Genomic DNA, 57671 nt, shown 5'->3' with positions numbered 1-57671 from the left:
GCCGCGAGGGGAGCCGCGCATGACGCCCCGCGTGTCCCGCTCCGCTCTGGCCGGCCTGGACATCGGTTCCAGCCGCATCAAGTGCGTGGTCTGCGACCCGGCCGGCACCGTACTCGCCGCCGCCGAACGCTCCACGCCGCTCGGCGCACGGGACGCCGACGCCCTCGCCACGGCCGGGCTGAACGCCCTCGCCGAGGCCGTCGCCGCTTCCGGGCGCCACCCCGACGCTGTGGGGCTCACCGGCATGGCCGAGACCGGCGTGCCGCTCGACCGGCACGGTGCCCAGACCGGCCCACTGCTCGCCTGGGCCGACCCGCGCGGCACCACCGAGGCCGGACGCCTCGTCCGCGACACCGGCGCGGCGGCGCTGCATGCCGCCACCGGTGTACGGCCCAGCGCCAAGGCCACTCTCGCCAAGTGGTGCTGGCTACGGGCCCACCTCCCGCACGCTCTCGACGCCATGCACGTCTGGTGCGGCGCCGCCGACCTGCTGGCTCTCGCGCTCACCGGCAGGGTCGCCACCGACGCCACCTTCGCCCAGCGCACCATGGCCTACGACGTGCACCGCGGCCGCTGGGACACCGACCTCGCCGGCCTCGCCGGAGTCCGCACCGACCGGCTCCCGCCCGTACGCCCGCCCGGCGAGCCCGTCGGACCGCTCACCGACGAGGCCGCCCGTCGCGTCCCCGGCCTGCGCGCGGGCACGCCCGTGGTCGTCGCCGGACACGACCATCCGGTCGGTGCCTGGGCGGCGGGCGTCCGTACGGCCGGAGCGGTCGCCGACTCCATGGGGACGGCCGAAGCCGTGCTGACCCTCACCGACGACCCTCCGGACAGCGCCCGGACGCTGGCCGAGGGCATGGGCTACGGACGGTCCGCCGACGGGCGCCACTGGTACGTGCTGGCCGGCACCGGCAGTTGCGGGGCCCTGGTCGAGTGGTACGTCGACCTCGTCGGACTGCCCTTGGGTGCCGAACGCCACCAGGCGCTGGGTGTGTTGCTGGAGGCCGCCGGCCCCGGGCCCACCGGTGTGCTCGTCGAGCCCTACCTGAGCGGACGCAGCGCACCCGAGCCCGACCCGGAGCGGCGGGTGGCGCTGCACCGGCTCGGGCCGGAGGACGGCCCGGCCCGGCTCGCGCTGGCCGTCGTGGAGGCGACTGCCTACCAGGCCCGCTGGATGACCGAGACCCAGCGCGTCCTCACCGGCGGCGGCCGCCCGCGGGAGGTCACCCTGCTCGGCGGGCCCGTCGCCCAGCCGCGCTGGCCGCGCGTGAAGGCCGCCGTCGCCCCGTGGCGCACCCGCGTCCTCGCCGAACACCGCGCGCCCGCCGTCGGCGCCGCGCTGCTCGCGGCCCGCGCCGCCGGGCCGCTCGCTGACGAACCGCTGCCCGTTCACGAGGCGACCGCCTCACCCCAGGAGGACCCCGACGGCTACGACCGCCTCTACCGGGAGGCGTTCCTGCCCCTCGTCCGCCGACCCACTGCCGACACCCCACCAGGGAGCCGCCCATGACCACCGGCCAGCACACCACCGCCTCGCCCGCCACCGACGGGGCCACCGCGCCCGTCGCCGCTCTCGCCCGCCCCGACGGCACCTTCGCCATGGTCGCCATGGACCAGCGCGACTCGCTGCGCACCATGATGTCCGAACGCCTGGGTGAGCCCCGCGAAGCCGTCACCGACGCCCGGATGACCGACTTCAAGCTCGCCGTCTCCCGCGCCCTCGGCCCGCACGCGTCCGCCCTCCTCATCGACCGGGACTACGGCGCCCGCGAACTCCTCGACCAGCGCATACTCCCAGGGACCTGCGCGCCCATCCTCGCCGCCGACGCCCTCACCCAGGAGCCCGGCGGACCGGTCACCGACACCGCCCTCGACCCGGCCGTGGACCCGGTCTCCGCAGCCGCCGACGGGGCGCGCGCGCTCAAGCTGCTGGTCATCTGGCGCCGCGACGGCTCCCGCGACCGCCGCGTCGCGCTCGCCGCCCGCTTCGTGGCAGCCTGCCGCGACGCCGGGCTGGCGTCCGTCCTCGAACCGGTCGCCCGCCCGACCGCCCGGGAGGAGGCCGACGGCACGTTCCGCCTCAACGACGCGATCGTGGAGGCGGCCGAAGAACTCGCCCCGCTGCGCCCCTCGCTGTACAAGTGCCAGGTTCCGGACGGCGGCAGAGGTCCCGTCGCCCGCATCGCCGCCGAGGCCGAACGCATCGACGCCGCAGTCGACGTGCCCTGGGTGGTGCTCTCGCAGGGCGTCGAGCCGGACGACTTCCCGCACGCCGTGGAGGCCGCCTGCCGCGCCGGTGCGTCCGGCTTCCTCGCCGGCCGTGCCCTGTGGACACCCGCGCTCACCGCACCCGGCCCCGCGGCGGCGCTCCGCGGCCCCTGCGCTGAGCGCCTGCGTGAGCTCGGTGAGATCGTCCACCGGCACGGACGCCCCTGGTGGACCGCCCCCATCCACGCCCGGGCCCGCACCAGCTCCGAGGGAGGACGGGCATGACCGAGCAGCACGCCCGCCACCACCCGTCCGGCGCGGCACAGCGCGTCTGCGTCCTGCACACCGTCGCCGCGCTCCCCGCCGTCTTCGACCCGCTGCTGCGGGAGGAGGCACCGAACGTGCACGCTTATCACATGGTCGACGAGAGCCTGCTCGCCGACACCGTCGCCCACGGCCCGCTGCCCCGCACCTGGGCCCGCCTCGCCTCCCACCTCACGCACGCCGAGGCGGCCGGCGCCCGCGCCGTCCTGGTCACCTGCTCCTCCATCGGTCCCGCCGCCGAGGCCGCCCGGCCCCTGCTCGGCATCCCCGTCTACCGCGTCGACGAGCCGATGGCCGCCGAGGCGGTCGGCATCGGCCCACGCATCGGCGTGCTCGCCACCCTGGAGTCCACGCTGCGCCCCACCGCCGAGCTGATCGGACGCCGGGCCGAACGCACCGGCGCCGGCATCACGTTGACCACGTCCACCTGCGACGGCGCCTTCCAGGCCCGCAGCGAGGGCCGGCCCGAGGAGCACGACCGGCTGATCGCCGCCGAGGCGCTGCGGCTCGCCGCCGACCACGACGTCTTGGTGCTCGCCCAGGCGTCCATGGCCGCCGCCGTCGGCACCCTGCCGGGCGGCTCCTTGCCCATCCCGGTGCTGACCTCGCCGCGCAGCGGCACCGCCCAACTCGCCTGCCTCGCTCACGACCCGACACCCCGGGGTGAGGCGCCGTGACGGTGCCGGCCGGAGAAGTCCCGCAGTGGGGCTGCATCGCCGACGACTTCACCGGCGCGTGCGACCTCGCCGGGAACCTGGTACGCGCCGGGCACCGCACGGCGTTGACCGTCGGCCTGCCCACCCCGGCGGCCCTGAGCGAGGCGGGAGGGCCGGACGCGGTGGTCGTCGCGCTGAAGACCCGCACCGCGCCGCCCGCCCAAGCCGTCGACGCCGCGTTGGCCGCGTACCGCCGGCTCGCGGAACTCGGCTGCAGCCGCTTCTGGTTCAAGTACTGCTCGACCTTCGACTCCACGCCGGCAGGCAACATCGGCCCGGTCACCGACGCACTGCTGGACGCCACCGGCGCACCCTGGACGATCGCCTGCCCCGCCTTCCCCGACAACGGCCGCACCGTCTACCAGGGCCACCTGTTCGTCGGCGACCGCTTGCTCAGCGAGAGCGGGATGCGCCACCACCCGCTCACCCCGATGACCGACCCCGACCTGGTGCGGGTCCTCGGCGCCCAGACGCGCCACCCGGTCGGTCTGCTGCCCCACACCGTGCTGCGTTCCGGGGACGCGGCCGTCCGCGACCGTCTGCACGTCCTCACCGCCGCCGGGGCGGGGATCGTCGTCACCGACGTGCTCGGCAACGACGACTTCCCGCCGCTGCTCCGCGCCACCGCCGGGCTGCCGCTGCTCACCGGCGGCTCCGGCCTCGCTCTCGCCCTGCCGCCACCGGCACACAGGCGCGGCGGCCCGCCGGCGGACCGCATCGAGGTGGCCGACGGCCCCGGCGCCGTGCTGGCCGGGAGCGTCTCGGACGCCACCCTGGGACAGACCGCCCAGGCCCGGCGTACGCTGCCGCACCGCAAGCTCGCCGCCGCCGACCTGCTGGCCGACCCGGACCGCACCGTCGCCGACGCCCTGGCCTGGGCCCGCAGCCACCTCGGCCCCCGCCCGGTGCTGCTGCACAGCGCCGACGACCGCGACGAGGTGCGCCACGCCCAACGCCGGTTCGGCGCCGCGGAGGTGGCCGCCGCCGTCGAGCGGGGCCTCGCCGCCTGCGCCCGCGGCCTGCTCGACGCGGGCGTGGGCCGCCTGGTCGTGGCGGGTGGCGAAACCTCCGGCGCGGTGCTGACCGCTCTGGGCGTCGACGGCCTCCGCATCGGCCCGGCAATTGCGCCCGGCGTCCCCTGGACCGCCGCCACCTACCGCGGCCGTACGGGCCCCCGCACGGTCAACCTGGCGCTGAAGTCCGGCAACTTCGGCGCCGAGGACCTCTTCACCACCGCGGAGAACGCCCTCTGAACAGGAACGCCGCCGAATGAGACGGAAATGAGCCGGAAAGGAGACCTGCCGCTCACCATCGCAGTGCCACCGCCCCACATCACGCGGAGACCACTGCGGAGGAGCACACCATGCAGGAGCCACAGGACAGACCCGTCGGCCACCCCGGCACGGACGCCCGCCCCGACAAGGACGTCACCTCGCGCATCGACCGCCGGCTCTTCCTCGGCGGGGTCGGCGCGGCCACCACCGCGGCGATGCTGGCGAACACCTCGGGAACCGCCTACGCCGCCGAGGAGCCCGCGTTCGCCCCGCTGCCGGCCGAGATGCAGCCCCCGGCCTCGGCGTCGCTGATGGCGCTGAAGACGTTCAGCAGGATCGACGGCACGCCCGTCTACTACTGGCGCGGCAACCGCGGGAACACCACCCTGCGCGACTGGCGCTGCACCCCCGCCTTCTACGACCGCCTGGTGGTGTGGATCCGCGACCTGCGCCGGCTGTCCGAGGACGGCGGCTTCGGCAACGTCAAGTTCCTCGTCTCGGCGGGCTTCTACGTCAACCGCAGCGGCCAGCACGGCAACGGCACCGCGATGGACCTGGACCTGGTCCGCTGGGGCGGCGGACGCCAGTCGTCCCCGCTGGACGGCCACCACGCCGGCGACCGCACCCGCCGCCGCCGCTACCTCGCGGTCGACGCCACCTGCCGCCGCCGCTTCCGGTACGTGCTCGACGGCTGGTACAACGCCGCCCACCGCGACCACATCCACGCCGACTTCGGCGGGCTGCCCACCAAGTGCTCCAAGGGTTCCAGCAGCGACACCAAGTTCGTGCAGGCCATGTCCAACAACTTCATGGGCGCGGGCATCGCGGTGGACGGCGTCTGGGGTCCGCAGACGGAGAAGTGGTTCAACCGTGCGCGCAACCGGCTGAGCATCGAGGGCAACCCGCACGCCAGCATCGACTCCTGGCGGACGATGCTCGCACGCGTGGCCCGGCACGGCTTCCGCAACGAGGCGTTCTGACCCAGCCCGGCACGGCACGGCACGGGAGGAGCCCCCACCCGTGCCGTGCCCGGGCCCTCGGCGGGCACCGGCGCCGTCAGACGGCCTCCTCCGTGAGCGGCGGCAGGCGGCGCACGTGCGCGGGCAGCCGCAGGCACGCGGGCGGCAGTCCCAGCCCGTGCAGCACCCGCCGGTACGCCCCGGCATGGTCCTCGGCGGCGGCCACGTCGCCGGCCAGCCGCAGGGTCACGGCGAGCCGGGCCTCGGTGCGGGCCACCTCCACCGGTGCCGCCATCCGCCCGAACACCGCCGACGCCTCCCGCAGCCGGTCCCGCGCGGCCGACGCCTCGCCCGTGCCGATCGCCGCGTCCGCCAGGCTCCGCAGCACCAGCGCCGTGCCCGACCGCTCGCGGTTCCGCCGCAGCGTGGCCAGCGCCGCCTCCAGGCGTTCCCGTGCCCGGGCCCAGTCCCGCGCGGCCAGGTCCACCTGGCCGCGCACCCGCTCCACGTGCGCCGCACCCACCTCGTCGCCGATGCCGGACACGATCCGGGCGGCCTCGGTCAGCGACTCCAGCGCCCCGGCGGTCTCGCCCCGGTCCGCCAGCGCCTCCGCGAACCGCAGCAGCACCACCACCCGGGTGCGGTCCGCCGCCTCGTGCCGGTGCAGGGCCCGCCGGTAGTGGCCGGTCGCCGCGCCCGCGTCACCCAGGTCCGCGAGGGCGTTGGCCAGCCCCGTGCGGGCGTACACCTGGGCGCGGTCCGACAGCCCGAGGCGTTCCGCGTCGCGTGCCGAACTCTCGTAGTACGCCGCCGCGTCCGCCAGCCGTCCTTGGAGCGCCGTCGCGCGTCCCACCTGCCACGCCGCGTCGGCGACCACCTCCGGGTCGCCGAGGTCGGTGGCCACCTCCCAGCAGCGGCGGGCCGCCTCGCCCAGCTCGGCGTACCGATCCTGCTGGAACATCGCCCAGCACAGCGCGAAATGGAGCCGGGACAGCCGCCGGTCCCCGGCGGGCTCCCCGCCCCAGGCGTCGATGGCCGCCCGCAGCGCGGCCTCCCGCTCCGCCTCGTGGAAGCGGATGATCAGGTAGCCGTCGAGCTGCAGGGCCAGGTCCGTGGCGAGGGCGGGCAGCCGCAGCCGGCAGGCGAGGCGTACCGCGTCGGCCAGGTTCGCCCGCTCGGCCGCGAACCAGTCCGCCGGATGCTCCCGCACGGCCTCGGACGCCTCGGCGGGCAGCGTCTCGCCGCCGGTGGCGACCGCGTCGAGCACCCCGCCGTGCCCGAGCCGCCCGGCCGCCCGGGAGGCCAGCAGCAGCCAGTGGCGCAGCACCCGCCCGACGGCCGCCTCCCGTTCGGCGGGCGGGTCCTCGGCCACGGCGCGTTCGTACGCGAAGTCGTGGACCAGGTCGTGCAGCCGGAACCGCGGCTGTCCGGCCGCGTCCGTCCCGGCCGTCCGCAACAGGTGCCGGTCGACGAGCTGGTCGGGCAGCAGGTCGTCGTCCGCGAAGTCCGGCCCGGCCAGCGCGCCCACCACCCACCCGGGCACGCTCTGCGCCGCCAGCAGCCCGAGGCGGCGCAGCGCCGCCCGGAGCACCGGAGGCAGCGCCCGGTAGCTCAGCGCGATGCCCGCCCGTACGTCGAGGTCGCCCGTGCTCAGCTGGTCCAGCCGCTGTCGGTGTCCGGCCAGCCGGTCGCGGAACAGGCGCAGCGTCCAGTCCCGGCGCGCCGCGAGCCGTGCGCCCGCGATGCGCAGCGCCAGCGGCAGGTGCCCGCAGAGCTCCGCCACGTCCCCGGCGGCATCCGGCTCCGCCGCCACGCGTTCCGGCCCCACCAGGCGGGCCAGCAGAGCCCGCGAGTCCGCCGGGTCCAGGGTGCCGACGTCGAGCGCGACGGCGTCGGCCAGCGCGGTGAGACGGCGCCGCGAGGTCACCAGCACCGCGCAGCCCGGCGTGCCGGGCAGCAGCGGCCGCACCTGCGCCTCGTCCCGCGCGTCGTCCAGCACCAGCAGCAGCCGTCGCCCGGCCAGGCGGGTGCGGAGGGCGGCGGTCCGTTCGCCGGTGCCCGCCGGGACGTCCTGCCCGTCCACGCCCAGTCCGCGCAGGAAGGCGGCGGCCACCTCGTGCGGGTCCGCGGGCTCCGGCTGCGCACCGCGCAGGTCGGCGTAGAGCTGGCCGTCGGGGAACTCCTCGTGCAGCGCGTGCCCGGTACGCAGCGCCAGCGCCGTCTTCCCGGCGCCGCCCTGGCCGCTCAGCACGACGACGGGCACGGTGCCGTCCTCCCGCAACGCCTGCCGGGCGTACGCCAGCAGCTCCTCGCGGCCGGACAACACCCCGGTCATGGGTGGCAGTTGGCGCGGCGGAGGTCCGGTCAGCGCCTCGGCCCGCCGTGTGGCGGGCTCCGGTCCGTCCGCTCGTCGCGCAGGCGGCTGCGGCGCAGGCGAGGAGCGGGTCCGCACGCCCTGCTCCGGCCCGGCGCCCGCGCCCGGTACGACGGCCGCGCCGCGCAGCACCTCCTGGTGCAGCTCCCGCAGCCGCACGCCCGGTTCGACCCCGAGGTCCTCCTCCAGCCGCCGGTACGCCCGCCGGTACGTGGCGAGGGCGTCGGCGGTCCGGCCCATCGCGGCGAGGGCGAGCATCTGACGCCGGTACAGGTCCTCCCGGTGCGGGTGGTCCGAGAGCAGCGGGCCGACGGTGGCGAGGACCTGTGCGTACCGGCCGAGGTCGAGTTGTGCGTCGGCCAGGCCCTCCAGGGCGCGGTGGCGTTCCTCGTCCAGGTCGCGCCGGGCGGCCTCCGCGAAGGGTTCGGTGCACCCTCCCAGCGCGGTGCCCCGCCAGCAGTCCAGGGCGGCGGCGAACTGCTCGGCGGCGTCGGCTGCTTCGCCCACCGCGGCCGCCTTCCGCCCGGCCGTGCTCGCCGCCCGGAACTCCAGCAGGTCCACCGGACGCGTTCCCGGGTCGAGCAGGTAGCCGCCGTCGGCGGTCCGCAGCATCGCGCCGCGCGGGTCGGAGAGGTGCTGCCTCAGTCTGCTGACCAGGTTGTAGACCTGGGCGCGTGCGCTGTCGGGCGGGTCCGTCCACAGCAGGTCGACGAGCCGGGCGGGCGTGAAGACGCGTCCGGGGTGCAGCAGGAGCAGCCCGAGCAGGGACCGTTCACGACCGGAGCGGAGCCGCTGTCTGGCCCCGTCGCGCCGGATCTCCACCGGCCCCAGAATGCCGAAGCGCACGAAGTCCCCCTTCACGCCCTCGCGCCGCCCGCCTTCGTGTCACGTCGGCGGCAGCGGTCCACTTCCCCCCTCTGCGGACATGTACACGCCGAGGTGTGGACGTTCCGGGGGACTTCCGGACGAACGGACTACGGAAGGCGGGCCGCGATCTGCGCCGTGAAGGCCGCCCAGGCGTCGCCGGAGACCGTCAGGGCAGGGAGATCCGTGTCCTTGGAGTCCCGCACGAGAACGGTGGACTCCGCTGCGGCGACCTCTACGCAGTTGTCGCCGCCACCGCCGCTGTAGCTGCTCTTGACCCAGACCGGTTCGGTCGTGCTCATAGCGCTCCTCGCATCTGTTCCAGCAGGCTCGCGGTGTCCTGGTGGCTCAGAGCCTGTGAACGCATCCTTCCATAGCGACGAAGCATGGCGCTCGATGCCTTGGGAGAGGTGATCAGCATGCTCGCCTCATGGCCCTCGACGTAACCCACCCATCGGCTGTCCGGCGTCTCCGCCAGGTACATCGGCCCTTCGAAGCCCGAGTGTTCGGGTTGCTCGATCGGCATCATCTGGATCTCGACGTTACGCAGTCGCCCTTGTGCCAGGAGATGGTCGAGCAGTGCCTTCGTCACTTCGGGGCCGCCGAATCCGCGCCGGAGAAGCGCCTCCTCGATGATGAAGCAGAACTCGGTGTTGGGCCGCTCGGTCAAGTGACTCTGCCGTGCGAGCCGACCGGCCACCTGCTGTTCGGACTGTTCGTCGCTGAGCGGGGGCAGGTGCCGCCGGAAGAGTGCCCGGATGTACTCCTCCGGTTGCAGGAGACCCGGCACGACGCGGCACTCGTACGCGTAGAGGGACACCGCCTCCTCCTCGATGGCCGCCCAGTGCTGGAACCACGAGGCCAGTCCCACTCGGCGGGTGAGGCTGCGCGCCGCGGCGGCGAGGACCCGGGCGGCGAGGGGGCCGAGCACGTCCTCCGAGCGCTCCACCAACTCCCTCGGCGGGAACCGCTTCCCCTGCTCGATCTTCGCGATGTAGGCCGAGGAGTAGCTGACCCGGGGCGCGAACTCCTCCTGGGTGAGGCGTGCTTCGTCGCGCAGCGCCTTCAGCACCGCGCCGAAGGTCCTGAGGCTGTCCGACAGCTCCGACGCACTGGTGGTGCAGTGGTCGATCGTCCCCATCGCGGCCCCGCCTCTCCGTGCCCTGCCCGGTACTCCGTCAACCCACTCCGGAGTCCCATGGTTACGGGACGTCATCGGCGGGGTCCAGGCGCGCCACTGGTACAGCGTCAGCTGTATGGGCGCCGTCCCGGTGGGCCGCCCGGTGTGCCGGGGCCCGGCCGCAGGCGTGAGGGCCTGCGGCCGGGCGGCGGTCACCTGCCTGCTTGCAGGGCGCCCCACGTCCCGCTGCCGACGATCCCGTCGACCCCGAGCCCGCGGCTGCTCTGGTAGTCGCGGACCGCGTCGTCGGTGTTCGGTCCGAAGGCGCCGTCGGCGTCCACGGTGCGTCCGAGCGCGGCCGTCAGTGCGCGCTGGAGCCGCTCCACCGCCGCGCCGCTGTCACCCTGCCGCAGCGTGGGCTTGCTGCCTGCGGAGAGCAGCGCGGTCCAGGTCTTGGGGCCGACCACGCCGTCGACGGACAGGCTCCGGCTCTGCTGGAAGGCACGCACGGCACTCGCGGTGTTCGGCCCGAAGGCGCCGTCGACGGCGCCCGCGTCGAATCCGTTCGTGTTCAGCAGGTGCTGGGCGGCGCTCACCTGCGGGCCGCTGGAGCCGTCGCGCAGGGTGCTGTACGAGGGGAAGCTCAGCTGAGGGGTGCCGCCCCCGCCGTCGGTCCACAGGTAGGTGACGGTGACCCAGCCGTTGTTGTTGAGGCCGACGTTGTAGAAGGTGCCGTCGGCGAGGTCGATGCCCGCCGGGTTGGCCACCTGGCGGCCGAACTCGTCGGCGCCGCCGTTGTAGTTGTCCTGGTAGGCGGCCTGCGCTTCGGGCCTGCCCCGCGGCAGGTCCTTCCACATCTGTCGTACCGAGGACGGGTTCCAGTAGTCGTCCTTGGTGTTCCACGGGCCGACGTCCCACACCGGCGCCGTCTCGCAGCGCGCCGGGCCGCACACCCGCACCGAGTACTCGTGGCTGCCCTTCGGGGACAGACCCCGCCGCGAGGGCAGCGCCACGAAGTGGTCGTTGGGCTGGATGACATGACCGTTGGCCGTGGTGTGCCCCACCAGACCCTCACGGGTCGCGAACACCGTCGCGGAGAACGCCGCAGCCGCCTGCGGCCGCTCCTTCGCCCGCTCCGAGGCCGGCACCGCCTCCGCCGACAGCCGCAACCCCTCCACCACCGGACCGGCCGAGCCGTCCGCCATCCCGAACAGGGTCACCCGCGCCTGCACCGAGGTCGCCGCACGCGGCAGCAGCGCCGGCGCACCGGCCGCCGCCTCCCGCCACTCCGTCCACACGCCACCCGCGCCGCGCCCGCGCACGTCGACCGCGACCCGCGTGCCCTGCGGCGTCCGCGCCTGAAGGTCCACCGACACCCGGTGCACCGTACGGCCCAGCTCGCGCACCGGCAGCACCGCCGCACCCTGCGCGCCCTCGCCCCCGGCCGACGCCGGACGCACACCCTCCGCACGCAGCCGCAACGCACCGTCCGTGAAACGGACGCCCACGTCGTCACCGCCCCGCACGCCCAACTCCGCACGCCAGGACACCTCCTGGCCCGGAGCCTTCCCCGAGGAGCTCGCGTCGGACGCGGTGGCCGCTCCGGCACCGGTGGTCACGCCGAGGGCGACCAGGAGTGCCAGGGCGCCTGTCAGGACCGGACGTCTGCGTCGTCTCCCACGCATACGTGTTCTCCTTCCGTGAGTTCTCGTCCACTCCCGCCGGGCGGCCCGGGGGAGTCGACCGGGATGAGCCCCGCAAGGAAAGCATGTAGGCATGTACGCGACAACCAGGGAAATCCGCTGAACCCCCGGTCGCGAACAAGAGAGAGGCGCTCTCGGCAACAACGCGTTGCGGCGGTCACACTGGGGGCCCGCACCGTCCCCGGTCGCCCACGCCCGGAAAGGCCGACGCATGCAGCCGAAGACCACGTCCGACGAGGAGCAGACGCGGGAGGGGAGCCCGACGGCACCCCCGGAGGCCGAGCGAAGAAGCGGTGGTGTGCGACTGCGCTCCGATCTGCGTGCCGCCCTGCCCGACGCGTCCGCCGCCTTCGCCGTCACGGCGGCGGTGTTCGTCCTGCTGTACGTGCGCATGGACGCGGGGACGTCCGACACGGTCGCCGTCATGCCCTTCATGGACGATCCGGGCACCTACTGGATGTACCTGCTCAGCCAGGCGTTCGGCTGGTCGGGGCTGCTGTGGGCCTGGGGCACCGTGATGCTGGGGCTTCTTCTCTCCGGGCCCCGGCCCCGGCGGCTGCCGGTCGCCCCCGCCGTGCTGGAGCGCTGGCACCGGACGACGAGCCTGACCTGCATGGCGCTGATGTTCGCCCATGCGCTGATGTTCGCGGCCGAACTGGTGCGGTACGAGGTGGAGCTGTCGTGGGGCGACCGGTTCTGGACCGCGTTCGTGGACACCTTCGTGCCCTTCGGCTACGACTCCGGCACGGGCCAGGTGGCCATCCCCCTCGGCCAGGGGGCGCTGTACCTCGCCGTCCCGCTCGGGCTGCTCTTCTACGTCCGGCACCGCATCGGCCCCCGCACCTGGCGGTACCTGCACCGGTTCGTCCTCGTCGTCTACGTGCTGAGCGTCTGGCACACGCTGCTGTACGGCACCAACGTCTGGTACGGCGACTGGCCGCGCACCACGCTGTGGCTGCTGCAACTGCCCGTCGCCGTACTGCTGGTGCTCCGGCTGCTGCGGCCCGCGCGCAGGTCCGAGCAACTCGGCGCACCCCGGCGGCCCGGTGGGCCGTCCCTGCCGGCCTGGGCGGTGCGCGGCCTGGGAAGGCTGACCGCCGCGGCGGTGGTCGTCGGCCTGGTCGCGGTGGTGGTCTCCGGGCACGACGGCGGACGGCCCCGGCCCGCCCCCGAGAAGCCGGCGACCGCGCCGCACGACCACGAGGGGGAGTGAGCGTTCGGGGTCAGCCGGTCGGCTCCGCAGGCAGGAAGGTCACCTGCGGAGCGCCGGTACGCGGATGCACCGCAACCTCGCTCGCGACCCCGTAGACCTCCCGCAGCAAGGCGGGCGTCAGCACCTCCAGCGGTGTCCCGGAGGCCGTGACCTCGCCGTCGCACAGCACGTAGAGGCGGTCGCAGTAGTAGGCGGCCAGGTTCAGGTCGTGCAACGCGACCAGCACGGTCGCCGGGAGCCGGCGCAGCAGCCCGAGGACCTCCAACTGGTGCCGCACGTCGAGGTGGTTGGTCGGCTCGTCGAGGACGAGCAGCGAGGGCGCCTGTGTCAGGGCGCGGGCGATGAGGACGCGCTGGCGCTCGCCGCCCGACAACCGGTCGAAGGCACGGTCGGCGAGGTCGGTGGCGTCCACCGAGGCCAGCGCCGAGGCGATCAGCCGGGCGTCCTCGCCGGTGTCGCCGTCCAGCAGCCGCTTGTGCGGGGCGCGGCCCATGGCGACGACCTCCCGCACGGACAGGTCGAACCCGGGCCCGGCGTCCTGGACCACGGCCGCCAGTGTGCGGGCGACTTGGCGCACCGGCAGCGACCAGGCGTCCGCGCCGTCGACGTGCACGCGCCCGTCGTCCGGGCGCAGCACGCGGTAGACGGAGCGCAGCAGCGACGACTTGCCGCTCCCGTTGGGCCCGACCAGGCCGACGACCTCCCCGGGGCGTGCGGCCAGCGACACGTCCCGGACCAGGTGACGGGCTCCGGCGCGGAGCGTGACGTGCTCGACGTCGAGTGCGGTGGCTCCCACGGCGGTCATCCCACTCCTCGTTCGGCGTTCCGCCGGGCGTCCCGGCGCATCAGCAGCAGGAAGAACGGTCCGCCGCACAGCGCCGTCAGCACGCCCACCGGTATCTCCATGGGCGCGGCGACCGTACGGGCGGCCACGTCGGCCCACACCAGGAAGACGGCGCCCGCCAGCGCGGCCGTGGGCAGCACCCGGCGGTGGTCGCCGCCGACGAAGAGGCGCACGGTGTGCGGCATCATCAGCCCGACGAACCCGATCGGCCCGGTGGAGGCCACCAGCACGCCGGTCACCAGGGACAGCAGCACGAACATCCGGGCGCGGAAGCGGGCCACGTCCAGGCCCATCGTGGTGGCGGCCTCCTCGCCGCTCAGCAGGAGGTTGAGGGAGCGTGCGCGCAGCAGCAGCACGCCGATGCCGAGCGTCAGCGCCGACGCGGGCAGCCACAACGTGTCCCACTGCACGCCGCCCAGGCCGCCGAGCGTCCAGGCGAGCACGGTCCGCGCCTCGTTGCCGCGCTCCGAGGTCAGCAGCAGGAGGTCCATCACGGCGGTGAGCACCGCGGCGATCGCCACGCCCGACAGCACCAGCCGGACCGAGGTGATGCGGCCGCCCGCGCGGGCCGTGGCGTACACCACCAGCAGGGCGAGGAGCGCGCCCGCGAACGCCGCGACCGACAGGGAGACGGCGCCGAAGAGGCCGATCCCGGAGACGATGACCAGGACCGCGCCCAGCGACGCCCCCGAGGAGACGCCCAGGAGGTAGGGCTCCGCCAGCGGGTTGCGTACCAGGGCCTGCATCGCCGCGCCCACCACCGCCAGCCCGGCGCCGGTCACCGCGCCGAGCAGCACCCGCGGGGCCCGCACGTCCCACACGATGGTCTCGCGGACCTGCGACCACACCGGCTCCGACCAGTCCAGGCCCAGGTGATGGCCCACGATGCCCCACACGTCGCCCGGCGGCACGTACACCGAGCCGATGCCCACGCCCGCGGTCAGCGAGACGAGGAGCGCGGCGCCGAGGGCGGCGAGGGCCAGCGCGTAGCGGCCGCCGCGGGGCCCGGACCTCTCGGCCCGGTCCGTGCCGGGGGACTTGGTGAGTGACGGGGGTGGCGGCGCGGGCGTCCGCAGCTTCACCGGAAGCGCCCGGGATGCAGGGCGCGGGCGAGGTCCTCGACGGCGTGCGGCGGCCGGACGCCCACCAGGGTGGCGGTCAGCGGCAGGACGACGAACCGCTCGTTCTCGATGGCGGGCACGTCGGCCAGTGCGGGCTGGGAGAGCAGGAACTCCTTCTTCTCCTCGACGCTCCCGGCGCCCGCGTAGTCGTAGAGGGCGATGACCTCGGGCTTGCGGGCGACGACCTGTTCCCAGGAGGCGTCCCCGAAGACCTTGTCGATGTCGGCGAAGACGTTGCGTCCCCCGGCCAGCCGGATGATCTCCGTGCCCAGCCCCTTGCCGCCGGCGGTGAAGGGCGCCTTCTCGCCGCTGTCGTACACGAACACCGGCACCACGTCGGCGCCTTGCACGGCCTCGGTGGAGGTGCGGACCTGCTTCTTCAGGTCGCTCACTACGGTGTCGGCACGCTCGGGCACACCGAAGATCTTCCCGATGGTGCGGATCTCGTCGTAGGCGTCCTGCATCGACACCTCGTCCTCGCCGCAGTACTCGCGGTTGAGGTAGGTGTGCACGCCCGCGTCGGCAAACACCTTCCGCGAGCGGCCCTCGTTCTCGGCGAACGCGCTGCCGTAGCCGCCGTACACGAAGTCCGGCTCGGCGGTCAGGACCGTCTCGAAGGACGGCTCTTTCTCCGCGAGTTCGGGGATCGACTCGAACGCCTCGCGGTAGCGCGGCAGGACGGCGGAGTCCGGGAAGGCGGTGCCGACCATCCGGTCCTCCAGGCCGAGGGCCAGCATCAGCTCCGCGGGGTGCTGGTGGATGGTGACCGCCCGGGAGGGCGGCTCCTCGTACGTGGTGCGGACACCGCAGTTCTCCACGGTGACGGGGAAGCCCTCCGTGGACGTCTTCGCCGGCCGGTCGTCGCCGGCGGCGGCGCCGCCCGACGTGCCGCATCCGGCCAGCAGCGTGCCCGCCAGCGCGGCGGCGACGGCCGGCGCGACGCCGCGCACCGTCCGCCGGCGCCGCGCGGGGTGCCCTGCACCCGGCGCCGGGGAGGGGGAGGGAGAAAGGGGGGAAACGTCCTGCACCTGAAGCCTCCTGGGGAGTCCGCGCTCCTCGGAACGGTCCGCGACGGCCAGTTTCCTGACTCCCGGATCGACGTTCCCCCTCGCCTTCCCGCGCGGGTGCGCGCAGTGGCGTGCCGGAAGGGGTCCACTCCCCGGTCACAGTGGCGGGACCGTGCCGGACTCGCACCGGCTTCCTGTGTCCCGTCGCGGTGATGACCTGGAGATCGTACGTTCCTGCAAACAGGGTGCAAAAGGGCGCCCGGATGTGACACCGAGCGCCCCCGCGCGCCCGTTCACCCCGGGCGGACCGCCCGCACGACGAGCCGCTCCGCGTCCTGGTCGTAGGGGCGGCAGCGTGACCGGAGCGCCCGCCCTCCCGTCCCCTCCTGCCGAGTGCCGGGCGGCAGAGGCCCGCTACTGCGGGCGCGTCTTCCGTGCAAGGCTGGTCGGGTGTTGACCGATGACCTGCTGGCACGGACCTCCGCGATCGGCCCCTACTTCGCCGTCGGCACCGGACCGCGGGCGGACGCCGCCGGCTTCGTGCCGCTCGCCCGGCTGTACGGCGATCCGGCGCTCCTGGCCGAAGCGGCGGCCGACGTGGGGCGGCGCATGGGCACCGGCGACGTCCGGGTCGCGGCCTCCACCCTGCAGCTCGGGCTGGCGTCCCGGCTGTGGTCGGTCGCGCTGGGCACGGCCGCGCTCGCCGGCCGGGTGCCTGACCTGTCCCCCGAACGCCTCTGGTGGCGGGCCGTGCCCTCCGGGCCGCTCGCGCTGTGGCTTCCGGACTCGGTCGCCGCTGTCCCGGGCGTCCCCGCCGACGCGCTCCACGAGGTCGTGGTGGAGGGCCACCTGACGCCGCTCGCCGCCGAGATGCGGCGCGTCTTCCGGCTCTCCCCCCAGGTCCTGCGGGGCAACGCGGCCTCGGCGCTCGTCGGCACGCTGCGCGTGCTCCACGCGCAGCTGCCGCACCCGGACTTCCCTCCGCTGCCCTGGGCGCGGGCGCTGCTGGACCGCGAGCCGCTCGCCAGGACGGGCCGGCTCTCCACCCGCGGCGGCGAGGTGGTGGCGTTCCGCCGCCGGAGCTGCTGCCTGTACTACCGCGTCGGGGGAGGCGTGTGCGGCGACTGCGTGCTCGACCGCTCCACCGCGTAAGCCCCGTGAACGCCCGCGCCCCCCGGAGCCCTTGCGGCTCCGGGGGGCGCGGGGGAGGACGGAGGGCCGCTTACATCTCGGTCCAGGTGAAGGCGACGTCGTCACCCGGCTCGATGCGGAACTGGCAGCCGCCGACCGGGGTGGAGGTGCCGTTGACGGAGATGTTCCAGTAGGCGGCCGAGCCGCCGTTGTGCCCGTCGATGGTGCTGACGAAGTAGTCGTCGAACGACGGGTACCAGGTGCCGTCCCAGGTGAAGTTCTCCTGGTCGGCGGCGTCGTCCAGCGCGGCCGTCGGGGTGGCCCCCGGCTCGGGGTTCATGTCGTTGTTGGTGCCGTCGCAGTGGTGGGTGCCGCCGGAGGCGGTCGTCACGTCGTGACCGGTGGTGGTGATCGGGCCGTCGAAGAGGGCGCCGTTCGGCCCCTGCACCGTCAGGTCGACGGTGATCGGGTCGTTGGCGGCGGCCGCGACCGTGCCCGGGGCCGCGGCGGCGGCCGGAGCGCCGCCCAGCGCGAGGCCGAGGGCGGCGGTCAGCAGGGCGGTACGGCGCAGGACGGTGTGACGCTTCACGGAGAGTGACCTTTCGTCGGTGGGTGGGACGGGGTTGGGGAGAGGTCAGAGGCTCCGGCGCCGCATGCGCGCCAAGAGGAGGACGGCACCGCCGGTCAGCAGCAGCGCGGCAGCGCCGGCGCCCAGCAGCAGGGAGGAGGAGCCGGTGGTGGCCAGGCTGCCGTCGGGAGAGCCGGCGTCCGGCGTCAGGCCGCCGCTGCCCGAGGAGCCCGAGCCCGAGCCGGAGGTGCCGGTTCCGGAGTCGCCGCCCGCAGCCGTCTGGCCGGAGGTGTCGCCGGGGGAGGGGGACGGCGTGGGGTCCGTGCCGCCGGAGGCGTCGCCACCCGAGGTGTCGCCGCCGGAGTCCCCGCCCTGCGAGCCCTGCGAGCCGCCGCTGTCGCCGCCCTGCGAGCCCTGGGAGCCGCCGCTGTCGCCGGTCCCGCCGGAGGAGTCGTCGTCGGGCGTGCAGTCGACCGGCTCGAGGCCGGGAGCGGAGCCGGTGCCGTCGACCTTGCCGAGCGACTTTCCGGCGAGCGCCGGCACGACCTGCGCGGTGGCGCGCAGCGCCATGCCGTTCACCACCGGCTTGTCGTAGCCCACGGCGCCGCGGTCGTCCGCGGGGGCGTCGCAGCCGACCTGCACGGTGCGCAGCCACGCCACGCCCTCGGCCGCCGCCGTGACCCGGCCGCCGGCCGTGAGGCCCTGGACGGCGAGCGCAGTGGAGTTGGAGTTGGCCGGCGGGGTGCCGAAGCCGTTGTCGCGGAAGCCGCCGTCGTCCAGCTGCTCGTCCTCCAGCCAGTCCAGTGCCTCCTCCGCCTCGGCGTCGCGGTCGGCGGCGACCAGCGCCTGCACGGCGAGCCCCGTGCTGTCGGTGTGGGACGTGCAGTCCGCCGGGTCCTCCTTGAAGAACAGCGGGAAGCCGCCGTCGGCGCACTGGGTGGAGACCAGGAAGTCCGCGGCCTTGCCGGGAAGGTCGCCGGAGCGGTCCAGGGCGAGGACGGCGAGGGACTGGGTGAACTGGTTGGAGATGTCCTCGTCGAGCGGCGCGTCCCGGAAACGGCCGTCGTCCTGCATGCGGCCCAGCAGGATGCCGGTCAGGTCGTGACCGCCGAAGTCGCCCGGGTCCCGGCCCTCGACGGACGCGACCAGCGCCATCTTGGCGACGCCTCCGGCGAACACCTTGCCGGACTGGCCGCGGTTGACGTAGTCCTCGGCGTTCTCCGCCAGCCAGTCGGTGGCCCGGCCGGCGGTGTCGCCGCCGGAACCGGTCGACGCCAGCGCGAGGACGATGTCGGAGGTGAGGCCGTGGTCGCCCTTGGCGTGCGTGCCGTCCGTGAGCTGCGAGGCCATCCAGGTCGCGGCGGCATCCGCCGGGGACTGCAGCGCGGGCGCGGGCGGCGGGTCGGCCGGGTCAGCCGTCGCCGTGGACGGCAGCAGCGCCGCGGCGACGGCCGTCGTCGCCAGCGCCGCGGCCAGTGCGCTCGCCCTCCTGCGCGGTATGCGCCCGGTCGTCGGGTTCTTCGGTCTCGGCATGGAGACGCTCCTCGTTGCGGTGATGGGCGGGAAGGGGGGTGGGGTGTACGGGTCGTGTGGGGTCTTCCGGGCGGTCGGCGCGGCCCGCGCGGCCGGCGGGCTGCGGGGCGGCCGGACCGGGGTCCGACGTCGCCGCCGCGGGCGAGAGGGTGACGGACGCGCCGAACGCCGCCCGTCGCGCCGCCCTGCGCAGCACGACGAGGACGGCGGGTCCGAGGGCGACGAGGGCGAGGACGTTGGTGAGCGCCCGGCCGGTGTCCCAGCCCACCGTCGAGGTGAAGAAGGTGAAGAGGGCGAACCGGTGCAGGTTCTCCAGCACCGGCGCGCCCGGCACGAACGACAGGTCCGTGCCCGGTCCCAGGGAGAAGGGCCAGAACCACATGTTCATCAGGAAGCCGAACACGTAGGCCACCACGGCCCCGTAGGCGGCCAGCATGGCGATCTCGGCCCGCCCGGTGACGCGGCGCGGCAGCAGCCCGGCGCCCAGCCCGATCCAGCCGGACGCGAACATCTGGAACGGCAGCCACGGCCCCACGCCCGCGGTCAGCAGGGCGGAGGCGAACAGCGAGGTGGAGCCCAGCACGAAGCCGAAGCCCGGTCCGAAGACACGGCCCGCCAGCACCAGCAGGAAGAACACCGTCTCGATGCCGGCCGTCCCCGCGCCCAGCGGGCGGAGCCCGGCGTTGAGCGCGGACAGCACGCCGAGCATCGCGAGCGCCTTGGGATCGATGCCGCCCGAGGACATCTCCGCCAGCACGACGGCCAGCAGCACCGGCAGGATCAGCACGAAGAACAGCGGCGCGTCCGTGCTGTGGGCCACCATCTCCGGCTGCGGGGGCACGAACAACGGCCAGCAGAACATGGCCAGTCCGGCGACGCTCGCCAGCGTCAGCACCAGGCCGCTGCGCAGCCCGAACGGCACCACCCGGTGGGCGCCGCCCCGCTTGCCCGCACCGCCCCGCAGGCCCGCACCGCCGCGTGTGCCCGCGGCCGTCCGCCGGGCGGCGGGCGCCCCGCTCACGCGGGCTCCCCGGCGGCGGCACCGGCCAGCGCGCGGTCGACCTGCTCGACCGTCAGCCAGCGTCCCGGCGCCAGCACCTTGGCGACCTGCGGCGCGAAGGCGGGGGAGGAGACGACGATGTCGGCGGTGGCGCCGTCGGCGACGACCTCGCCCTCCGCCATCACCGTCACCCGGTCCGCCGCCCGTGCCACGAACTCCACGTCGTGGGTGGCGACCACCACCGCGCGTCCCTCGGCGGCCAGCCGCCGTACCAGCAGTGCGAACGCCTCCTTCGCGTGGTAGTCCAGGCCGCGCGTCGGCTCGTCGAGCAGGACGACACCCGGCGCCGAGGTGAGCTGCACGGCCAGCACGAGCGCGAGCTGCTGGCCCTCGGAGAGGTCACGCGGGTGACGGTCGGCGGGCACGCCCGGCGCGAGCGCGTCCAGCAGCCCGCGGCAGGTGCCCGGCGCGGCGCCGGACTCGGCGTCCGCCTGGGCGCACTCCTGCTCCACCCGCTCCAGGTACAGCAGGTCGCTCGCCGTCTGCGGCACCAGACCGACCAGCCCCCGCGCCACGCGTGCGGGCACGTCGCCCGGATCGCGCCCCTGCACGGACACCGTGCCGGAGCGGCGCGAGCCGGAGCCCTGCAACGCCCACAGCAGCGACGACTTGCCCGACCCGTTGCGGCCCATGAGCGCCGTCACGTGCCCGGACTCCAGCACCACGTCGACGTCGCGCACGGCGACGGTGTCGCCGTAGGTGACGCGGACCCGGCGGGCGGTGAGCGCCGCCTCCCCGCCGGTGGCGGGCGGTTCGTCCGGGGCGGCGTCGCCGAGCCGGTCGCGCAGGGCGCGGGCCGCCCGCCGGGCGTCGCGCACGGACAGCGGCAGCGGGTCCCAGCCCGCCAGCCGCCCGAGGCGGACCACCGGAGGGGCCACGTCGCAGTCCCGCATCAGGGCGGCCGGAGAGCCCTCCCGGACGCGCCCGTCGTCGCCGACGTGCACCAGCCGGTCGGCGTACTGCAGCACGCGTTCCATCCGGTGTTCGGCCACCAGCACCGTGGTCCCGAGGTCGTGCACCAGCCGGGTGACGGCGGCCAGCACCTCCTCCGCGGCGGTCGGGTCGAGTGCGGACGTCGGCTCGTCCAGCACCAGGACCCGCGGGTGTGCGGTGAGCACCGAGCCGATCGCGACGCGCTGCTGCTGCCCGCCCGACAGGGTGCGCAGCGCACGGTGCCGCAGGTCCGCGATGCCCAGCAGGTCGAGAGTCTCCTCCACCCGCTTCCGCATCACCTTCGGCTCGATGGCCAACTGCTCCATCGTGTAAGCCAGTTCCTCCTCCACGGTGTCGGTGACGAAACCGCTGAGGGGGTCCTGCCCCACCCGGCCGACCACGTGGGCGAGTTCCTGCGGGGGCAGCGTGTGGGTGGCCAGCCCGTCGACGGACACCTCGCCCTGCAGGTGGCCGCCGGTGAAGTGCGGCACCAGCCCGTTGACCGCGCCGAGCAGCGTCGACTTGCCCACACCGGTACGTCCCGCCACGAGGCACAACTCGCCCTCGTCCACGGTCAGCTCCACGTCCCGCAGCGCGGGACGCGCGCAGCCGTCGTAGGTGAAGGTGACCCGGTCGAAGCGGATCATGCGGCGGCTCCCTTCGTGAGGCCGGCGGGCGGACGCGGAGTCAGGAAGGCCGGCAGCACGCCGATCAGGACGGCTGCCGCCGGCAGCAGCGCCACCTGCGGCCAGGCGATCGGGTCCAGTGACGGTTGCAGCGTCGCCGCGTCCGTGCGGGAGGCGACGTACATCACCGCCGCCGAGGCGAGCCCCGACGCGGCGACGAGCAGTTCCGCGGCGCGCCACCGGTCCGGCCGGTACCGGCTCCGGCGCACCCGGCGCCCGCCGAGGAAGAAGCCCGTCACGGCCACACCGAGAGCGGCGACGAGCAGCGGAGCGCCCAGGTACGACGGGGAGCCGCCGCCCAACGCCCCGTACAGGCCGACGCAGACGCCCAGCAGGCCGACCAGCACCAGACCGCCGGTGAGCAGCCGGGCCCGCCCGTCCAGCCGTCCGGTGCGGCCGTAGCCGTGCGACGCCATCGCCGCCGCGAGCGTCAGCGACCGGTTCATCGCGTCCTCCAGGACGGGGATGATCAGGCCGCGCAGGGCACGCCGGCCGCGCCCCGCCCCACCGCGGAGGCGGCGCGCCCGGTGCACCCGCTGGACGCTCTCCACCAGCTGGGGGGCCACGGTCAGGGTCACCACGACGGACGTCCCGACCTCGTACAGGGCGCCCGGCAGGGCCTTGAGCATGCGCTTGGGGTTGGCGAGGGCGTTGGCGGCGCCCACGCACACCACCATCGCCGCCAGCCGCATCCCGTCGTAGAAGCCGCCGAGCAGCTCCTCCGCGGCGACCGGGCCGAGCAGGCGGATGCCGCGCGCCAGTTCGGGCAGCGGGATCTCGGGCAGCACGAACAGCACCACGTCGCCCTGGCCTCCGCCGAAGACGATCCGGAACACCACCCGCATCAGGACGATGAACGCGCCCAGCGCGAGGTAGAGGCGGAACGCGAGCGCCCAGGGGGCGTCGCTGCGCCGCTGCACGACGACCAGGCCCGCCACCGACAGCAGCAGCCCGAGCAGCACGGGGTTGCCGGTCCGGCTCGCGGCGGCCGCGAGGCCCAGCGCCCACAGCCACCAGCAGCCCGGGTGCAGCGTCCGGGGCAGCGCGCCCGCCGCCCGGCGTACGGCGGGGGAGCCGGACGGCGGTGCGAGGGCGGTGGTTCTGCCTCCTGCGGAGTCCTTCACGTCCGGCTAGTCCCCGTGCCCGGTGCGACGGCGGCGCCAGGCGAGGACCGCGGCGCCGACGGCCAGGGCGGCGGCCGCCGCGGCGGTCAGCGCGGTCCCGGCGGACAGGGAGGAGCCGGACGCCGCCTGGTCGGGCCGGTCCTCGCCGCCGCTCCAGTCCGCGGCCTCGGTCGGGCTCGGAGCGGCCCCGGGAGCGGCCGACTCGTCGTCGGCGGAGGCGGTGGGGTCGGGGCTCTTCTTCCCGTCCCGCTTCTCGCCGTCGCGGTCCTTCCCGTCCGGCTTGCCGTCCTCGTCCCGGCCGCCTGGGCGGTCCGACGCCGGCCCGTCTCCGTTCCCCGGACGGTCGGCACCGGTGTCGCCGGACGACGCGCCGCCGCCCGGGCCCGTGCCGCCGGTCCCGCCGGAGGAGCCGCCCGAGGACGATCCGCCGCTCGACGACGACCCGCCGGACGAGGACCCACCGGACGACGAACCGCCGGAGCTCTGCCCGCCGTTGGACGCGGACGGCCGGCGCGGGGCGACGCGCGGCGCGGGCGCGGAGTCCATGTCGCGCCCCTTGGAGAAGGACCAGCCCTCGAAGCTGCCCTCCGGCGGATTGCGGTAGGTCGCCCCGTACTGGCTGTAGGTCCACGCGCCGCCGTTCGGCGCGTGCCAGTAGGACCAGTACGCCGAGGCCGGCGGGGTGTCGATGCAGGGTTCGGTCTCCGCCGTGGGCTTGCCCTCCAGCCGGCAGATGAACGACTCGCCCCAGCGGTTGGTGCCGGTCACCTGGATGCCCGCCGCCTTCAGCGCCGCGAGTCCGGTCTCCTGACTGCCCACGGCGCACCGGACGAGGGTCTGTCCGCCGAGTTCGCGGAAGTCGACGATCACGGTGACCCCGTTGCCGTCGGGGCAGAAGCCGGGACGGCCGCGGGAGGTGTCGACCGCGGCGGCCGTCTCCGGCGTGCCGAGGCCGGTCAGCACGCCGCAGGCCGCCACCAGGACGGCGGTGATCCACGGGCGTAGTACTCGGCTCATCGTCGGTGCCCCTCCCCCTGAGGTGGGCACCGGCCCCCGGCACGTACGCGCCCCCGACGCGCCGATCGTGCTTCAGGCGGCGTTCAGGGGCGGGGAAACCGAGGGGTCGGGCTCCACGCTGCAGACCATGACAGTGCAAAGCGGTGCACGTGCGCGCGGGCGGTCCGGCTCACGGCGGGCGGTGCCGCCGTTCACGGTTGCAGGTCAGCGCCGGATTCCCACCGGCTTCTCCGTCGCGTACGCGTTCAGTTGTCGTCCTTGCGGACAGTGGGCAAGTGTACGGACGCTCCGGGGCGTTGACCAGAACGCCCGCTGTGAGCCCGCACTCACTCGCCCCCGGCGGTGTCCGCCCCGGGCAGCGGCGGCACCGGGCGCGGCCGTCCGTCCGCGTCGACCGCGACGAACGTGAGCTGCGCGGTGGCCACTTCGGTGACCGGCCCGGGAGAGTTCCACCGCTCCGCGGTGACCCGGACCGCGATGTTCATCGAGGTCCGGCCGACGCCCTCCAGTCCGGCGTGCACGGTGAGCAGGTCGCCCGCGCGCACGGGGGCGAGGAACCGCATCCGGTCGACGGAGACCGTCACCGCCGGCGGCCCGCCGTGCCTGCCGGCGGCGGCCGCCGCCGCGTCGTCGATGAGTTTCATCACCACGCCGCCGTGGATGGTGCCGTAGAGGTTGGTGTCGTGCTCGCTCATGATGTGCGCGAGCGTGACGGCGGACCGGGACGCGCGGGATGCCGCGTGGTCCGCCGGGTCGGTGCGGAAGACGGTGGGCTGGTGCGCCACAGAACTCTCCTTCGCGAGTCGCTGTCCGGCCGGGACGAGGAGGGCGTCGGGAAGCGGCGCGGTCGCGGTCCGCGCGCGACGGCACGGCCGGAGTCCGGCACCGGCCTTCCCTCGAGGCCTCCGGGCACCGTGGGCGGGTGTCGCACACGGGCGACCGGCAGGTCTTCGGACTCGCGGGCGCGTCCCGTCAGGACACCTACAGGCCGTCGCTTCCCGGGCCCGTTCGCCGGACCCAGTGCGTGTGACGGCGGTCGTTCCCGCTCACCGCTGCGGGGCAGTCCCGGATTCCCACCGGGTTCCCTCTTGCGACGCCTCTCCTGGACAGGAGGGGCGAACCGGTTGCATGCTCAACATAACCGCGTCGATCCGGAAAGCGGAAACCCGCGGCCCCGGGAGCCACCGTCCGTTTAGGTGAGGCTAGCCTTATCTGCGTGAAAGCTGGTGAAGAGACCCCCGAGGCCCCGTCCGTCCGCGGTCACGCGCTGTCGGCCGCGGACGTGACCGTCGCCTACGACGCCGTCGACGTCGTGCACGACGCGTCGGTCGCTCTGCCCCTCGGCGAGGTGACCGTCCTGGTCGGCCCGAACGGCAGCGGGAAGTCGACGCTGCTGCGGACCCTCGCCCGCCTGCAGCGGCCCCGGCAGGGCACACTCGCCATCGACGCCGACACCGACGGCTTCGCCCTGAGTCCCCGCGAGTTCTCCCGGCAGGTGGCCCTGCTCACCCAGGGCCGCGCCGCGCCCAGCGGCCTGTCGGTACGGGACGTCGTGGAGTTCGGCCGCTACCCGTACCGGGGGCGCTGGGGCAGGGCCGACCCGCGCGGCCGGGCGGCCGTGGACCGGGCCCTCCGGCTGACCGGCGTCGAGGAACTCGCCGAACGCGGCGCCGAACACCTCTCCGGAGGACAGCTCCAGCGCGTCTGGCTCGCCGGCTGCCTCGCCCAGGAAACCGGCGTCCTCCTGCTCGACGAACCGACCACCTACCTCGACCTGCGCTACCAGGTCGAACTCCTCGACCTCATCCGCGACCTCGCGGACGTCCACGACATCGCCGTCGGCGTCGTCCTGCACGACCTCGACCAGGCCGCCGCGGTCGCCGACCGGATCGTGCTGCTCCACGAGGGACGGATCATCGCGGACGGACCCCCCGAGGACGTCCTGACCCCCGAACGCCTCACGGAGACCTACGGCATCCGCGTCGAGGTCACCGCCGACCCCCTGACCGGCCACCTGCGCACCCGTGCCGTCGGCCGCCACCACACCCGGAACGAAAGGCTCACCACACCCTCATGAGACGCCTCCTCCTCGCCGCGGCGGCGGCCACCGCCGCCCTCACCCTGACCGCCTGCGGCACCACCGAGCCCGCCGCCGACGACGCGCAGAAGTCCGGCGACTCCCTCGTCCTCACCGACGCCCAGGGCAAGAAGGTCACCCTCGACGGACCCGCCGAACGCGTCGTCGGCACCGAGTGGAACGTCGTCGAGCACCTCGTCTCCCTGGGTGTCGACCCGGTCGGCGTCGCCGACGTCGAGGGCTACAACACCTGGGACACCGTCGTCCCGCTGGAGAACGACCCCAAGGACATCGGTGTCCGCGGCGAGCCCAGCATGGACGGCATCGCCTCGCTCAAGCCCGACCTCATCGTCGCCACCACCGACCTCCAGCCGTCCGCGGTCAAGCAGCTGCGCGAGGTCGCGCCCGTCCTGACGGTGCGCTCCGCCGACGCCTCCGGCCAGATCGACCGGATGACCCGGAACCTCGACCTCATCGCCGAGGCCACCGGCACCACCGACAAGGCCGACACGCTCAAGGCCGACTTCGAGGCGAAGATCGCCGAGGGGAAGAAGGCGCTGGACGAGGCCGGACTCGGCGGTGCGTCCTTCGCCTTCGCCGACGGCTACGTGACCTCCAACCAGGTCTCCGTCCGGCCGTTCACCTCCCGCTCCCTCATCGGCGAGGTCAACGAGAAGGTCGGCCTGGAGAACGCCTGGAAGATGAAGGGCGACGAGGCCTACGGACTCGGGGCCACCGACGTCGAAGGGCTCACCAAGCTCGGCGACGACGTGCACTTCGCCCACATCGGCAGCGACGGCGACGAGGCCAGCACGCCCTTCACCGACGAACTCGCCGACAACGCCGTCTGGAAGTCCCTGCCGTTCGTGAAGGCCGGCAACGTGCACCGGCTGCCCGACGGCATCTGGATGTTCGGCGGCACCGAGTCGATGGAGGCGTACATCGACGCCCTCGTCGAGGCGCTGACGAAGTAGCAGCATGGCCGTCACCGCAACCCCTCCCGCCACCCGCACGCCCCCCGGCGCCCCGAAGACCCGGCGTACGGGCACGGCCGCGGTGACGGCCGCGCTGGTCCTGACCCTCGCCACCCTCGCGCTCGCCGACCTCACGCAGGGCACCGCCGCGGTCGGCCCGGCCGAAGTCTGGAAGGCGCTCACCGGCCGCGCCGAACCCGGCGACGCCTCCGTCGTCATCGCCTCCCGGCTGCCCCGGATGACCGCCGGCCTGCTCGTCGGCGCCGCCCTCGGCGCGGCGGGCGCCGCCCTCCAGGCGATCAGCCGCAACGTGCTCGCCTCACCCGACACCCTCGCCGTCAACGCGGGCTCCTACCTCGCGCTCGGCGTGGCCGCCGTCACCGGCCTCTCGCTGCCGCTGCTCGCCTCCTCCGGGGTCGCCTTCGCCGGCGGACTCCTGGCCGCCACCGTCGTCCTCGGCCTGTCCGGCCTCGGCGCCGGCACCGTGCGGCTCGTCCTCGCGGGCAGTGCCCTCACCCTCGGCCTCATCGCCCTCACCGAGGCGCTGCTCCTGCTCTTCCCCGAGCAGACCGCCGGCCTGTACGCGTGGAACCAGGGCAGCATCGCCCAGAACGGCTTCGACGGCGTGGTGCAGATGGCGCCGCTCGTCCTCGTCGGCCTCGCCGGGCTGCTGCTGCTCAGCCGCCGCATCGACGCCCTCTCCCTCGGCGACGACGCCGCGCGCGGGCTCGGCGTCCCCGTCCGTGCCACCCGCGTCACGACGGTGATCCTCGCGGTGCTGCTGGCCGCCGCCTCCGTCACGCTGGCCGGCGCCATCGGCTTCGTCGGCCTGTGCGCCCCCGCGCTGGTCCGCCTCCTCGGGAGCCGGTTCCGCTCGTTCAACCGGCCGTGGACGAGCATGCCGGTCGCCGGACTGGTCGGCGGCGTGCTGGTGCTCGGCTCGGACGTGGCGCTGCGCGCGGCGGTGCCGGGCGACCTCGCCGTCGCCGTCCCCACCGGCATCGTCACCAGCCTCCTCGGCGCCGCGTTCCTCGTCGTGATGGCGACGCGCGGCCGCGACACCGGCGGCTCCACCGAGGTCGACCGGCTCCGCATCCGCAGCCGCACCGTCTTCCTGGCCACCACGACCGCCGCGGTGGTGGTACTCGTCGGCGTGACGCTCGCCGCCGTCCTGCTCGGCGACACCAAGCTGCTGCTGGGCGACGTCGCCAACTGGCTGCAGTCCAACGCCGGCCGGACCCTCACCTTCGTCCTCGACACCCGCGTGCCGCGCGTCCTGGCGGCCCTCCTCGCGGGCGGCGCCCTCGCCCTGTCGGGCACCCTCGTCCAGGCCGTGACCCGCAACCCCCTCGCCGAGCCGGGCGTGCTGGGCGTCTCCGGCGGTGCCGCGCTGGGCGCGGTGACCCTGGTGACCACGCTGCCCATGGCCGGTTCGTGGAGCGTCGCCGGTGCGGCGTTCGCCGGGGCCGCGCTCACCGCCGCCGTCGTGTTCGGGCTCTCCGCCCGGGGCGGGTTCCAGCAGAACCGGCTCGTCCTCGTCGGCATGGGCTGCGCGATCGGCACCGCCGCCCTCGTCGCCCTGCTCATCGTCCTCACCGACCCCTTCAACGCCGTCAAGGCGCTGACCTGGCTGTCGGGCTCCACTTACGGCCGCACCTTCGCCGACGTGCTGCCGCTCGCCGTCGTGCTCGCCGTGGGGGCGGCCGTCGCCGTGTCCCGGCGCACCGAACTCGACCTCGTCTCCCTCGACGAGGACACCCCGCGGCTGCTCGGACTCGGCCTGGCCCGGGGGAGGTTCGGCTTCCTGGCGCTCGGCGTCCTGCTCGCCGCCACGGCGGTGGCGGCGGCGGGCACGATCGGCTTCGTCGGCCTCGTCGCCCCGCACGCCGCCCGCGCCCTCGTCGGACGGCAGCACGTGCGGGTCGTGCCGGTCGCGGTCGTCCTCGGAGCCACCCTGGTCTGCACCGCCGACCTGCTGGGCCGCACCGTCATCGCCCCCGCCCAGCTCGGCGCCGGCCTCATGACGGCCGCCGTCGGCACCCCGTACTTCCTCTACCTCCTCGCCCGCAGCCGCCGGTAGGACACCGAACGGAAGGGCGCGCGCCTCACCGCGGCCGGGTGGCGAAGCCTCCGCCCGGCCCCGGCCCGAGGACGCCGGCGCCGTCGGCGAGCGCGTCGACGACCGCGTCCGCCGCCGCCTCGGCCGGCACCCCCGCAGGAAGCGCAGGCGGCGTTCCGGCGACCGCACGGCCCGCGAAACCGGTGTCCAGGTGGGGCAGCCGCGCGTCGAGGACCTGGACGCCGCGGCGCCGCTCCTCCGTCCGCACGGCCGTCAGCCAGTGGCTCAGCGCCGCCTTCGCCGCCCCGTAGTCCGCCATCGACGGCTGCGCACGCTCGACCAGGACCCCGCTCACCGCGCCGATCGCGCCACCCCGGCCGAGCAGGGGCAGCGCGGCACGCAGGACGGCGAGCGGACACAGCGCGTTGACCGTGAACAGGTGTTCGGCCACCGCGTCCTCCGTCTCCGCCGCGGCGCCGAAGCCCGCCACGCCCGGCAGCGCCAGCACGGCGTCCAAGCCGCCGAGTTCCGCCGCCGCCCACGACGGCAGGGCGCCGCAGCCGGAGAGGTCGTAGGCGTCGAAGGCGCGGGACGGCGGCGGCCCGCCGCCGTCAGGCGTGAGGGCACCCGTGACCCCGGCGAGCCGGTGCGGGTTCCGGCCCGCGACGGCGAGCCGCGCGCCGCGCCCGTGCAGCGCGGTACACACGGCAGTGCCCAGCACACCGGTCGCACCGGCCACCAGAACGTGTGCCCCGTCCAGTCGCACGGCCGTCCTCCCTCCCGCTCACAGGGCCAGGACCAGCCTGGCGATGAAGAACCCCGCCACGAGCAGGCAGAAGACCGCGATCACGACGAGCGGAGCCGCCGCCCAGCCGCGTGTCGGGTTGTAGGTCTCGCGCGGCCCGGTGTCGAGCGTGCCGCCCTCGGCGGGCGGCGTGTCGCCCTGCCGCATCTCACCCCCGGGCGACAGGCCGGGCGTGTTCTCCGGGTCCGGGTCGGCGCTCTCCGACCCGTCGCTGTGGCTCACCGCTTCGCCTGCCCTGCCACCGCACACCTCTCCCGGCTCGTCCACGCACCCGGCGGAACGCCGCGCTCCGCCGCCTCGTCCCAGTCGACCACCCCTCACGTGCGTCCGCACGGCGGTCCGGTGCGGGCCGGCGGCGGCCCGGTCCGCCGGTCGGGTGCAACGCGCCGCCCCGACGGGCAGGTCACGCCCGGACCGGCGGGCCGTCCGTCCAGCCTGGGGCGCATGGTCCCGCCGCACCGCGCCCGCCCCGCCGCCGTGGCACGCCCGTCGGCGCTCCCCCGTGGACCCGGCCGTTCACCCGGCCGTTCACCCGGCCGTTCACCCGGCCGTTCACCCGGTCGGGTGGGGGCCGCGGTGCCCTGACCCGTCCTCGGGGAACAGGCGTCCAGGCCGTGGACGGAGCGCGACGACGACGAGAAGGGCGAGGTGCCGTGGCTGCCGGACGCAGGGCGAGAACCAGGGCGGCGCAGCGGGCGGATCGCCTCGAGGGGGCCGTGACCGCGCTCGACAGCAGGCTGCCGGTCACCGAGGGCGGCGGACTGCTGCGGAAGGCCTTCCCCGAGCACTGGTCGTTCCTGCTGGGCGAACTCGCCCTCTACAGCTTCGGCGTCCTCCTGCTCACCGGCGTGTACCTGACGCTGTTCTTCGAGCCCAGCCTGGAGGAGGTGGTCTACGACGGGTCCTACGCACCGCTGCAAGGCGTGCGGATGACGGTCGCCTACTCCTCCACCCTCGACATCAGCTTCGACGTGCGCGGCGGACTGCTGATCCGCCAGACCCACCACTGGGCGGCGCTCGTCTTCGTCGCCGCGATCGGCGCCCACATGCTGCGCGTCTTCTTCACCGGCGCCTTCCGGCGGCCGCGCGAGGTGAACTGGATCATCGGGCTCACGCTGTTCGTTCTGGCGATCTTCGAGGGGTTCGCCGGCTACTCCCTGCCCGACGACCTGCTCTCCGGAACCGGACTGCGGGTCGCCCAGGGGATCGCGCTGTCCCTTCCCGTCGTCGGCACCTACGTCGCGCTGTTCCTGTTCGGCGGCCAGTATCCCGGCGAGGAGATCACCCAGCGCCTCTACAGCGTCCACATCCTGCTGGTGCCCGGCCTGCTGCTGGCGCTGATCACCGTCCACCTGATCCTGGTCTTCTACCTCAAGCACACGCAGTGGGCGACCCGCGGCCACACGAACCGCAACGCCGTGGGCATCCCGATGTTCCCCCAGTTCGCGGTGCGTTCGGCCTCGCTGTTCCTGCTGGTCTCCGGCGTGCTGGTGGCGATGGGGGCGCTCGCCCAGGTCAACCCGATCTGGGTGTACGGCCCCAACGTGCCCTCCCAGGTGAGCAACGGCTCCCAGCCCGACTGGTACATCGGCTTCCTCATCGGCGGTCTGCGCCTGATGCCGCCCTGGGAGACCAACCTGGCCGGGCACACCGTGTCCTGGAACGTCTTCATTCCCGGCCTCGTCCTGCCCGGACTGCTGTTCACCCTGCTGTACGCCTGGCCGTTCCTCGAACGCTGGCTGACCGGCGACCGCGGCGAGCACCACCTGTGCGACCGGCCGCGCCACCAGCCCACCCGCACCGGGCTCGGCGTCGCCGGTTTCACCTTCTACGCCGTCCTCCTCGTCGCCGGCGGGGACGACATCCTCGCCTACGTCTTCGGCACCTCCGTGAACACGATGCGCCAGGTCGAACGCGTCGCCCTGATCGTGGCGCCGGTGCTCGCCTTCCTGGTCACCAAACGGCTCTGCACCGCACTGCAGGACCGGGAACGCGACCTGCTGACCGACGGGATCGAGGGCGGCGGCGTCAGCCAGACCGTCGAGGGCGGCTTCACGTCCCGCCACCTGCCCGTGCCGGCCGACCGCATGTACCGCATCCTCGTCCGGTCCGGCACGGCCCCGCTGACCCCCGGAACCCTGCACACCGCCCCCGGCCGTCCGCCGCGCCGGGTCCGGGCCCGCGCGGCGCTGAGCCGCTGGTTCCACGGCGGACAGGCCGAGCCCCCCGTCACCGAGGGCCGCCGCAAGGAGATCGAACGCGCGGCCGCCGGGCCGTCCGACCGCCCCACGGACCAGGACACCTGACCCCGTCGCCGCACCGGGCGGCGTGCCGAGTCCCGGCACGCCGCCCGGCCCCGGAGCCGTGCGGACCGGTCAGGACGAGGACAGCTCCCCGCGGACCGTGCGAGCGGCGGACACGAGGCTCTCCAGGGAGGCCCGGGTCTCCGGCCAGCCGCGGGTCTTCAGGCCGCAGTCCGGGTTGACCCACAGCCGTTCGGCCGGGATCGCCTCGAGGCCCTTGCGCAGCAGCGAGGCGGCCTCCTCGGCGGAGGGGACGCGGGGCGAGTGGATGTCGTAGACCCCCGGTCCCGCCTCGCGCGGGTAGCCGTGCGAGGCCAGTTCACGGGCGACCTGCATGTGGGAGCGGGCGGCCTCCAGGCTGATGACGTCGGCGTCGAGGTCGTCGATGGCCTGGACGATGTCGCCGAACTCCGCGTAGCACATGTGCGTGTGGATCTGGGTGTCCGGCCGCACGCCGCTCGTGGTGAGCCGGAACGCCTCCGTGGCCCACGCCAGGTACGCCTCCCGGTCGCCGGTGCGCAGCGGCAGGGTCTCCCGCAGCGCGGGCTCGTCGACCTGGATGACGGCGCTGCCGGAGGCCTCCAGGTCGCGCACCTCGTCGCGCAGTGCGAGGGCCACCTGCCGGGCGGTGTCGGCGCGCGGCTGGTCGTCGCGGACGAACGACCAGGCGAGCATGGTGACGGGGCCGGTGAGCATGCCCTTGACGGGACGGCCGGTGAGCGACTGGGCGTACTCCGTCCAGCGCACCGTCATCGGCGCGGGGCGGGAGATGTCCCCGGCGAGGATCGGCGGCCGGACGTAGCGGGTGCCGTAGGACTGCACCCAGCCGTGCTGCGTGGCGAGGTAGCCCGTCAGCTGTTCGGCGAAGTACTGCACCATGTCGTTGCGTTCGGCCTCGCCGTGCACCAGGACGTCCAGGCCCGCCTTCTCCTGGAAGGTGACGACCTCCTGAATCTCGGCCCGGACGCGGTCCTCGTAGCCGGCGGTGTCGAGGCGACCGGCGCGCAGGTCGGCGCGGGCGGCGCGCAGCGCGCCGGTCTGCGGGAAGGACCCGATGGTGGTGACGGGCAGCAGCGGCAGGCCGAGCCGGGTGCGCTGGGCCGCCGCGCGGTCGGGATACGCGTGCGAGCGGCGGGAGTCGGCCTCGGTGACGGCCGCGGTGCGGACCCGGACGGCCGGATCGCGGGTGAGCGCCGAGCCGGCGCGGGAGGCCAGGTCGGCGCGGTTCGCCGCGAGTTCCGTGGCGATCGTGTCGGTGCCGTCGGCCAGGCCCCTGGCGAGCGTGACGACCTCCGCGGTCTTCTGCCGCGCGAAGGCCAGCCAGCGCAGGATCTGCGGGTCGATGTCCCGTTCCGGAGCCGTGTCCAGCGGCACGTGCAGCAGGGAGCAGGAGGGGGCGACGTCGACCCGGTCCGCGAAGCCGAGCAGGGTCCCGAGGGTGGTCAGCGACTTCCCCAGGTCGTTCACCCAGATGTTGCGGCCGTCCACGACACCGGCGACCAGCCGCTTGCCGGGGAGCCCGCCCACTTCGGCGAGCGCGTCGAGGTTGCCGGCGCCGGCGCCGGTGAAGTCCAGCGCCAGGCCCTCCACGGGCGCCTTCGCGAGCACCGGCAGGGCCTCGCCGAGACGGTCGAAGTAGCTCGCGACGAGCAGCTGGGGACGGTCCGCGAGGCCGCCGAGCTCACGGTAGGCGCGTGCGGCCGCGTTCAGCTCGGCCGGGGTGCGGTCCTGGACGAGCGCGGGCTCGTCGAGCTGCACCCACGCGGCACCGGCCGCCCGCAGGTCGGCCAGGACCTCCGCGTACACGGGCAGCAGCCGGTCGAGGAGGGTCAGCGGGTCGAAGTCCGCGGCGACGCCGGGGGCCGGCTTGGCCAGCAGCAGGTAGGTCACGGGGCCGACGAGGACCGGACGTGCGCTCAGGCCCAGGGCCAGCGCTTCCTTCAGCTCGGCGACCTGCTTGCCGGAGCCCGCGGCGAAGGCGGTGTCCGGGCCCAGCTCGGGGACCAGGTAGTGGTAGTTGGTGTCGAACCACTTGGTCATCTCCAGCGGCGCGACGTCCTGCGTGCCGCGCGCCATGGCGAAGTAGCCGTCGAGGGCGCCGGCGGCGACGGCCTCACGGTGCCGCTCGGGGACGGCGCCGACCATGACGCTGGTGTCCAGCACGTGGTCGTAGAGGGAGAAGTCTCCCGTCGGCACCTCCTGGATGCCGGCTGCGGCCAGCTGCCGCCAGTTGGCGGCGCGCAGTTCGGCGGCCGTGCCACGGAGGGCGTCCGCGGTGACGCGGCCCTTCCAGTAGCCTTCGACGGCCTTCTTGAGTTCACGGTTCGGACCCTGGCGCGGGTAGCCGTACACGGTGGCCCGTGCTGCCGCGGCTGCGGACTTCGATGTCACGGAGTTCTCCTTCGCGAGACGTCCCTGTAAGTCCCGGAGGGGACGAGGGTGCGAAGGTGACGGACCGGACGGAGACGACCCCGCGCGGCACGGCGCGGTCGTCCGCCTGGTGTGTACGCCGACCCGCCCTCGAGGTCACCGGGATGTCCGTGCGCGGTTCGGCCGCGCACGGGCAGTGGCAGGTCTTCGGACTCGCGGGCACGTCCCGTCAGGACACCTACAGGCCGTCGCTTCCCGGGCCCGTTGCCGGGCCCAGTGCGTGTGACGGCGGTCGTTCCCGCTCACCGCTGCGGGGCAGTCCCGGATTCCCACCGGGTTCCCTCTTGCGACGCGTCCCGCCTGGCGGACGGGGGCGAACCAGCTGCTTCTGCCGAGCCTACGCGCCCACCGCGCCGGCCGCCGATCACGTCCACGATGTGGAGGGTGACGTGGGACACGCGCCGACGGGCAGGACCCGTGCCGGCCGAGCGCACGACGGCGCGCCCCGCCGCCGTCCGCGTCGGGCCCGGGACCCCTCGTGACCCCTCGGCTACGCCACGACCTGCGGATTCCCAAAGGGTGGGAAGACGGTTGTCGGTCCGTGACACCTGTTGCAGGGTCTGGCGCATGTTCGACCCGGAAGACCTCGACGCCGACCTCTCCGTGACCGGCCACGTGGTGACCTCCCAGCGGGAGTTCCCCCGCGGCGAGGTCCGGGTGCGCGACGGACGCGTCCTGGCCGTGCGCGGGACGCCGAGCGACGCGCCCGCCGCCGAGCGCGTCGACGCGGGCGGGGCGTACGTCCTGCCGGGCGTCGTCGACCCGCACGTGCACTGCCTCAGCCACGCGGGGGAGGGCATCGAGGCCGCGACCCGCTCCGCGGCCGCGGGCGGCGTCACGACGCTGCTGGAGATGCCGTTCGACGAGGCCGGGCCGGTCTGGTCGGTGGACGCCTTCCGCGACAAGCGGGCGGCGGTGCTGCGCGAGGCGCACGTCGACGTCGGGATGTACGCGACCGTCGAGCCCGGCGGGCAGGGCATCGCCGAGATCCCGAAGCTCGCGGCCGAGGGCGCGGCCTGCTTCAAGCTGTCCACCTTCCAGACCGATCCCCGGCGCTTCCCCCGGACTCCGGACGGGGAGATGCTCGACGCGTTCGCCGAGATCGCCCGGACCGGGCTCCGGGTCTGCGTCCACGCCGAGAACGACGAGATCGTGCAGCGGAACCTGGCGCGGCTGCGGGCGTCCGGCGCCTCGGGGCCGCTGCAGCACGGCCTCTCCCGGCCGCCGGTCGCCGAGACGGCCGCCGTGGCGGCCGTGCTCGAGTTCGCCCGTGCCTCCGGCGTGCACCTGCACTTCTGCCACGTCAGCACACCGCACGCCGTCGACCTGGTGCAGTGGCACCGACGCACGGGCACCTCGGTCACCACCGAGGTCTGCCCGCACTATCTGACCCTGACCGAGCAGGACATGGTCCGCGGCGGCGCCCGGCTGAAGTACAACCCGCCGCTGCGCACCCCGGCGGAGACCGACGGGCTCTGGCACCGGCTCCGCAGCGGCGCGCTCGACATGGTGGCCTCGGACCACGCCCCGTGGCCGCTCGCCCTCAAGCAGCGCGACCACGTCCTCGACAACGCCTCCGGCGGGCCGGGCGTGGAGACGCTGTTGCCGCTGGTGGCCGGCGCGGCCCTGCACGAGCGCCGGATGACGCCCCGTGAGCTGGTGCGCTGCCTCTCCACCCGGGCGGCACACGCTTTCGGCCTCGGGGACCGCAAGGGCGACCTGCGGCCCGGGCTGGACGGCGACCTGGTGATCCTCGACCCGGACGCGGAGTGGACGGTGGACGGCTCCCGGCTGCGGTCGCACGCGGGCTGGAGTCCCTTCGACGGCATGCGGATCCGCGGCAGGGTGCGGTGCACCGTCTCCCGCGGCGAGGTGATCTGGGACGGCGACTCCGTGCGCTCCGCGGCGGGACGTGGACGCTTCCTCGCCCCGGCGCCCTTCCCCGCGCCACCGGAAGAGGACGGCTGATGCCCGGCGCACCGCGTTCCTCCTCGTTCGCGAGAGGGCTGAACGTCCTCGCCGCCGTCGTCGACGGCGGGCCGCAACGCGCCGACGAGGTGGCCGCGCGCACCGGGCTCTCCACCAGCTCCGTCTACCGGTTCGTCCGCAGGCTCGTCGACGACGGATTCCTGGAGGCCGACGGCCACGGAACGTACCGCGTCGGCCCGCGGCTGTCCCGTCTCCAGGACGGCCCGGGCACCGGCCAGACCCTCCGCTCCCTGGCCCTCCCATTCCTGCGCGACCTGGTGTCCGAGACCTCCGAGACCGTGCTGCTCACGGTGCCCGCCGGCCTCTCGGCGCTGGTCGTGGAGAGCCTCGACTCCCCGCACTCCATGCGCCTGTCCTTCGCGCCCGGGACACTGCGGCCACTCCACGCCGGAGCCTCCGCGAAGGCCCTGCTCGCCTTCGCGCCGCAGGACGTGATCGACCGCGTGCTCGGCGGGCGCCTGGAACGGTTCACCCCCGGTACGCCGGCCAAGGCCACGCTGCGCACGCAGCTGGCCCGGATCCGCGAGCAGGGCTACGTCGTCAGCCGCGGCGAGGTCGACCCGCATGCCGTGGCCATCGGCGTACCCGTCCTGCCGCGGGGACGGCTGGCCTGCGCCCTGAGCATCGCCGGGCCGGAGCACCGCTTCGACGGGAACCGCGCGCACACCGAGGTCCGGGCCCTCACCGCCGCCGCCCGCGCCCTCGCGTCCCGGATCGAGGACTCGGCCCGGACGCTCCCCGCCCCTCCGTACAGCACCACCTGAAAGGCCCCTTCATGTCCCACGGACCGGTCCCCGCAGTCCCCGCCTGCTCGGTGGAGCGGCTGCGCGCCGACTTCGAACGCCTCGCGGAGTTCCACGACCCCGAACGGCCGGGGTGGACGCGCGGCGCGTTCTCCCCGTTCTACGCGGCCTCCCGCGACTGGATGGCCTCCCGCATGAAGGCGGCGGGCCTGACGGTACGCCGGGACGCGGTCGACAACCTCATCGGCACCCTCCCCGGCGCGCGGACCGACGCCCCCGCACTCGTCACCGGCTCGCACACCGACACCGTCGAGGGCGGCGGACGTTTCGACGGCATCATCGGTGTGCTCGGGGCCCTCGAAGCCGTACGGACCCTCGCCGACGCGGGCATCGCGCTGGAACACGAGCTGCGGGTCGTCGACTTCTTCAACGAGGAGCCCAACCAGTTCGGTCTCAGCTGCGTGGGAAGCCGTGCCCTGGTCGGCGAGGTGACACGCGAGCACCTGGACCTGGACGACGGTGCGGGGGAGACGCTGCGCGACGCCCTCGCCCGGGTGGGCGGTTCGCCCGACGACCTGCCGGAAGCCCGGTGGTCCGGTGACGACGTCGCCGCCTTCCTCGAACTGCACATCGAGCAGGGACCGGTGCTGGAACACGAAGGGCTGCCGGTGGCCGTGGTGAGCGCCATCGCGGGCATCGACCGCTACCGGGTCGAGTTCACCGGGCGGCCCGACCACGCGGGCGCCACCCCGATGAACTACCGCTACGACGCCTCCTGCGCGGCGGCGGAGACCGTTCTGGCCGCGGAGCGGCTCGCTGCCGAGGAGGGCGACGGCGTCGCCACCACCGGGCGGATCGAGATCGAGCCCGGCGCGCCGAACGTCGTCCCGGGGCGCGCCCGCCTGTGGGTCGAGTTCCGGTCCGGGGAACGGGAGTGGCTGGACGACTGCGGCCGGGGGCTTGACGCGGCGGCACGGGCCGCCGCGGAGCGACGCGGCGTGCAGGCGGACCTCCACAGCCTCTCCACCTCCGACCCGGTCGCCGCCGACACCCGGATACGGGAACTCCTCGAGCGGGGAAACACGCGCCTGGGCCTGCCGCCTCGCACGATGTTCTCCGGCGCCGGGCACGACGCCGCACACATGGCGCGGCTGGCGCCCATGGGCATGCTGTTCGTCCCCTCCCACGGCGGCCGCAGCCACTGCCCCGAGGAGTGGACCGACCTCGAACAGGTGGCGACGGGAGCCCGTGCCCTGGCCCAGGGCCTCGTCGAAGTCGACCGCGCACGACGCCGCGACGCGGCACCCGGAGAGGACGGCACCGTCCTCTGACCCCCGCTCAGCGGACCCGGTGTCTCCCGGAAACACCGTCCCCCGAGGGTCCGCTCATCCGAAAGTGAAGGTTCCCATGCCGCTCACCTTGAGAAGTCGCGCCAACGATGTCTCCAGCAGAATGCTGGGCGGCATCGAACGGGTCGGCAACAAACTCCCCCACCCGTTCATCCTGTTCGTCCATCTCGCCCTCCTCGTCATCGTCGCCTCCGGTGTGACGAGCCTGTTCGACGTCACCGTGGAGAACCCGGAGAGCGGCGAGACCGAGCCCGTCCGCAGCCTCCTCACGGGTGACGGCCTCGTCTACATGCTGACGTCGGCGCTCGACAACTTCGTGCAGTTCCCGCCGCTGGGCCTGGTGGTGGTCATGATGCTCGGTATCGGCCTCGCCCAGCAGGTCGGACTGATCGAGTCGGCCGTCAAACGGGTGATCCTGGCAGCGCCGCCCCGCCTGGTGACGGCCGCCGTCGTCCTCACCGGCATCTGCGGAAACCTCGCGTCCGACGCGGCCTTCATCGTCATCCCGCCGCTGGCGGCGCTCGTCTTCCGCGCGGTGGGCCGGCATCCGCTGGCGGGGCTCGCCGCCGGTTTCACCGCGGCCGGCGCCGGATTCTCGGCGAACTTCTTCGTCGCCGGCACCGACGTTCTGCTGTCCGGGATCTCCACCGAGGCCGCCGGCATCGTGGACTCCGGGGCCGAGGTGTCCCCGGTCGCGAACTGGTACTTCATGGTCGCCTCGGTCGTGGTCCTCACCCTCATCGGCGTGTTCGTCACCGAGAAGATCGTGGAACCCCGTCTGGGCACCTACCGGGCCGAGGACGAGGAGGACGACGACGCCGCAGCCCTGGAACGGTCCCAGGTGACTCCCGAGCAGCGCCGCGGCCTGCGCAACGCCCTGCTGGCGAGCGGTGCCTACCTGCTCCTCGTCGTCGCCTGCGTGGTTCCGTCCTCGTCGCCGCTGCGGGGCGAGGGCGGCTCGCTGGTCGAGTCGCCGCTCCTGGACGGCATCGTCCCGCTGCTCTTCCTGCTGTTCGTGGTGGGGGCGGTGGCCTACGGTGTCACCGTCAACGCGCTGCGCAGCAGCGGCGACGTGCCCCGGTACATGGCGGAGGCCGCGAAGAACCTCGGCGGCTTCCTCGTCCTGATCTTCGCGGCGGCGCAGGCCATCGCCTACTTCGAGTGGAGCCGGCTCGGCCTGTGGGTCGCCGTCAACGGCGCCGAGCTGATGGAGAGTCTGGACGTCTCGGGTGTGGGCGGGCTCGTCGGCTTCAGCCTGATCACCCTCGTGCTGAGCCTTCTCATCGCGAGCGGTTCGGGGCTGTGGGCCATCGAAGCGCCCATCTTCGTACCGATGTTCATGCTGCAGGACGTCAACCCCGCCTATGTGCAGCTCGCCTACCGCATCGCCGACTCGTCGACGAACTGCATCGTCCCGCTGAGCCCGTACGTCGCGATCATGCTCGGCTTCATCCAGCAGTACGACAGGCGGGCGGGTCTGGGAACCCTCTTCGCGCTGGTCCTGCCGTACACCGTGGCGTTCTACCTCGGCTGGATGCTGCTGTTCGTGGCCTGGCTGCTCCTCGGCATACCCATCGGTCCCGGCGAGGCGCTCCACCAGTCCTGACCCACCGGCTCCCGGGGCTCCGGTGCGGCCGGTCCGCGCCGGAGCCCCGGCCGGGGTCAGCCGTGCGGGTCGTCGGCGGCGCCCTGCGCCGGGCCGCCCAGCGCCCGCAGGATGCGCTCGGCCGCCAGCGTCGGCGTCAGCGCGCCGTCCCTGACCTGCTGTTCCAGGGCGGGGGAGAGGCGCCGGACCTCGGGGTCGCCATGGAGGCGGCCGAGGAGTTCGTCGCGGACCATCGCCCAGGTCCAGTCGACCTGCTGGTCGCGGCGCTTCCCCGCCAGGCGGCCGGACGCCTCCAGCCGGGACCGGTGCTCCTCCAGGCGTTCCCAGACGGTGTCCAGGCCGGTCGACTCCCGGGCGCTGCAACTGAGCACGGGCGGCGTCCAGAACGCGTCCTTGCCGTGCATCAGCCGCAGCGCGCCCGCCAGTTCGCGCCCGGCGGCGCGGGCGTCGCGTTCGTGCGGGCCGTCCGCCTTGTTGACGGCGATGACGTCGGCGAGTTCCAGGACGCCCTTCTTGATGCCCTGCAGCTGGTCGCCGGTACGGGCCAGGGTGAGCAGCAGGAACGAGTCGACCATGTTCGCGACCGCGGTCTCCGACTGGCCGACCCCGACCGTCTCGACCAGCACCACGTCGTAGCCGGCCGCCTCCATCACCACGATCGACTCGCGGCTCGCCTTGGCCACCCCGCCGAGCGTGCCGGCGGTGGGGGAGGGGCGGACGAAGGCCGCAGGGTCGACGGCGAGCCGTTCCATGCGGGTCTTGTCGCCGAGGATGGAGCCCCCCGTGCGGCTGGACGAGGGGTCGACCGCCAGGACGGCCACCCGGTGCCCGAGCGAGGTGAGCATCGTGCCGAACGCGTCGATGAACGTCGACTTGCCCACGCCCGGTACGCCGCTGACGCCGATCCGCCGCGCCCGGCCGCTGTGCGGCAGGAGCGCGGTCAGCAGCTCCTGCGCGAGCGCGCGGTGCTGCGGGCGCGTGGACTCCACGAGCGTGATGGCGCGCGCGACGACGGCCCGCTTCCCCGCGAGGACGCCCTTGACGTACGTGTCGAGGTCGATGGCCATGGGCTTCAGCGGTCGTGTCCGAGGCCGGCCGCCAACTGCTCCACCAGGTCGTACGCCGCGTCCGGGATCACCGTGCCCGGCGGGAACACCGCGGCCGCCCCCATCTCCCGCAGGGTCTCCACGTCCTGCGGCGGGATCACGCCGCCGACCACGATCATGATGTCCTCGCGCCCCTCCTCGGCCAGCTGCTCCTTGAGCGCCGGGACGAGGGTGAGGTGCCCCGCCGCCAGGGAGGAGACGCCGACGACGTGCACGTCCGCCTCGACGGCCTGCCGGGCGACTTCGGCGGGGGTCTGGAACAGCGGGCCGACGTCCACGTCGAAGCCGAGGTCGGCGAAGGCGGTGGCGATCACCTTCTGGCCGCGGTCGTGGCCGTCCTGGCCCATCTTGGCGACCAGGATGCGCGGACGGCGGCCCTCCGCCTCCTCGAACGTGGCCACCAGACCACGGGTGCGCTCCACGGACGGGGACTCGCCGGCTTCGTTGCGGTACACCCCCGAGATGGTACGGATCTGGCTCGCGTGGCGCCCGTACACCTTCTCCAGGGCGTCCGAGATCTCGCCGACGGTGGCCTTCGCGCGGGCAGCGTTCACGGCCAGCTCCAGCAGGTTGCCCTCACCGCCCGCGGCCCGGGTCAGCGCGTCGAGCGCGTCCCGGCAGGCGGTCTCGTCGCGCTCCGCGCGCAGCCGCCGCAGCTTCTCGACCTGCTGGGCGCGGACCGAGGAGTTGTCGACCTTGAGGACGTCGATCTGCTCGTCGCTGTCGACGCGGTACTTGTTGACCCCGATCACCGGCTGGCGCCCGGAGTCGATCCGGGCCTGGGTGCGGGCCGCCGCCTCCTCGATGCGCAGCTTGGGGATGCCGGCGTCGATCGCCTGCGCCATCCCGCCGGCCTCCTCGACCTCCTGGATGTGCTGCCAGGCCCGGCGCGCCAGGTCGTGGGTCAGCTTCTCCACGTAGGCGCTGCCGCCCCACGGGTCGATGACCCGGGTCGTGCCGGACTCCTGCTGGATGAGCAGCTGCGTGTTGCGGGCGATCCGCGCGGAGAAGTCGGTGGGCAGGGCCAGCGCCTCGTCGAGGGCGTTGGTGTGCAGCGACTGCGTGTGCCCCTGCGTGGCGGCCATCGCCTCGACGCAGGTACGGGTGACGTTGTTGTACACGTCCTGGGCGGTCAGCGACCACCCGGAGGTCTGCGAATGGGTGCGCAGCGAAAGCGACTTGGCGTTCTTCGGGTCGAACTGCCGGACCAGCTTCGCCCACAGCAGGCGCGCGGCGCGCAGCTTCGCGACCTCCATGAAGAAGTTCATGCCGATCGCCCAGAAGAAGGAGAGCCGCGGGGCGAACGCGTCCACGTCCAGCCCCGCCGCCATCCCGGTGCGGATGTACTCCACGCCGTCGGCGAGGGTGTAGGCCAGCTCCAGGTCGGCCGTCGCCCCGGCTTCCTGGATGTGGTAGCCGGAGATCGAGATGGAGTTGTACCGCGGCATCCGCTGGGAGGTGAAGGCGAAGATGTCGGAGATGATCCGCATCGACGGCTTCGGCGGGTAGATGTAGGTGTTGCGGACCATGAACTCCTTGAGGATGTCGTTCTGGATGGTCCCCGCCAGCTTCTCGGCCGGCACACCCTGCTCCTCGGCCGCCACGATGTACAGCGCCAGCACCGGCAGCACGGCGCCGTTCATCGTCATGGAGACGGTCATCCTGTCCAGCGGGATGCCGTCGAAGAGCTGACGCATGTCGTAGATCGAGTCGATCGCCACGCCCGCCATGCCGACGTCCCCGGTGACGCGCGGGTGGTCGCTGTCGTAGCCGCGGTGCGTGGGCAGGTCGAAGGCGACCGACAGGCCCTTCTGCCCGGCCGCCAGGTTGCGGCGGTAGAAGGCGTTGGACTCCTCGGCCGTGGAGAAGCCCGCGTACTGGCGGATGGTCCACGGCTGGTTGACGTACATCGTCGGGTACGGGCCGCGCAGGTAGGGGGCGGCGCCGGGGTAGGTGCCGAGGAAGTCCAGCCCCTCCAGGTCATCGGCCGTGTACAGGGACTTGACCGGGATGCCCTCGGGCGTCTCCCACAGCGGATCGTCCGTGCCGGTGGCCTGCTTGACGGCCGTACGCCACGCGTCCGGGCCGCCGTGCGCGGTCGGGGAGCCCAGCTCGATCTCGGAGAAGTCGGGGATGCTCATCGGGACTCTTCCCTGCGGTCGAGGACGGCGGAGAGCACGGCGACGGCGTCGCATCCGGCGTGCACGTAGGTGTCGACGCCCGGGTACGGCCCGGGGCGCCCGGCGAGGAACACGTGCGAGGCCCCCGCGGCCCGCAGCTCCTCGGCCACGGCCTGCGCACGCTCCTCGTACAGCTCGTCGCTGGAGCAGAGGCAGACCTCGGTGGCGCCGCTCTCCTCGAACGGCACCTCCGTGACGGGCTCGATGCCGCCGGCCTGGAACAGGTTGGAGGCGAAGCCGGCGCGCGCCGTGTGGGCCGCGGCCGGGCCGATCGTCGCCAGGAAGACGCGCGGCCGGCGGCCGGTGGCCGCCAGGTGGGCGTCGGACCGGGCCCGCAGGGCCTCGTACGCGTCGTCGCGGCGGACGCGCGGCAGGCCACCGGCGGGCCGTTCGGGCGCGGGGTCGCGGACGACGGGCTTCTCGTCGAGGTGCGGGAACTCGCTGACACCGGTGACGGGCTCGCGCCGCCGGGCGAGCCGGCCGCTCCGGGCCTCCCAGGCGCGGGACAGCTCCTCCGCCAGCCGGCCCGACCGCAGGGCGGCGGCCTGCCCGCCCGCCCGCTCGATCGTCCGGAAGAACTCCCAGCCCCTGCGGGCGAGTTCGTCGGTGAGGCGTTCCACGTACCAGGAGCCGCCGGCCGGGTCGGTCACCCGGGCGAGGTGCGACTCCTCGATGAGGATCGTCGAGGTGTTGCGGGCGATGCGGCGCGCGAACGCGTCCGGCAGCCCCAGCGCGTGGTCGAAGGGCAGCACGGTCACGGAGTCGGCGCCGCCCGCTCCGGCGGCCAGCGCCGCGACCGTCGTCCGCAGCATGTTCACCCACGGGTCCCGGCGCGTCATCATCACCGGCGAGGTCACCGCGTGCTGCACCTGCGCGCCCGCATCCGGCACCCCGCAGACCTCCGCCACCCTCGCCCACAGGCGGCGTGCGGCCCGCAGCTTGGCGATGGTCAGGAACTGGTCGGCGGTCGCCGCGAAGCGGAACTCCAGCTGCGCGCAGGCCTCGGCCGCGCTGAGCCCGGCAGCGGTCAGCTCCCGCAGGGAGGCCACCCCGGTGGCGAGCGCGCACCCCAGTTCCTGGGCGGCCGACCCGCCGGCCTCGTGGTACGGCATCGCGTCGACGGTCAGGGCCCGCAGGTGCGGGTACTGCTCGGTGCACTGCCGGGCGAGGGCGGTCACCGCCGTGAAGCCGGTCTCCTGCCCGGTACGGGCCTGGTGGCCCAGCGGGTCGCCGCCCAGGTTGCCCCGGACGTCGTTCCCGGCCACGCCCTGTTCGGTGCAGAGGCGCAGCAGCTCCCGCGCGGCGGGCTCGAACGCGGCGCCCGCGTCCAGGGCGACGGGTGCCAGGTCGAGGTAGACGCCGTCGAGGACCCGGGCGAGTGCGTCGACCGGGATGCCGTCCTCGCCCACCGAGAGCCAGAGCGAGGTGACGCCGTTCTCCAGGTCCGCGAGCACCGCGGCGTTGTCGGCTCCCGCGTGCCGCTGCCGTACGCCCCAGCCGCCGACGGTGTTCCCCTCGGCCCGGCCGCCGCGGACGAACGGCGCGAACCCCGGCAGTCCCGGCTCGGGAGCGGGGTCGGCGGCGGTGTACAGCGGCAGGGTGGCGATGCCGTCCTCCACCGCGGTGGACAGCGCTTTCTCGGCCTCGGCCCCCTCGACGTCCTTGCCCGTCTTCCGCAGTACGCCCGCCACTAGGCGCTGCCACTGCTCATGGGTCACGTCGGGGAACTCGGAAGCCAGCTCGAGCCGGTCGTCAGGCGGGGCCGTCATGGTCGGATGCTAAGACAGATCGACTAGGGAACTGCAGAGGACCAAGCTGTGACCTTCTTCTCTCAGCCCGGTCCGTGTGACCCGGGGAGGTCCGGGATGTGAGAGGTGCGCCGGTTCCACCGGGGTCTCCCCCGGGTGCCGGTGACGGGTGACGTGCCCCGCACCGGCACCCGGGCACCCGGGCTCCCGGTGACGTCAGGAGATGCGGTGCAGCCAGCCGTCGGGGTCCGCCAGGGTGCCGTGGTGGAGGTCGACCAGCTGCTGCCGCAGCTGCAGGGTGACCGGCCCCGGCCTGCCGTCGCCGATGACCCAGTCGCCGCCCTCGTCGCGCACCTCGCCGACCGGCGTCACCACGGCCGCCGTACCCGAGGCGAAGACCTCCGTGATGACGCCGCGGGCGCACTCGTCACGCCACTGGTCCAGGCTGATGCGTTCCTCCCGGGCCGTGTAGCCGGCCCGCTCGGCGAGCGCCAGCAGCGTGTCGCGGGTGACGCCGGGCAGCAGCGAACCGCTCAGCTGCGGCGTGACGATCTCCGCGCCGGGTCCGCTGCCCCGGACGAAGAACATGTTCATGCCCCCCATCTCCTCCACCCAGCGGCGCTCCACCGGGTCCAGCCACACCACCTGCTGGCAGCCGGCCTCCTGGGCGGCGCGCTGGGCCACGAACGAGCCGGCGTAGTTGCCGGCGCACTTGACGTTTCCGGTGCCGCCGGGGATGGCGCGGCTGTGCTCGTGACTGACCCAGACCGAGACGGTCTCGACGTCCTGGCCGAAGAAGCCGCCGGCGACGAACGCCATGAGCAGGTACCGGTAGTGCTCCGAGGGCCGCAGCATCAGGTTGGCGTCGGCACCGAACATCAGCGGCCGCAGGTAGATGCTGTGCGACGGGTCGTCGGACAGCATCCCCTCGTCCGTCGAGACCAGCTGCTCGATCGACGAGACGAACAGCTCCTCCGGCAGTTCCGGCATCGCCAGCCGGCGTGCCGAACGCCGGAACCGGCGGGCGTGGTCCCAGGGGCGGAAGACGGACATGCCGCCGTCCACCCGGCGGTGCGCCTTGAGCCCTTCGAAGACCACCTGCGCGTAGTGCAGGCCGAGTGTCCCGGGGTGCAGGCTGAGGTTCTCCAGGGGCTGCAGCTCGGGAGTGGCCCAGCCCCGGGACGCGGTCCAGTCGGTGGCGACCATGTGCGCGGTGAACGCGTCGCCGTGGCCCGGGCGACGGGCGGGCTGCTGTGCGACGGGCGGAGCGACGGAGCCTTCAGGGGCGGTGAGGGTCATGCGGAGGTCCTTTCCTTTCGTGACGGTTCGTGCCGATGTGTGACGGTACGGGTGGTGCGGATGGTGCGGGACGCGCGGCGCCGTGCGGGGAGGCCCGCAGGGGCGGGAGGCCCCCCGCTCAGACCAGGGGGGCGAAGAAGAAGGTGTCGCGGCGGCTGAACCGGCCGTCCCCCGCGACCTGGAAGAAGTCGGCGAAGCGCAGGCTCACCGTGCTCTCGTCCCGGAGCACGCCGTTGAACTCGCCGTGCACGGCGATCCGGGCACCGTGCTCCACGACCGTGTCCAGGGTGTGGCGGCCCTCCTTGATGACGCGCTCCCCGGAGTAGAAGCTGGTCATCGCCTCGTGGCCCACCATCGGCCGGTAGCCGGGCCGGTGGTAGGTGGCGTCCGGCGTGAACAGGGAGACGAGGCCGGCGACGTCGCCGCTGTCGACCAGGTCGTAGTAGCGGCGCACGGTGCTCTCGGAGGTCCCGGCGCTCTCGGTGCCGGCGGCGCGGGCCTCGGCGGGCTGTGCGGGGTGAACGACGGTCATGTCGGGCTCCTTCTCGGTGTGGTGTTCCGGTGGGTCGTGGGTGGGGAAGAGCGGGGGGCGGGCCGTACGGGCACGGGCACGGGCGCGGTCAGCCGGGGCGGCCGACGGCACCTGCCGGGACCTGCCGCAGCCGGGAGGCGAGAACCTCCCCGATGCGGGCCGCCGGGCCGGGGAGGGCCAGTTCGCCGTGCCGGCACGGCACCCGGTGGACGCCCAGGCGCCCGCCGACGTGCGGCAGCCAGAGCTGCGGCGCGGGGCTGTCCGCGGTCTTGTCGGCCGTGGCGACGAACAGGTCCATCGGGCCGTCGAACCGTTCCGGGGCGAACTCGCCGAGCAGCCCCCGGTTGTTGGCGAACACCTCGCTCAGCCGTTCCACGCCGGAGGGCCCCAGCCCGGCCAGCGGGCCCACGCCGGCGAGCCGCTCGGCCACGTCCCGGAGCGTGGTGCGGCCGTGGTCCGGCGGCCGGTGCCCGAGCGAGGCGAGCAGAGCGGTCAGGGACTCCGCGGAGCCGGCGGCGGGCGCTGCGGAGGGCGGCGTCCCCGTTCCGGGATAGCCGTCCAGTACCGCCAGCAGGTCGACGGGTTCGCCCTCGCCCTGCAGCCGGGTCGCCAGCGCGTGGGCCACCAGTCCTCCGAAGGACCAGCCGAGCAGGTGGTACGGCCCGTGCGGCTGCACCTCGCGGATGCGGGCGGCGTAGTCCTCCACCATCTCCGCCAGCCGGGTCGCCGGGCCCGTGTCGCCCGTCAGCCCCCTGGCCTGCAGGGCGTACACCGGCCGTTCCCCGTCGAGGTGGCGGAGGAGGCTGGAGTAGACCCAGCCGATGCCCGCGGCGGGGTGCACGCAGAACAGCGGTGCCTGCTCCGGCGCCGTCCTGCCGCGCAGCGGCAGCAGCACGTCCAGCCCCTCCGCCGCGCGCGTCCCGTCCGCGGGTTGCCCGCCGTCGTCCAGCAACCGGCCGATCCGGGCGGCCAGTTCCGCGACGGTCGGGGCCTCGAAGAGCGTCCCCAGGCCCGGGTCGACGCCGAACTCCTCCCGCACCGCGTGCAGCAGCCGGGCCGCGAGCAGCGAGTGGCCGCCCAGGGCGAAGAAGTCGTCGTCGACGCCGCTCACCTCGGTGCCCAGCAGGCCGGAGTACAGCGCGCACAACCGCCGTTCCCGGGCGTCCCGCGGCGGCGTCTTCGCCCCGTCGGTCGCCCACCGCGGTGCGGGGAGCGCGGCACGGTCCAGCTTGCCGCTCGGCGAGACGGGGATCTCGGGGACCGGGACCACCGCGGCGGGCACCATGTGGGCGGGCAGCGTGGCGGCGGCGTACCGGCGCACCTCCGCCGCGTCCTCGCCGCCCACGACGTAGGCGACGAGCCGCAGGTCGCCCGGCCGGTCCTCCCGCAGCACGACGGCGGCGCGGTGGACGCCGGGGTGGCCGGTGAGCGCCTGGGCCACCTCGCCGGGCTCGATGCGGAAGCCGCGCAGCTTCACCTGGTCGTCGGTGCGCCCGAGGAACTCCAGCACCCCGTCCCGGTGGCGGCGCACCAGGTCGCCGGTGCGGTACATCCGTTCCCCGGCGGGACCGTGCGGGTCGGCCACGAACCGTCCGGCGGTGAGCGCCGGCTGTCCGAGGTAGCCGCGGGCGAGCTGCGTCCCGGCCAGGTACAGCTCACCGGGAACCCCGGGCGGCACCGGCCGCAGCCACCGGTCGAGCACATGCACGCGGGTGTTCCACACCGGCGTGCCGAGGGGGACGGTGGGAGTGCCGCGCTCGGTGTCGGCGCCCGTGAAGCGGTGCGCGGTGACGTCGACCGCCGCCTCGGTGGGCCCGTACAGGTTGTGGATCTCCACCGACGGCCCCAGCACGCGGGCACAGCGCTCCGCGAGGGCGGTCGGCAGCGCCTCCCCGCTGCACACGACCCGCCGCAGCGACGGGCAGTGCGCCGCCTCCGGCTCGGCGAGGAACGCCTCCAGCATCGACGGCACGAAGTGCAGCGTGGTGATCCCACGGCTCCGCACCAGCCGGGCGAGGTACTCCGGCTCCCGGTGGCCGCCCGGCCGGGCCACCACCAGGGTCGCGCCGACGGTCAGCGGCCAGAAGAACTCCCACACCGACACGTCGAAGCTGGACGGCGTCTTCTGCAGCACCGCCTCACCGGCCGTCAGCCCGTAGGCGTGCTGCATCCAGCACAGCCGGTTGACGATGGCCTCGTGCGGGACGGTCACCCCCTTGGGCCGCCCCGTGGACCCCGAGGTGTAGATGACGTACGCCGGGTGACGCGGCGTCACGACCGTCAGGGCGGACGACGACGGCGCCTCGTCGCGCAGCTCCCGCAGCGTCCCCGGCGTCAGGTGCACGACGGGGGCCGCGTCCGCCAGCATGGCCGCCACCCGGTCGCGGGGGTAGTCCGGATCGACGGGCAGGTAGGCGGCCCCGGCCTTGTGCACGGCGTACAGCGCCACGACGAGGTCCAGGGACCGCGGCAGGGCGACCGCGACGCACCCCTCCGGCCCGGCGCCGCGGCGGCGCAGCCGGCGGGCGAGATCGTCCGCACGGGCGTCCAGCTCCCGGTAGGTCAGCGTCTCGTCCTCGAAGACGACCGCGACGGCGTCCGGAGTGCGCCGCACCTGCGCGGCGAACAGGGCCGGGAGCGTGGTGCCGGCGACCTCGTGCGCCGTGGCGTTCCCGTCGTGCAGGGCGCGGGCCTCGTCCTCGCCCAGCAGGTCCACGTCGTACAGCCGCAGGTCCGGGTCGGCCGCGAAGGCGGCCAGCAGCCGCCGCAGCCGCTCCGCGATGCCCGCCGCGGTGGCGTGGTCGAAGAGATCGGCCCGGTAGCCGACGCCCGCCTCGATGCCGGCCGGTGCGCCGTCGGCGCTGTGGCGTTCGCGCAGGCCGACCGTGAGGTCGAAGGACGTGCCGTTGCCGGAGACCGGCACGTCCTCCACGCGCACGCCCGGCAGGTCCAGCGGCGCGGACCCCGTGTTCTGCAGCACCAGCAGCACCTGCACCAGCGGATGCCGGGCGAGCGACCGCGCGGGGTTGAGCTCCTCCACCAGCCGCTCGAACGGCAGGTCCTGGTGGCTGAAGGCGGTGAGGTCGGTCTCCCGCACCCGCTCCAGCAGCTCCCGGAAGCGGGGGTTCCCGTCCGTGTCGGCGCGCAGCACCAGGGTGTTGACGAAGAACCCGACCAGGTCGTCCAGGGCCGGGTCGGTGCGGCCCGCCACCGGCGTGCCCACGGGCACGTCGGTGCCCGCCCCGAGCCGCGTCAGCAGCGCGGCGAGCGCCGCGTGGGCGACCATGAACAGGGTCACCCCGTGGGCGCGGGCGAGCTCCGCCACGGAGCGGTGCAGCGCGGCGTCCCACTCGACCGACACCAGTCCCGCGCCGTGGTCCGCCACGGCCGGACGCGGCCGGTCCGCGGGCAGCGCCAGTTCGTCCGGCAGACCCGCGAGCGCGCGGCGCCAGTGGTCGAGCTGCCCGGCGCACACGCTCCCGGGGTCGTCCTCGGAGCCCAGCACCTCCCGCTGCCACAGGGCGTAGTCGGCGTACTGCACCGGCAGCGGACGCCCCTGCGACTCCCGCCCGGCCGCCCGCGCGGCGTACGCGTCGGACAGGTCGCGGAGCAGCGGCCCGAAGGACCAGCCGTCGCTGACGATGTGGTGCATCACCATCACCAGCACGTGGTCCTCGGGGGCCCGTTCCACCAGCGCGGCCCGGAACGGCAGGTCGCACGTGACGTCGAAGGGGCGTGCGACGAGTGCGTCGACCACCTCCCGCCAGCCGCTCCCCGCCACCCCGGACACGTCCAGCGACGGGCGGGCGGCGTCCGCCGCCACCACGACCTGATGCGGTTCCCCCGCCTCCTCGGGGAAGACGGTGCGCAGCGCCTCGTGCCGGGACACCACGTCGCCCAGCGCCTGTTCGAGCGCACGCCGGTCCAGGACGCCCCGCAGCCGGAAGGCCGCCGGCACCGCGTAGGCCGCCGTCCCGCCGTCCAGCCGGTTGAGGAACCACAGGCGGCGCTGCGCCGGGGACAACGGCAGCCGGGACGGGCGTGCGCCGGTCCGCAACGGCGGCCGTGCCGGGGCGGCGCCCAGGGCCAGGCCGGCCAGGGACGCCGGGGTCGGCGCACGGAACAGGTCACGGACCGTCAGGCCGGCACCCAGCGCGGCCCCGGCCCGGGCGATCAGCCGGCCGGCCAGCAGCGAGTGGCCGCCCAGCGCGAAGAAGTCGTCGTCCGGGCCCACCCCGTCGGGAACGTCGAGCAGTTCGGCGAACAGGTCGCACAGGATCTGCTCGCGCGGCGTCCGCGGTGCCCGCCGCGTTCCGGTGCTGCGGAGCGGGCGGGGGAGGGCCGCACGGTCCAGCTTGCCGTTGGCCGTCAGCGGGAACGCCTCGAGCGGCACCAGGTCCGCCGGGACCATCGCGGCGGGCAGCGTGTCCCGCAGGTGGTCGCGCAGCGTCCGGGTGGAGGCTTCCGGCGCGACCACGTAGCCGACCAGCCTCCGGTCTCCGGGCCGGTCCTCGCGCACGACGACCGCCGCCTGGGAGACCTCGGGGCGGGAGGCGAGCGCGGCCTCGATCTCCCCGAGTTCGATCCGGACACCGCGGATCTTGACCTGGCGGTCGGCGCGGCCCGCGAAGTGCAGCGTGCCGTCACGGCCCCATCGCACCAGATCGCCGGTGCGGTACATGCGCGCGCCCGGGGCGCCGAACGGGCAGGCGACGAAACGCCCGGCGGTCAGGCCCGGCCGGCCGAGGTAGCCGCGGGCCAGGCCGGTGCCGGCCAGGTACAGCTCGCCGACCACCCCGGGCGGGACGGCGCCGAGCCGCTCGTCCAGGACGTAGGCGCGGGTGTTGTCCACGGGACGTCCGATGTCGGGGGAGTCCGCCGCTTCCCGCGCGGCGACGTCGCCCGCGGTGGCGACCACCGTGCACTCCGTCGGCCCGTAGTGGTTCACGACCCGGAACGGGAGTCCCGGCGCGGGCCGCCGTCGCAGGGCGTCCCCGCCGGTGAGCACGGCCCGCAGCCGGCCGGACGCCAGTGACGGATCGTCCAGCACGGTCTCCAGGCGGGGCGTCGAGAGGAAACACAGCGTCAGCGCGGTGTCGGCGGTCCAGGCCGCGAGAGCCGCGGGATCGTCCAGCACGTCCTCGGCGGGAAGGTGCACGGAGGCGCCGGCGCACAGGTAGGGCCACACCTCCCAGACGGCCGCGTCGAACCCCGCCGCCGCGGTCTGTCCCGCCCGGTCCTCCGGGGTGACGGCGTAGCGGTCGTTGTGCCACGCGACGAGGTCCGCGAGAGCCCGGTGCTCCACCACGACGCCCTTCGGGCGGCCGGTCGAACCGGAGGTGTAGATCACGTAGGCCGCGTCGTCGCCGCCGACCTCGGTCGCCACAGGGGTGTGGGGCTGCGCCCGCAGACGCGCCTCCTCCTCGTCGAGGAGCAGGAGGCGGGGCCCGGGGGAACCGCTCACCGTCTCCGGGAACGTCCCCGCGAACGTCTGCGCGAGGTCGCGGCACGACACCACCAGCGAGGCGGCCGTGTCGGCCAGGACGAACGCCAGCCGGTCGGCGGGGTGTCGCGGGTCCAGCGGCACGTAGGCCGCGCCCGCCTTCAGGGTGGCCAGCAGGGTCACGACCATGTCCGCGGAGCGCTCCAGGCACACCCCGACGACGCTGCCCCTTCCGACGCCGATTCCGAGGAGCAGATGCGCCAGGCGGTCGGCGCGGCTGTTCAGCTCCGCGTAGCCGACGGTCGTCGTGCCGTCGGACACGGCGACGGCCGTGGGCGTGTGCGCGGCGCGCTCCGCGATCCGCTGCGGAACCGTGCGGTTCTCCTCCCGCGGGGCGTCGGTGGCGTTCCACGCGTGCAGGGTCCGGTGGCGTTCCTCCGTGTCCATGACGTCGATCCCGCCGAGGGGCTGGTCCGGGTCCGCGGTAGCGGCAGCCAGCAGCCGGGCCGTCCGGGCGGCCAGGGCGGCGGCGTCCGCGCGGTCGAACAGGCCGCCGGCGTACTCCAGCCCGAGGGCGAGGCCGGCGGGCGCGCCGTCCGCGGCACGGCGGTCGGTGAAGGCGAAGGTGAGGTCGAACTTGACCTCGCCGGTGCCCACCGGCTCCCAGGAGGCCGTCAGCTCTCCCAGCTGCGCCCCCGGAGCGTCGGTCGCCTGCTCGTTCTGCAGGACGAGCATGGTCTGGAAGAGCGGGTTGCGTCCGGCGGCGCGGGCCGGGTTGAGGTCCTCGACGACACGGTCGAAGGGGAGGTCCTGGTGGGCGTAGGCGGTGAGGTCGGTGTCGCGTACGCGGTTCAGGAGGGTGCGGAAGGTGGGGTTGCCGCTGGTGTCGGTGCGGAGGACGAGGGTGTTGACGAAGAAGCCCACCAGGTCGTCGAGGGCTTGGTCGGTGCGTCCGGCGACGGGGGTGCCGAGGGGGATGTCGGTGCCGGCGCCGAGGCGGGTGAGGGTGGCGGCGAGGGCGGCGTGGAGGACCATGAAGACGGTGGTGCCGGTCTCCCGCGCGAGCTCCACCACACGGGCGTGGGTGGCGGCGGACATCTCGGCGTTCACCACCGCGCCCCGCCGGTCCCGCGGCTCCGCCCCGCTTCCGGCGGCCGGCAGGTCGATCTGCTCGGGCAGGCCGGCGAGGGTGTGGCGCCAGTGGTCGAGCTGGGTGGCGAGAAGGCTGTCGGGGTCGTGGGGGTCGCCGAGGAGTTCGCGCTGCCAGAGGGTGTAGTCGGCGTACTGGACGGGGAGCGCGTCCCAGTCCGGTGACCGGCCGTTGCTGCGGGCGGTGTAGGCGGTGCCCAGGTCGCGGAGCAGCACCTCGCGCGACCAGCCGTCGCTGGCGATGTGGTGCAGCACCAGCAGCAGCACGTGGTCGTCCGGCGCCGAACGGAACAGCCGGGCCGCGAACGGGGGCTCGGACGCCAGGTCGAACACCCGGCCGGCGGCTTCGTGAAGCCTGGCCGCCAGGCGCTCGCGGGAACACTCCTCCACCGGGAGCGGGCACGCGCCGGGCGGCAGCACCTCCTGGCGCGGCACCCCGTCCGTCTGCGGGAAGACGGTGCGCAGCACCTCGTGACGGGCGGTCAGGTCCGCGAGAGCCGCGGCCAGACCGTCGGCGTCCAGGCGCCCCCGCAGCCGCAGGGCGTACGGCGAGTTGTAGGTGGTGCCGCCGTCCTCGGAGTCGGTGAGGAACCACAGCCGCTGCTGCGCGTACGACAGCGGCAGTGCGCCGCCCCGCTCCCTCGGGCGCAGCGGCGGCCGGGCGGGCCCGGTGGTCCGGGCGCCCGCGGCAAGCGCCGCGGGAGTCGGCATCCGGAACAGGTCGCCGACGGTCAGCTCGACGCCCAGCGCTGCCCGGGCCCGGCTCAGCAGCCGCATCGCGAGCAGCGAGTGCCCGCCGAGGGCGAAGAAGTCGTCCTCCGCCCCGACCGCGTCCAGGCCCAAGGCCTCCGCGAAGAGGCCGCAGACGATCTCCTCCCTCGCCGTCCGCGGCGCCCGCCCGGTGCGGGGCGCCGCGTAGTCGGGCGCCGGGAGCGCACGGTGGTCCAGCTTGCCGTTCGCGGTGAGGGGCAGCTTCTCGAGTGCGACGTACGCGGCGGGGACGAGGTGGGCGGGCAGCCGTTCGGCCGCGTGCCCGGCGAGGTCCGGCGGAAGGTCCCCGCCGTGCGGCACGACGTAGGCGACCAGGCGCGGGTCGCCGGGACGGTCCTCGCGCATGCGCACCACCGCCTGCCGGACACCGGGATGCGCGGTCAGCGCCGCCTGGACCTCCGCGGGCTCGACGCGGAAGCCGCGGATCTTGACCTGGTCGTCGGTCCGGCCGAGGTATTCGAGCACGCCGTCCCGGCGCCAGCGCACCAGATCCCCGGTCCGGTACATCCGGCTGCCGGGAGGGCCGTACGGGTCGGCGACGAACCGCTCCGCCGTGGCCCCCGGCCTGCCGAGGTAACCGAGCGCGAGACCGGTCCCGGAGAGGTGGAGTTCGCCGGGGACGCCCGGGGGCACACGGCGGAGCGAACCGTCCAGCACCTGGGCCCGCTTGCCCCGCACGGGACGGCCGACCGGAACGCTGCCGGAGGCCACGTCCCCGGCGGTCGCCGTGTGGACGGTGGAGAACCCCATGCTCTCGGCGGGGCCGTAGCCGTTGCCCACCCGTATGTGGCCGAAGTCCTCGAGCAGCCGCGCCACATGAGCCACCGAGGCGGCCTCACCGCCGGTGAAGGCGGCGCGCAGCCGGGGAAGGATCTCCGGGTGCTCGTCGACCAGGAGGTTGAACAGGCCGGCGGAGGCCTTGAGCACGGTCGCGCCGTGCTCCTCGGCGAGCTGCGCGATCAGCAGCGGGTCCGGGCGCTGGCCCGGCTGCAGCACACACGTGGCGCCGCCCATCAGCGGGCCGAGGAGTTCGGTGGCGAAGGCGTCCCAGGAGACCGGGGCGCACTGCAGCCACACCTCGCCGGGCCCGAACGGGGCGTAGTCCTGGTCGCACAGGGTGCCCGTGAGCGCCCGGTGCGGGGCCACCACGCCCTTGGGCGTGCCGGTCGACCCCGAGGTGAACATGACGCACGCCGGAGCGTCGGGGGAGAGGCCGGCGCGCGGCGGCGTCGCCGGAAGCGTCGCGCCCTCCGCCCACAGGTCGGGGAGGCGCAGCACGGCCGCGGTGGAACCGCCCAGCCAGGACGGCTCCTCGTCCGCCGTCACGATCAGGGCGGGCCGGGTCGCCGCCACCACTTCGGCCAGCCGTGCGTCGGGGAAGTCCGGGTCGAGCAGGGTGTAGGCGGCGCCGGACGCCAGGGTGCCCAGGAGGCACGTCACCAGGTCCGCGGAGCGCGGGAGGTGCAGCGCGACGATGTCGCCGTCGCCGACGTCCCGCGCGCGCAGCAGATGGCCGAACCGGTGAGCCTCGTCCTGAAGTTCGGCGAACCGCAGCCGCCTGCCCCGGTCGACGAGGGCCACCGCGTCCGGAGTCCGGGCCACCTGTTCGGCGAACCGCCCGCACACCGTCCCCGGCCGCACCACCGGAGCGTTCGCACCGCCCCATTCCTCCAGGGACGCCGACTCCTCCGCGGTGGTCGGGTCCACCTCCGACAGCCGGCGGTCGGGATCGGCCGGCATGCTCTCCAGCACGTGACGGAGCCGCTGGGCGAGCACGGTCACGGTGGCCGCGTCGAAGAGGTCGGTGGCGTAGCCGATCCCCCAGTCCAGACCCGCCGGGGAACCGTCCGCCGCATGCCGCTCCGTGACGCCGAAGGTCAGGTCGAACTTCGCCGTGCCGGTGCCGATCGGCTCCACCGCCGCGTCGAGCCCGGAGAAGGCGGAGATCTTCTCGCCGTCGCCGGAGCCGGACGTGAGCACCAGCATCACCTGGAAGAGCGGGTTGCGTCCGGCGGCCCGGGCCGGGTTGAGGTCCTCGACGAGACGGTCGAAGGGGACGTCCTGGTGGGCGTACGCGGCCAGGTCGGTGGCCCGCACGCGGTCGAGGAGGGTGCGGAAGGAGGGGTCGCCGGAGGTGTCGGTGCGCAGGACCACGGTGTTGACGAAGAAGCCCACCAGATCTTCCAGCGCCTCGTCGTCGCGCCCCGAGACGGGGGTGCCGAGGGAGATGTCCGTGCCGGCGCCGAGGCGGGTGAGGAGTGCGGCGAGGGCGGCGTGGAGGACCATGAAGACGGTGGTGCCGGTCTCCCGCGCGAGCTCCACCACACGGGCGTGCACGTCCGCACCGAGGCACAGCGGCACGGTGCCGCCACGGTGGCTGGGCACCCCCGGCCGACGGCGCTCGCCCGGGAGAGTCACCTCCTCCGGCAGGCCGGCGAGCGCCCCGTGCCAGTGGTCGAGCTGGGCGGCGAGCACGCTCTGCGGGTCGTCCGCGTCCCCCAGCATCTCCTGCTGCCAGAGGGTGTAGTCGGCGTACTGGACGGGGAGTTCGTCCCAGCCGGGTGCATGGCCGCGGGTGCGCGCGGTGTAGGCGGCGCCCAAGTCCCTGAGCAGCGGCTGCAGGGAACCGCCGTCGCTGACGATGTGGTGCATCACCAGCAGCAGCACGTGCTCCTCCCGGGGCCGCACCTCGAACAGCCGGGCGCGGAAAGGCACCTCCGTCGCGAGGTCGAACACCTCCTGCGCCGCCTCGGAGAGGGCCTGCCGCAGCTGCTCACCGGCCTCCGTGCGGACCGTCGGGAGGCCGGAGGGGAGGTCGCCCGGGTCGAGGATGTGCTGGCGGGGTTGGCCGTCGGGGGCGGGGAAGACGGTCCGCAGCGCCTCGTGACGCGTCAGCACATCGTGCAGCGCCGCAGCCAGAGCCGCGTGGTCCAGCGGCCCGGTGAGCCGCAGGGCGAACGGCACGTTGTAGGCGGGACTGTCGTCGGAGCGGCTGAAGAACCACAGCCGCTGCTGCGCGTACGACAACGGGATCATGGACGCTCCTCAGGACCGGGCCCGCCGGCGCAGCGCCGGCCGGGCCTTCGCCGCGTTCTCCGTGCGCAGCGCGAGCGCGGCCGGAGTGGGGGCTTCGAACAGGGACGTGATGGACAGCTCGGCCCGGCAGGCCGAACGGATGCGGCTGATGAGCCGGACTCCCAGCAGGCTGTGTCCGCCGAGGTGGAAGAAGTTGTCGTCGGCGCCGACGGTGTCGAGGCCGAGGACGTCGGCGAAGAGGGTGCAGAGGATCTCTTCGCGGGGGGTGCGGGGTGGCCGGCCGGTGGTGG

38 protein-coding genes and 3 riboswitches are annotated in these 57671 nt (G+C 74.5%); of the genes, 15 read left to right on the top strand and 23 right to left on the bottom strand.

Annotated features, from left to right (window positions below; genetic code table 11):
- Positions 1-19 precede the first annotated feature (19 nt).
- From RM572_RS05455 to RM572_RS05435, 5 genes are all read left to right on the top strand, one after another.
- Complete coding sequence (locus RM572_RS05455) at positions 20-1513, top strand: FGGY-family carbohydrate kinase (protein ID WP_311672130.1); 1494 nt, start codon at positions 20-22, stop codon at positions 1511-1513.
- On the top strand, positions 1510-2496 hold the full coding sequence (locus tag RM572_RS05450) for a hypothetical protein (RefSeq protein WP_311672129.1): 987 nt from the start codon (positions 1510-1512) through the stop codon (positions 2494-2496). Before RM572_RS05455 ends, RM572_RS05450 begins: the two co-directional genes overlap by 4 nt.
- Entirely contained in the window at positions 2493-3212 is a 720-nt protein-coding gene (locus RM572_RS05445; RefSeq protein WP_311672128.1) for an aspartate/glutamate racemase family protein, read from the top strand. Before RM572_RS05450 ends, RM572_RS05445 begins: the two co-directional genes overlap by 4 nt.
- Positions 3209-4504, top strand: a complete 1296-nt coding sequence (gene otnK / locus RM572_RS05440; RefSeq protein ID WP_311672127.1) for a 3-oxo-tetronate kinase — start codon at positions 3209-3211, stop codon at positions 4502-4504. Before RM572_RS05445 ends, otnK begins: the two co-directional genes overlap by 4 nt.
- Positions 4505-4614: 110 nt before the next feature.
- A complete protein-coding gene (locus tag RM572_RS05435) occupies positions 4615-5505 on the top strand; it encodes an extensin family protein (protein WP_311672126.1) in 891 nt (296 codons plus the stop codon).
- A gap of 76 nt (positions 5506-5581) precedes the next feature.
- On the opposite strand, the gene RM572_RS05430 is transcribed toward RM572_RS05435, so the two are convergent.
- The 4 genes from RM572_RS05430 to RM572_RS05415 form a co-directional block, all read right to left on the bottom strand.
- Complete coding sequence (locus RM572_RS05430; protein WP_311672125.1) at positions 5582-8704, bottom strand: AfsR/SARP family transcriptional regulator; 3123 nt, start codon at positions 8702-8704, stop codon at positions 5582-5584.
- A gap of 128 nt (positions 8705-8832) precedes the next feature.
- Complete coding sequence (locus RM572_RS05425) at positions 8833-9024, bottom strand: DUF397 domain-containing protein (RefSeq protein ID WP_311672124.1); 192 nt, start codon at positions 9022-9024, stop codon at positions 8833-8835.
- Entirely contained in the window at positions 9021-9863 is an 843-nt protein-coding gene (locus RM572_RS05420; RefSeq protein WP_037789459.1) for a helix-turn-helix domain-containing protein, read from the bottom strand. Before RM572_RS05420 ends, RM572_RS05425 begins: the two co-directional genes overlap by 4 nt.
- 191 nt (positions 9864-10054) lie before the next feature.
- Complete coding sequence (locus RM572_RS05415) at positions 10055-11527, bottom strand: peptidoglycan-binding domain-containing protein (RefSeq protein ID WP_311672122.1); 1473 nt, start codon at positions 11525-11527, stop codon at positions 10055-10057.
- A 229-nt stretch (positions 11528-11756) separates the two neighbouring features.
- On the opposite strand from RM572_RS05415, the gene RM572_RS05410 reads away from it, so the two are divergent.
- Entirely contained in the window at positions 11757-12758 is a 1002-nt protein-coding gene (locus RM572_RS05410; protein ID WP_311672121.1) for a ferric reductase-like transmembrane domain-containing protein, read from the top strand.
- Positions 12759-12768: 10 nt separating this feature from the next.
- On the opposite strand, the gene RM572_RS05405 is transcribed toward RM572_RS05410, so the two are convergent.
- The 3 genes from RM572_RS05405 to RM572_RS05395 form a co-directional block, all read right to left on the bottom strand.
- Complete coding sequence (locus tag RM572_RS05405; protein ID WP_394813528.1) at positions 12769-13563, bottom strand: ABC transporter ATP-binding protein; 795 nt, start codon at positions 13561-13563, stop codon at positions 12769-12771.
- Positions 13560-14585, bottom strand: a complete 1026-nt coding sequence (locus tag RM572_RS05400; protein WP_311672301.1) for a FecCD family ABC transporter permease — start codon at positions 14583-14585, stop codon at positions 13560-13562. Before RM572_RS05400 ends, RM572_RS05405 begins: the two co-directional genes overlap by 4 nt.
- Before the next feature lie 95 nt (positions 14586-14680).
- Positions 14681-15751, bottom strand: coding sequence for an ABC transporter substrate-binding protein (locus RM572_RS05395; protein ID WP_311672120.1), 1071 nt, complete (start codon positions 15749-15751; stop codon positions 14681-14683).
- A gap of 28 nt (positions 15752-15779) precedes the next feature.
- Positions 15780-15964: riboswitch (cobalamin riboswitch) on the bottom strand.
- A 216-nt stretch (positions 15965-16180) separates the two neighbouring features.
- Between RM572_RS05395 and RM572_RS05390 the strand changes: the two genes are divergently transcribed.
- Complete coding sequence (locus tag RM572_RS05390; protein WP_311672118.1) at positions 16181-16882, top strand: (2Fe-2S)-binding protein; 702 nt, start codon at positions 16181-16183, stop codon at positions 16880-16882.
- Positions 16883-16952: 70 nt separating this feature from the next.
- On the opposite strand, the gene RM572_RS05385 is transcribed toward RM572_RS05390, so the two are convergent.
- The 6 genes from RM572_RS05385 to RM572_RS05355 all read right to left on the bottom strand — a co-directional run bounded on the left by RM572_RS05385 (position 16953) and on the right by RM572_RS05355 (position 24567).
- On the bottom strand, positions 16953-17450 hold the full coding sequence (locus RM572_RS05385) for a DUF4430 domain-containing protein (protein ID WP_311672117.1): 498 nt from the start codon (positions 17448-17450) through the stop codon (positions 16953-16955).
- Positions 17451-18840: 1390 nt separating this feature from the next.
- Positions 18841-19983, bottom strand: coding sequence for an ECF transporter S component (locus RM572_RS05375; RefSeq protein ID WP_311672116.1), 1143 nt, complete (start codon positions 19981-19983; stop codon positions 18841-18843).
- Positions 19980-21602, bottom strand: a complete 1623-nt coding sequence (locus RM572_RS05370) for an ABC transporter ATP-binding protein (protein ID WP_311672115.1) — start codon at positions 21600-21602, stop codon at positions 19980-19982. The genes RM572_RS05375 and RM572_RS05370 overlap by 4 nt, the downstream gene beginning before the upstream one ends.
- The gene (locus RM572_RS05365; protein ID WP_311672114.1) at positions 21599-22765 is read right to left on the bottom strand and encodes a CbiQ family ECF transporter T component; all 1167 of its coding nucleotides are present in this window, start codon (positions 22763-22765) and stop codon (positions 21599-21601) included. The genes RM572_RS05370 and RM572_RS05365 overlap by 4 nt, the downstream gene beginning before the upstream one ends.
- Before the next feature lie 6 nt (positions 22766-22771).
- Positions 22772-23782 (bottom strand): hypothetical protein, encoded by a 1011-nt coding sequence (locus RM572_RS05360; RefSeq protein ID WP_311672113.1) that lies wholly within the window; start codon positions 23780-23782, stop codon positions 22772-22774.
- Positions 23783-24108: 326 nt separating this feature from the next.
- The gene (locus tag RM572_RS05355; RefSeq protein WP_311672112.1) at positions 24109-24567 is read right to left on the bottom strand and encodes an acyl-CoA thioesterase; all 459 of its coding nucleotides are present in this window, start codon (positions 24565-24567) and stop codon (positions 24109-24111) included.
- 139 nt (positions 24568-24706) lie between these two features.
- Positions 24707-24922: riboswitch (cobalamin riboswitch) on the bottom strand.
- Between the two features lie 76 nt (positions 24923-24998).
- Between RM572_RS05355 and RM572_RS05350 the strand changes: the two genes are divergently transcribed.
- The 3 genes from RM572_RS05350 to RM572_RS05340 are packed head-to-tail and all read left to right on the top strand — an operon-like array spanning position 24999 to position 28913.
- Complete coding sequence (locus tag RM572_RS05350) at positions 24999-25859, top strand: ABC transporter ATP-binding protein (RefSeq protein ID WP_311672111.1); 861 nt, start codon at positions 24999-25001, stop codon at positions 25857-25859.
- Positions 25856-26833 carry an iron-siderophore ABC transporter substrate-binding protein gene (locus RM572_RS05345; RefSeq protein WP_311672110.1) on the top strand — a complete coding sequence of 326 codons (978 nt, stop codon included), beginning with the start codon at positions 25856-25858 and terminating at the stop codon, positions 26831-26833. Before RM572_RS05350 ends, RM572_RS05345 begins: the two co-directional genes overlap by 4 nt.
- 4 nt (positions 26834-26837) lie before the next feature.
- Positions 26838-28913 (top strand): iron ABC transporter permease, encoded by a 2076-nt coding sequence (locus RM572_RS05340; protein WP_311672109.1) that lies wholly within the window; start codon positions 26838-26840, stop codon positions 28911-28913.
- Positions 28914-28938: 25 nt separating this feature from the next.
- Here the strand turns inward: RM572_RS05340 and RM572_RS05335 are convergent, their stop codons facing one another.
- Positions 28939-29658 carry an SDR family NAD(P)-dependent oxidoreductase gene (locus RM572_RS05335; RefSeq protein WP_311672108.1) on the bottom strand — a complete coding sequence of 240 codons (720 nt, stop codon included), beginning with the start codon at positions 29656-29658 and terminating at the stop codon, positions 28939-28941.
- An 18-nt stretch (positions 29659-29676) separates the two neighbouring features.
- Positions 29677-29919, bottom strand: a complete 243-nt coding sequence (locus RM572_RS05330) for a DUF6480 family protein (RefSeq protein WP_311672107.1) — start codon at positions 29917-29919, stop codon at positions 29677-29679.
- A 494-nt stretch (positions 29920-30413) separates the two neighbouring features.
- Between RM572_RS05330 and qcrB the strand changes: the two genes are divergently transcribed.
- Positions 30414-32003 (top strand): cytochrome bc1 complex cytochrome b subunit, encoded by a 1590-nt coding sequence (qcrB, locus tag RM572_RS05325; protein ID WP_311672106.1) that lies wholly within the window; start codon positions 30414-30416, stop codon positions 32001-32003.
- Positions 32004-32072: 69 nt separating this feature from the next.
- Here qcrB and metE read toward each other — a convergent pair whose 3' ends face one another.
- Positions 32073-34391 carry a 5-methyltetrahydropteroyltriglutamate--homocysteine S-methyltransferase gene (gene metE, locus RM572_RS05320; protein ID WP_311672105.1) on the bottom strand — a complete coding sequence of 773 codons (2319 nt, stop codon included), beginning with the start codon at positions 34389-34391 and terminating at the stop codon, positions 32073-32075.
- Between the two features lie 180 nt (positions 34392-34571).
- A riboswitch (cobalamin riboswitch) is annotated at positions 34572-34713 on the bottom strand.
- A 284-nt stretch (positions 34714-34997) separates the two neighbouring features.
- On the opposite strand from metE, the gene RM572_RS05315 reads away from it, so the two are divergent.
- The 4 genes from RM572_RS05315 to RM572_RS05300 all read left to right on the top strand — a co-directional run bounded on the left by RM572_RS05315 (position 34998) and on the right by RM572_RS05300 (position 40117).
- On the top strand, positions 34998-36398 hold the full coding sequence (locus tag RM572_RS05315) for a dihydroorotase (protein WP_311672104.1): 1401 nt from the start codon (positions 34998-35000) through the stop codon (positions 36396-36398).
- A complete protein-coding gene (locus RM572_RS05310) occupies positions 36398-37183 on the top strand; it encodes an IclR family transcriptional regulator (RefSeq protein WP_311672103.1) in 786 nt (261 codons plus the stop codon). The genes RM572_RS05315 and RM572_RS05310 overlap by 1 nt, the downstream gene beginning before the upstream one ends.
- A gap of 11 nt (positions 37184-37194) precedes the next feature.
- A complete protein-coding gene (locus tag RM572_RS05305) occupies positions 37195-38493 on the top strand; it encodes a M20 family metallo-hydrolase (RefSeq protein ID WP_311672102.1) in 1299 nt (432 codons plus the stop codon).
- A gap of 76 nt (positions 38494-38569) precedes the next feature.
- Complete coding sequence (locus tag RM572_RS05300; protein ID WP_311672101.1) at positions 38570-40117, top strand: AbgT family transporter; 1548 nt, start codon at positions 38570-38572, stop codon at positions 40115-40117.
- A gap of 56 nt (positions 40118-40173) precedes the next feature.
- On the opposite strand, the gene meaB is transcribed toward RM572_RS05300, so the two are convergent.
- From meaB to RM572_RS05265, 7 genes are all read right to left on the bottom strand, one after another.
- Entirely contained in the window at positions 40174-41184 is a 1011-nt protein-coding gene (meaB, locus tag RM572_RS05295; RefSeq protein WP_311672100.1) for a methylmalonyl Co-A mutase-associated GTPase MeaB, read from the bottom strand.
- A gap of 5 nt (positions 41185-41189) precedes the next feature.
- Complete coding sequence (gene scpA / locus RM572_RS05290) at positions 41190-43364, bottom strand: methylmalonyl-CoA mutase (protein WP_311672099.1); 2175 nt, start codon at positions 43362-43364, stop codon at positions 41190-41192.
- A complete protein-coding gene (locus RM572_RS05285; RefSeq protein WP_311672098.1) occupies positions 43361-45172 on the bottom strand; it encodes a methylmalonyl-CoA mutase family protein in 1812 nt (603 codons plus the stop codon). Before RM572_RS05285 ends, scpA begins: the two co-directional genes overlap by 4 nt.
- A 195-nt stretch (positions 45173-45367) precedes the next feature.
- On the bottom strand, positions 45368-46450 hold the full coding sequence (locus tag RM572_RS05280) for a branched-chain amino acid aminotransferase (protein ID WP_311672097.1): 1083 nt from the start codon (positions 46448-46450) through the stop codon (positions 45368-45370).
- A 118-nt stretch (positions 46451-46568) separates the two neighbouring features.
- Positions 46569-46982 (bottom strand): nuclear transport factor 2 family protein, encoded by a 414-nt coding sequence (locus RM572_RS05275; RefSeq protein WP_311672096.1) that lies wholly within the window; start codon positions 46980-46982, stop codon positions 46569-46571.
- Positions 46983-47070: 88 nt separating this feature from the next.
- Positions 47071-57381, bottom strand: coding sequence for a non-ribosomal peptide synthetase (locus RM572_RS05270; protein WP_311672095.1), 10311 nt, complete (start codon positions 57379-57381; stop codon positions 47071-47073).
- 9 nt (positions 57382-57390) lie between these two features.
- The coding region (locus RM572_RS05265) for a phosphopantetheine-binding protein (RefSeq protein WP_311672094.1) at positions 57391-57671 on the bottom strand (281 nt) is incomplete at its 5' end.

It is taken from the genome of Streptomyces hazeniae, from assembly GCF_031845485.1.
GTDB lineage: Bacteria > Actinomycetota > Actinomycetes > Streptomycetales > Streptomycetaceae > Streptomyces > Streptomyces hazeniae.
Note: the sequence above shows the minus strand (reverse complement) of the source record. Positions and strands in the feature narration are given on the sequence as shown.

What these genes read in the sequence shown, in the direction of transcription:
- scpA (WP_311672099.1), bottom strand. Translation starts at nt 43,364, where the DNA reads ATGAGCATCCCCGACTTCTCCGAGATCGAGCTGGGCTCCCCGACCGCG.
- RM572_RS05280 (WP_311672097.1), bottom strand. Translation starts at nt 46,450, where the DNA reads ATGACCCTCACCGCCCCTGAAGGCTCCGTCGCTCCGCCCGTCGCACAG.
- RM572_RS05285 (WP_311672098.1), bottom strand. Translation starts at nt 45,172, where the DNA reads ATGACGGCCCCGCCTGACGACCGGCTCGAGCTGGCTTCCGAGTTCCCC.
- RM572_RS05345 (WP_311672110.1), top strand. Translation starts at nt 25,856, where the DNA reads ATGAGACGCCTCCTCCTCGCCGCGGCGGCGGCCACCGCCGCCCTCACC.
- RM572_RS05360 (WP_311672113.1), bottom strand. Translation starts at nt 23,782, where the DNA reads ATGAGCCGAGTACTACGCCCGTGGATCACCGCCGTCCTGGTGGCGGCC.
- RM572_RS05405 (WP_394813528.1), bottom strand. Translation starts at nt 13,563, where the DNA reads ATGACCGCCGTGGGAGCCACCGCACTCGACGTCGAGCACGTCACGCTC.
- RM572_RS05410 (WP_311672121.1), top strand. Translation starts at nt 11,757, where the DNA reads ATGCAGCCGAAGACCACGTCCGACGAGGAGCAGACGCGGGAGGGGAGC.
- RM572_RS05415 (WP_311672122.1), bottom strand. Translation starts at nt 11,527, where the DNA reads ATGCGTGGGAGACGACGCAGACGTCCGGTCCTGACAGGCGCCCTGGCA.
- RM572_RS05315 (WP_311672104.1), top strand. Translation starts at nt 34,998, where the DNA reads ATGTTCGACCCGGAAGACCTCGACGCCGACCTCTCCGTGACCGGCCAC.
- meaB (WP_311672100.1), bottom strand. Translation starts at nt 41,184, where the DNA reads ATGGCCATCGACCTCGACACGTACGTCAAGGGCGTCCTCGCGGGGAAG.
- RM572_RS05425 (WP_311672124.1), bottom strand. Translation starts at nt 9,024, where the DNA reads ATGAGCACGACCGAACCGGTCTGGGTCAAGAGCAGCTACAGCGGCGGT.
- RM572_RS05275 (WP_311672096.1), bottom strand. Translation starts at nt 46,982, where the DNA reads ATGACCGTCGTTCACCCCGCACAGCCCGCCGAGGCCCGCGCCGCCGGC.
- RM572_RS05455 (WP_311672130.1), top strand. Translation starts at nt 20, where the DNA reads ATGACGCCCCGCGTGTCCCGCTCCGCTCTGGCCGGCCTGGACATCGGT.
- RM572_RS05420 (WP_037789459.1), bottom strand. Translation starts at nt 9,863, where the DNA reads ATGGGGACGATCGACCACTGCACCACCAGTGCGTCGGAGCTGTCGGAC.
- RM572_RS05300 (WP_311672101.1), top strand. Translation starts at nt 38,570, where the DNA reads ATGCCGCTCACCTTGAGAAGTCGCGCCAACGATGTCTCCAGCAGAATG.
- RM572_RS05310 (WP_311672103.1), top strand. Translation starts at nt 36,398, where the DNA reads ATGCCCGGCGCACCGCGTTCCTCCTCGTTCGCGAGAGGGCTGAACGTC.
- RM572_RS05370 (WP_311672115.1), bottom strand. Translation starts at nt 21,602, where the DNA reads ATGATCCGCTTCGACCGGGTCACCTTCACCTACGACGGCTGCGCGCGT.
- RM572_RS05435 (WP_311672126.1), top strand. Translation starts at nt 4,615, where the DNA reads ATGCAGGAGCCACAGGACAGACCCGTCGGCCACCCCGGCACGGACGCC.
- RM572_RS05450 (WP_311672129.1), top strand. Translation starts at nt 1,510, where the DNA reads ATGACCACCGGCCAGCACACCACCGCCTCGCCCGCCACCGACGGGGCC.
- RM572_RS05270 (WP_311672095.1), bottom strand. Translation starts at nt 57,381, where the DNA reads ATGATCCCGTTGTCGTACGCGCAGCAGCGGCTGTGGTTCTTCAGCCGC.
- RM572_RS05305 (WP_311672102.1), top strand. Translation starts at nt 37,195, where the DNA reads ATGTCCCACGGACCGGTCCCCGCAGTCCCCGCCTGCTCGGTGGAGCGG.
- RM572_RS05445 (WP_311672128.1), top strand. Translation starts at nt 2,493, where the DNA reads ATGACCGAGCAGCACGCCCGCCACCACCCGTCCGGCGCGGCACAGCGC.
- RM572_RS05340 (WP_311672109.1), top strand. Translation starts at nt 26,838, where the DNA reads ATGGCCGTCACCGCAACCCCTCCCGCCACCCGCACGCCCCCCGGCGCC.